This is a genomic window from Streptomyces sp. NPDC055966 (genome assembly GCF_042269865.1).
Taxonomy (GTDB): domain Bacteria; phylum Actinomycetota; class Actinomycetes; order Streptomycetales; family Streptomycetaceae; genus Streptomyces.
The window spans coordinates 1-57,671 of the sequence record NZ_JBHJYK010000012.1 but is presented as its reverse complement, the minus strand read 5'-3'; the positions used below and the strand labels follow the sequence as shown (position 1 = coordinate 57,671).

40 protein-coding genes, 1 tRNA gene and 1 pseudogene (1 of these 42 running past the window's edge) are annotated in these 57,671 nt (G+C 72.5%); 26 read left to right on the top strand and 16 right to left on the bottom strand.

The window, feature by feature from the left end; genetic code table 11:
- Together ACFC8N_RS25105 and ccrA are read right to left on the bottom strand one after the other, a co-directional pair.
- Nucleotides 1-4,772, bottom strand: the 5' portion of a protein-coding gene (locus ACFC8N_RS25105) for an SDR family NAD(P)-dependent oxidoreductase (RefSeq protein WP_376289917.1). Its footprint begins 3,898 nt before the window's first position; 4,772 of the gene's 8,670 nt are visible here — the first part of the coding sequence; it begins with the start codon at nucleotides 4,770-4,772; its stop codon lies off the left edge, out of view.
- A 280-nt stretch (nucleotides 4,773-5,052) separates the two neighbouring features.
- Nucleotides 5,053-6,384: a crotonyl-CoA carboxylase/reductase gene (gene ccrA, locus ACFC8N_RS25100; RefSeq protein ID WP_376289914.1), complete on the bottom strand. Its 1,332-nt coding sequence runs from the start codon at nucleotides 6,382-6,384 to the stop codon at nucleotides 5,053-5,055.
- A 554-nt stretch (nucleotides 6,385-6,938) separates the two neighbouring features.
- Here ccrA and ACFC8N_RS25095 point away from each other — a divergent pair.
- The 5 genes from ACFC8N_RS25095 (at nucleotide 6,939) to ACFC8N_RS25075 (ending at nucleotide 20,028) form a co-directional block, all read left to right on the top strand.
- On the top strand, nucleotides 6,939-7,616 hold the full coding sequence (locus ACFC8N_RS25095; RefSeq protein WP_376289912.1) for a hypothetical protein: 678 nt from the start codon (nucleotides 6,939-6,941) through the stop codon (nucleotides 7,614-7,616).
- Between the two features lie 493 nt (nucleotides 7,617-8,109).
- Nucleotides 8,110-17,394, top strand: coding sequence for an amino acid adenylation domain-containing protein (locus ACFC8N_RS25090; protein ID WP_376289909.1), 9,285 nt, complete (start codon nucleotides 8,110-8,112; stop codon nucleotides 17,392-17,394).
- A 5-nt stretch (nucleotides 17,395-17,399) separates the two neighbouring features.
- Complete coding sequence (locus tag ACFC8N_RS25085; RefSeq protein WP_376289906.1) at nucleotides 17,400-18,590, top strand: cytochrome P450; 1,191 nt, start codon at nucleotides 17,400-17,402, stop codon at nucleotides 18,588-18,590.
- Between the two features lie 26 nt (nucleotides 18,591-18,616).
- Complete coding sequence (locus tag ACFC8N_RS25080; protein ID WP_356029640.1) at nucleotides 18,617-18,820, top strand: MbtH family protein; 204 nt, start codon at nucleotides 18,617-18,619, stop codon at nucleotides 18,818-18,820.
- Nucleotides 18,817-20,028, top strand: coding sequence for an MFS transporter (locus tag ACFC8N_RS25075; protein WP_356029638.1), 1,212 nt, complete (start codon nucleotides 18,817-18,819; stop codon nucleotides 20,026-20,028). The genes ACFC8N_RS25080 and ACFC8N_RS25075 overlap by 4 nt, the downstream gene beginning before the upstream one ends.
- Nucleotides 20,029-20,099: 71 nt before the next feature.
- Here ACFC8N_RS25075 and ACFC8N_RS25070 read toward each other — a convergent pair whose 3' ends face one another.
- From ACFC8N_RS25070 to ACFC8N_RS25060, 3 genes are read right to left on the bottom strand one after another with little or no spacing between them, the layout of a single operon-like run.
- Nucleotides 20,100-21,089, bottom strand: coding sequence for a transketolase C-terminal domain-containing protein (locus tag ACFC8N_RS25070; RefSeq protein WP_356029637.1), 990 nt, complete (start codon nucleotides 21,087-21,089; stop codon nucleotides 20,100-20,102).
- The gene (locus ACFC8N_RS25065; RefSeq protein ID WP_356029635.1) at nucleotides 21,086-21,916 is read right to left on the bottom strand and encodes a transketolase; all 831 of its coding nucleotides are present in this window, start codon (nucleotides 21,914-21,916) and stop codon (nucleotides 21,086-21,088) included. The genes ACFC8N_RS25070 and ACFC8N_RS25065 overlap by 4 nt, the downstream gene beginning before the upstream one ends.
- A gap of 33 nt (nucleotides 21,917-21,949) precedes the next feature.
- Nucleotides 21,950-23,302, bottom strand: a complete 1,353-nt coding sequence (locus tag ACFC8N_RS25060; protein WP_356029634.1) for an ATP-grasp domain-containing protein — start codon at nucleotides 23,300-23,302, stop codon at nucleotides 21,950-21,952.
- A gap of 224 nt (nucleotides 23,303-23,526) precedes the next feature.
- On the opposite strand from ACFC8N_RS25060, the gene ACFC8N_RS25055 reads away from it, so the two are divergent.
- Nucleotides 23,527-24,534 (top strand): aldo/keto reductase, encoded by a 1,008-nt coding sequence (locus ACFC8N_RS25055; RefSeq protein ID WP_376289902.1) that lies wholly within the window; start codon nucleotides 23,527-23,529, stop codon nucleotides 24,532-24,534.
- 367 nt (nucleotides 24,535-24,901) lie between these two features.
- On the opposite strand, the gene ACFC8N_RS25050 is transcribed toward ACFC8N_RS25055, so the two are convergent.
- Nucleotides 24,902-25,591, bottom strand: a complete 690-nt coding sequence (locus ACFC8N_RS25050) for a response regulator transcription factor (RefSeq protein ID WP_356029631.1) — start codon at nucleotides 25,589-25,591, stop codon at nucleotides 24,902-24,904.
- A gap of 329 nt (nucleotides 25,592-25,920) precedes the next feature.
- On the opposite strand from ACFC8N_RS25050, the gene ACFC8N_RS25045 reads away from it, so the two are divergent.
- From ACFC8N_RS25045 to ACFC8N_RS25010, 8 genes are all read left to right on the top strand, one after another.
- The gene (locus ACFC8N_RS25045) at nucleotides 25,921-27,174 is read left to right on the top strand and encodes an acetyl-CoA carboxylase biotin carboxylase subunit family protein (protein WP_376289901.1); all 1,254 of its coding nucleotides are present in this window, start codon (nucleotides 25,921-25,923) and stop codon (nucleotides 27,172-27,174) included.
- The gene (locus tag ACFC8N_RS25040; protein WP_356029628.1) at nucleotides 27,171-28,400 is read left to right on the top strand and encodes an MFS transporter; all 1,230 of its coding nucleotides are present in this window, start codon (nucleotides 27,171-27,173) and stop codon (nucleotides 28,398-28,400) included. Before ACFC8N_RS25045 ends, ACFC8N_RS25040 begins: the two co-directional genes overlap by 4 nt.
- Before the next feature lie 14 nt (nucleotides 28,401-28,414).
- Complete coding sequence (locus tag ACFC8N_RS25035) at nucleotides 28,415-29,731, top strand: aspartate kinase (protein WP_376289898.1); 1,317 nt, start codon at nucleotides 28,415-28,417, stop codon at nucleotides 29,729-29,731.
- 109 nt (nucleotides 29,732-29,840) lie between these two features.
- On the top strand, nucleotides 29,841-30,788 hold the full coding sequence (locus ACFC8N_RS25030; RefSeq protein ID WP_376289896.1) for an MBL fold metallo-hydrolase: 948 nt from the start codon (nucleotides 29,841-29,843) through the stop codon (nucleotides 30,786-30,788).
- A gap of 67 nt (nucleotides 30,789-30,855) precedes the next feature.
- Complete coding sequence (locus tag ACFC8N_RS25025) at nucleotides 30,856-31,857, top strand: aspartyl/asparaginyl beta-hydroxylase domain-containing protein (protein WP_356029623.1); 1,002 nt, start codon at nucleotides 30,856-30,858, stop codon at nucleotides 31,855-31,857.
- A gap of 20 nt (nucleotides 31,858-31,877) precedes the next feature.
- A complete protein-coding gene (locus ACFC8N_RS25020) occupies nucleotides 31,878-33,074 on the top strand; it encodes a GNAT family N-acetyltransferase (RefSeq protein WP_356029622.1) in 1,197 nt (398 codons plus the stop codon).
- Nucleotides 33,071-34,354 (top strand): MFS transporter, encoded by a 1,284-nt coding sequence (locus ACFC8N_RS25015; protein WP_356029620.1) that lies wholly within the window; start codon nucleotides 33,071-33,073, stop codon nucleotides 34,352-34,354. Before ACFC8N_RS25020 ends, ACFC8N_RS25015 begins: the two co-directional genes overlap by 4 nt.
- Complete coding sequence (locus ACFC8N_RS25010) at nucleotides 34,351-34,893, top strand: MOSC domain-containing protein (RefSeq protein ID WP_356029619.1); 543 nt, start codon at nucleotides 34,351-34,353, stop codon at nucleotides 34,891-34,893. The genes ACFC8N_RS25015 and ACFC8N_RS25010 overlap by 4 nt, the downstream gene beginning before the upstream one ends.
- 75 nt (nucleotides 34,894-34,968) lie before the next feature.
- Here the strand turns inward: ACFC8N_RS25010 and ACFC8N_RS25005 are convergent, their stop codons facing one another.
- Both ACFC8N_RS25005 and ACFC8N_RS25000 read right to left on the bottom strand, forming a co-directional pair.
- Nucleotides 34,969-36,279: a lysine 2,3-aminomutase gene (locus ACFC8N_RS25005; protein WP_356029617.1), complete on the bottom strand. Its 1,311-nt coding sequence runs from the start codon at nucleotides 36,277-36,279 to the stop codon at nucleotides 34,969-34,971.
- Nucleotides 36,276-37,562 carry an aspartate aminotransferase family protein gene (locus tag ACFC8N_RS25000; protein ID WP_376289891.1) on the bottom strand — a complete coding sequence of 429 codons (1,287 nt, stop codon included), beginning with the start codon at nucleotides 37,560-37,562 and terminating at the stop codon, nucleotides 36,276-36,278. The genes ACFC8N_RS25005 and ACFC8N_RS25000 overlap by 4 nt, the downstream gene beginning before the upstream one ends.
- 234 nt (nucleotides 37,563-37,796) lie before the next feature.
- Between ACFC8N_RS25000 and ACFC8N_RS24995 the strand changes: the two genes are divergently transcribed.
- The 3 genes from ACFC8N_RS24995 to ACFC8N_RS24985 all read left to right on the top strand — a co-directional run bounded on the left by ACFC8N_RS24995 (nucleotide 37,797) and on the right by ACFC8N_RS24985 (nucleotide 40,966).
- Nucleotides 37,797-38,756, top strand: coding sequence for a TauD/TfdA family dioxygenase (locus tag ACFC8N_RS24995; RefSeq protein ID WP_356029614.1), 960 nt, complete (start codon nucleotides 37,797-37,799; stop codon nucleotides 38,754-38,756).
- Nucleotides 38,757-38,773: 17 nt separating this feature from the next.
- Complete coding sequence (locus tag ACFC8N_RS24990) at nucleotides 38,774-39,868, top strand: alpha-hydroxy acid oxidase (protein ID WP_376289889.1); 1,095 nt, start codon at nucleotides 38,774-38,776, stop codon at nucleotides 39,866-39,868.
- Between the two features lie 102 nt (nucleotides 39,869-39,970).
- The gene (locus tag ACFC8N_RS24985) at nucleotides 39,971-40,966 is read left to right on the top strand and encodes a DMT family transporter (protein ID WP_376289886.1); all 996 of its coding nucleotides are present in this window, start codon (nucleotides 39,971-39,973) and stop codon (nucleotides 40,964-40,966) included.
- Here ACFC8N_RS24985 and ACFC8N_RS24980 read toward each other — a convergent pair.
- Nucleotides 40,917-41,873, bottom strand: coding sequence for a PDR/VanB family oxidoreductase (locus ACFC8N_RS24980; protein ID WP_356029610.1), 957 nt, complete (start codon nucleotides 41,871-41,873; stop codon nucleotides 40,917-40,919). The two genes, ACFC8N_RS24985 and ACFC8N_RS24980, sit on opposite strands and share 50 nt — an antisense overlap.
- Before the next feature lie 32 nt (nucleotides 41,874-41,905).
- Nucleotides 41,906-42,925 carry an aromatic ring-hydroxylating dioxygenase subunit alpha gene (locus ACFC8N_RS24975; protein ID WP_362823680.1) on the bottom strand — a complete coding sequence of 340 codons (1,020 nt, stop codon included), beginning with the start codon at nucleotides 42,923-42,925 and terminating at the stop codon, nucleotides 41,906-41,908.
- 262 nt (nucleotides 42,926-43,187) lie between these two features.
- On the opposite strand from ACFC8N_RS24975, the gene ACFC8N_RS24970 reads away from it, so the two are divergent.
- Together ACFC8N_RS24970 and ACFC8N_RS24965 are read left to right on the top strand one after the other, a co-directional pair.
- Entirely contained in the window at nucleotides 43,188-44,042 is an 855-nt protein-coding gene (locus ACFC8N_RS24970) for a 2-amino-3,7-dideoxy-D-threo-hept-6-ulosonate synthase (protein ID WP_356029607.1), read from the top strand.
- 23 nt (nucleotides 44,043-44,065) lie between these two features.
- Complete coding sequence (locus ACFC8N_RS24965; RefSeq protein WP_362823679.1) at nucleotides 44,066-45,175, top strand: 3-dehydroquinate synthase II family protein; 1,110 nt, start codon at nucleotides 44,066-44,068, stop codon at nucleotides 45,173-45,175.
- Between the two features lie 58 nt (nucleotides 45,176-45,233).
- On the opposite strand, the gene ACFC8N_RS24960 is transcribed toward ACFC8N_RS24965, so the two are convergent.
- Nucleotides 45,234-46,073 (bottom strand): helix-turn-helix transcriptional regulator, encoded by an 840-nt coding sequence (locus ACFC8N_RS24960; protein WP_356029603.1) that lies wholly within the window; start codon nucleotides 46,071-46,073, stop codon nucleotides 45,234-45,236.
- Between the two features lie 272 nt (nucleotides 46,074-46,345).
- Between ACFC8N_RS24960 and ACFC8N_RS24955 the strand changes: the two genes are divergently transcribed.
- Nucleotides 46,346-47,575 (top strand): MFS transporter, encoded by a 1,230-nt coding sequence (locus ACFC8N_RS24955; protein WP_356029602.1) that lies wholly within the window; start codon nucleotides 46,346-46,348, stop codon nucleotides 47,573-47,575.
- Here the strand turns inward: ACFC8N_RS24955 and ACFC8N_RS24950 are convergent.
- From ACFC8N_RS24950 to ACFC8N_RS24940, 3 genes are all read right to left on the bottom strand, one after another.
- Nucleotides 47,562-49,010 (bottom strand): cytosine permease, encoded by a 1,449-nt coding sequence (locus tag ACFC8N_RS24950; RefSeq protein WP_362823677.1) that lies wholly within the window; start codon nucleotides 49,008-49,010, stop codon nucleotides 47,562-47,564. The genes ACFC8N_RS24955 and ACFC8N_RS24950 overlap by 14 nt on opposite strands.
- 123 nt (nucleotides 49,011-49,133) lie before the next feature.
- Nucleotides 49,134-49,334: a ferredoxin gene (locus ACFC8N_RS24945; protein ID WP_356029598.1), complete on the bottom strand. Its 201-nt coding sequence runs from the start codon at nucleotides 49,332-49,334 to the stop codon at nucleotides 49,134-49,136.
- Nucleotides 49,335-49,339: 5 nt separating this feature from the next.
- The gene (locus ACFC8N_RS24940) at nucleotides 49,340-50,575 is read right to left on the bottom strand and encodes a cytochrome P450 (RefSeq protein WP_376289880.1); all 1,236 of its coding nucleotides are present in this window, start codon (nucleotides 50,573-50,575) and stop codon (nucleotides 49,340-49,342) included.
- A 386-nt stretch (nucleotides 50,576-50,961) separates the two neighbouring features.
- Here ACFC8N_RS24940 and ACFC8N_RS24935 point away from each other — a divergent pair, with 386 nt between their 5' ends.
- From ACFC8N_RS24935 to ACFC8N_RS24920, 4 genes are all read left to right on the top strand, one after another.
- A complete protein-coding gene (locus ACFC8N_RS24935) occupies nucleotides 50,962-51,708 on the top strand; it encodes a TetR/AcrR family transcriptional regulator (RefSeq protein ID WP_376289877.1) in 747 nt (248 codons plus the stop codon).
- Nucleotides 51,709-51,839: 131 nt separating this feature from the next.
- Nucleotides 51,840-53,054, top strand: a complete 1,215-nt coding sequence (locus tag ACFC8N_RS24930) for an NAD(P)/FAD-dependent oxidoreductase (protein WP_376289875.1) — start codon at nucleotides 51,840-51,842, stop codon at nucleotides 53,052-53,054.
- Nucleotides 53,051-53,974, top strand: a complete 924-nt coding sequence (locus tag ACFC8N_RS24925; RefSeq protein WP_376289872.1) for an RNA polymerase sigma-70 factor — start codon at nucleotides 53,051-53,053, stop codon at nucleotides 53,972-53,974. Before ACFC8N_RS24930 ends, ACFC8N_RS24925 begins: the two co-directional genes overlap by 4 nt.
- Before the next feature lie 49 nt (nucleotides 53,975-54,023).
- Nucleotides 54,024-55,727 (top strand): cytochrome bc complex cytochrome b subunit, encoded by a 1,704-nt coding sequence (locus ACFC8N_RS24920; RefSeq protein WP_376289870.1) that lies wholly within the window; start codon nucleotides 54,024-54,026, stop codon nucleotides 55,725-55,727.
- Here ACFC8N_RS24920 and ACFC8N_RS24915 read toward each other — a convergent pair.
- Together ACFC8N_RS24915 and ACFC8N_RS24910 are read right to left on the bottom strand one after the other, a co-directional pair.
- A tRNA-Cys gene (locus ACFC8N_RS24915) sits at nucleotides 55,706-55,803 on the bottom strand. The genes ACFC8N_RS24920 and ACFC8N_RS24915 overlap by 22 nt on opposite strands.
- Nucleotides 55,804-55,898: 95 nt before the next feature.
- The gene (locus tag ACFC8N_RS24910) at nucleotides 55,899-56,639 is read right to left on the bottom strand and encodes a helix-turn-helix domain-containing protein (RefSeq protein WP_362823672.1); all 741 of its coding nucleotides are present in this window, start codon (nucleotides 56,637-56,639) and stop codon (nucleotides 55,899-55,901) included.
- Nucleotides 56,640-56,861: 222 nt separating this feature from the next.
- Here ACFC8N_RS24910 and ACFC8N_RS24905 point away from each other — a divergent pair, with 222 nt between their 5' ends.
- A complete protein-coding gene (locus ACFC8N_RS24905) occupies nucleotides 56,862-57,530 on the top strand; it encodes a DUF4097 family beta strand repeat-containing protein (protein ID WP_376289867.1) in 669 nt (222 codons plus the stop codon).
- A gap of 31 nt (nucleotides 57,531-57,561) precedes the next feature.
- Nucleotides 57,562-57,671: pseudogene (locus ACFC8N_RS24900) on the top strand (ABC transporter); the annotation flags it as partial.

Here is a 57,671-nt window from a genome sequence, read left to right as displayed (position 1 = left end):
CGCTCGTACCAGCTGCGGGTGCGCTGCCAGGGGTAGGCGGGCAGGTCGGCCATGGGGCCGGCCGGGCCGTGGACGCGGGTGAAGTCGACCGGGTGCCCTGCGGTGTAGAGGCGGCCGAGTTCGGCGAGGGCGGTGGCCCGGCCCGGCTGGTCCCGGCGCAGCGAGGAGACCGCGACCGCGTCGTCGTACGACGCCAGGCGCTCGGTGACGGCGTCGGTGAGCATCGGGTGCGGCGAGACCTCGACGAACACGGTGTGTCCGGTGTCGGCGAGCGCGGTGACGGCGGTGTCGAACAGCACCGGCCGGGTGAGGTTGGACGCCCAGTACTCGGCGTCCAGGCGGTCGCCGGGGACGGTCTCGCCGGTGCCGGTGGAGATCATCGGGATCGCGGTCGGCCGGGGCCGCAACGCGGCCAGCTGCCGCCACAGTTCGGCGGCGACGGGCTCCATCAGGGGGCAGTGGGAGGCGAACTCGACCGACTCCAGGACCTTGCAGTAGAGCCCGTCGTCCGCCAGGGACTTGGCGAACTTCTCGACGGCGGGGCCCTCGCCGGAGAACACGGTGGAGTTCGGGCTGTTGGCGGCCGCGATCCACACCGGCCCCGGGCCGCGCTCGGCCAGCAGGGCGCGGGCCCGGTCCAGGGAGACGCCCGCGACGGCCATCCGGCCCTTTCCGGTGGCCGCGTGCAGGACGGTGCCGCGGTGCAGGGCGATCAGGAGGGCGTCCTCCAGCGAGATCGCGCCCGCGACCTGGGCGGCGGCGATCTCGCCGACGCTGTGCCCGACGACCGCGGCGGGCTCGACGCCCCAGGAGCGCCACAGGGCGGCCAGTGCGATCTGCACGGCGGTCAGGGCGGGCTGGCCGACGGCGGTGTCGAGCAGCCGGGAGTCGGCCGGAGCGGCCGCGAGCTGGTCGAGCAGCGACCAGTCGGTGTGGCGGCGCAGCAGGGCGTCGGCCCGCTCCAGGACGGCGCGGAACACCTTCTCCCCGGCGAGGTCGCCGGTGAGCAGGTCGGCGGCGAGCGGCCACCAGCGGGGCCCCTGCCCGGAGAAGACGAACACCGGCCTGTCCTGCCGGCCGGCCCGGCGCACTCCGGAGCTGAGGCCGGTGGCGTCCTCGGCGCGGCCGAACGCGGCGAGCGCGCCGCGCAGTTCGGCGGCCGTGGTGCCGACGCAGGCCAGCCGGTGCTCGTGGTGGCTGCGCCGGACGGCGGCGGCGGAGGCGAAGGCGCCCACGGGCGTGGTGTCGGTCAGCTTGTCCGCGTAGCGGGCGGCGAGGTCGCGCAGGGCCTGCTCGTCCCGGGCGGAGACGGTCAGCAGCACGGCGCCGTCGGACCCGGCGCCGTCGCGGCCGGCGGTCCGGGGCGGTTCCGCCACCACGACATGGGCGTTGGTGCCGCCGAAGCCGAAGGAGCTGACGCCCGCGAGGGCGGGGGCACCGGTGGGCCACGGCTGGAGGGTGTCGGCGACCCGCAGGGGCAGGTCGGCGAAGGGGATGTGCGGGTTGGGGGAGCGGTAGTGCAGGGTCGGCGGCACCATGCGGTGGCGGACCATCAGGGCCGTCTTGATCAGACCGCCGATTCCCGCGGCGGCCTCCATGTGCCCGAGGTTGGACTTGACCGAGCCGATCAGGCAGGGCCGGTCCGGGGCGCGGCCGTCACCGAGGACCGCGCCGAGGGCCTTGGCCTCGATCGGGTCGCCGAGGATGGTGCCGGTGCCGTGGGCCTCCACGTAGGCGATGTCGGCGGCGCGCACGCCGGCCCGCGCGTGGGCGGCGCGTACGACCGCCTCCTGGGCCTTCGGGTTGGGCGCCATCAGCCCGTTGCTCGCGCCGTCCTGGCCCACGGCGCCGCCCCGGATCACGGCGTGCACGGGGTCGCCGTCGGCCAGGGCCCGGCCGAGCGGCTTGAGGATCACCACGCCGGCGCCCTCGGAGCGCACATAGCCGTCGGCCCCGGCGTCGAACGGCTTGCAGCGGCCGTCGGCGGACATCACTCCGGCCTTGCTGAAGTTGATGGCGAAGGCCGGGGAGAGCACGAGGTTGACGCCGCCGGCGAGGGCCAGGTCGCACTCGCCGCGGGCCAGGCTCGCGCACGCCTGGTTCACCGCCACCAGCGAGGAGGAGCAGGCGGAGTCGACGGCCATGCTCGGGCCGTGCAGGTCCAGCAGGTACGAGATGCGGTTGGCGGCGATGCTCAGCGCGCTGCCGGTGCCGGTGTAGGCGTCGATGGCGTCGAGGTCGCCCAGCTGGCCGGTGGCGTAGTCGAAGGTGGAGATGCCGATGAACACGCCGGTCTGTGTGCCGGACAGCGAGCCGGTGGGCACGCCCGCGTTCTCCAGGGCCTCGAAGGAGACCTCGGCGAGCAGCCGCTGCTGCGGGTCCATACGGGCGGCTTCCGCCTGCGAGATGCCGAAGAAGCCCGCGTCGAAGCGGTCGACGTCGTCGACGAAACCGCCCCAGCGGCTGTTGGTGCGGCCGGGCGCCGAGGGGTCCTCGTCGGTGAACTCCTCGGTGCGCCAGCGCGACGCGGGCACCTCGGTGACCGCGTCGCGGCCCTCGCTCAGCAACTGCCAGAAGCTGTCGGGGCCGTCGACGCCGCCGGGGAAGCGGCAGCCGATGCCGATGATGGCGATCGGCTCGTCCGCACCGGGCACGTCCGTGGTGTCCGCGGTCGCCGGTGCGGTTGCCGGGGCCGTGAGGGTGGTGGCGGGCTCGTCGGCGGCCGCGGGCGCCGCGGGGCCGGCGGGCCGCCCGGCCAGGTGCCGGGCCAGCTTGGCGGCGGTGGGGTGCTCCCAGACCAGGCCGGCTTCGAGCGGGACGCCGAGGCGGCGTTCCAGGTCGCCGACCATCGTGACCATCTCCACGGACCGCAGCCCGTATCCGGCGAACGGCAGCTCCGGGTCGATGGTGCCGAGCGGCCTCCCGGTCGCGGCGGCCAGCGCCTCGCGCAGCCACAGCTGGATCACGGCGGCGTCCGGTACGGCGCTGACCGCGCCCGCCGCCGCCTGCGTGTCCTGCACCGCCGGGCCGGAGCCGGCCTCGTCCGCCCGCCACAGCGCGAGCGGCTCGAAGGTACCGGCGAGGAGGTCGTTGACGCAGGCCTGGCGCTGGAGTTTGCCGCTGGAGGTCTTCGGCACCGTCCCGGTGCGGGCCAGGGCGACGATGTACGGCTGCAGGCCGTGCTCGCGGGCGACCTCGGCGCGGATCGCGTCGATGACCCGGGCGCGGTCCTCGGGCGAGCGGCTGCCGCGGTACTCCTGGACGACGACGAGGCGTTCCTCGCCGTCGATCTCGCGCGCGCCGGCCACCCCGCAGCCCGGCCGCAGGCCCGGGTCGACGCTCTCGACGGTGCGCTCGATGTCCTGCGGGTAGTGGTTGCGGCCCGCGACGATGACGACGTCCTTGATGCGGCCGGTGACGTAGATCTGGCCGCCGTCGGAGAAACCGAGGTCGCCGGTACGAAGGAACGTTCCCTCTCCGGTGTCGAGGCGGGCCCGGAAGGTCTCCTCGGTGGCCTCGGGGCGGCGCCAGTAGCCGTGTGCGACGCTCGGCCCCGAGACCCATATCTCGCCGACCCGGCCGTCGGGCAGGGCGGCGTGGGTCCGCGGGTCCACGACGGCGACGCGCTGGTCGTGGAGGGAGACGCCGCAGCTGGGCAGGTTGCGCGAGGCCTCGCCCGGGGCCGCGTCCTCGGCGGTGCCCACCAGGAGCGCCTCGGCCCGCAGGTCGCGGTGGACGGGCTCGGCGGCCGGGTCCCCGGTGGAGACCACCAGGGTGGCCTCGGCCAGACCGTAGGACGGGGCGTGGGTGGTGGGCCGGAAGCCGCACTCGGCGAAGGTGCGCGAGAACCGGTCCATGGTCTGCTTGCGGACCGGCTCCGCGCCGTTGAGGGCGACGCGCCAGGTGCTCAGGTCCAGGGTCTGCCGGTCCTCCTCGGTGACCTTGGCCACCGCGAGGTCGTAGGCGAAGTTCGGGGCGGGGCTCGCGGTGGCGCCGGCGTCGGAGATCGCGCGCAGCCAGCGCAGCGGCCGCTTCAGGAACGAGTACGGCGACATGAAGGTGACCGGGTAGCCGCCGTGGGCCGGGGTGAGCAGGCCCATGATGAGGCCGAGGTCGTGGAAGGGCGGCAGCCAGCTCACCATGTGCTGGCGGAGGTCGCCGGCGAAGAACTGCCGGTTCATCTCCGAGATGTTGTGCATCAGGTTGCCGTGGCTGACCATCACGCCCTTGGGGCTGCTGGTGGAGCCGGAGGTGTACTGCAGGAACGCGAGGTCGTCGAGACCGGTGCCGGGGGCGCGCCAGCTGTCGGCGGCGGCGGTGTCGATGTCGTCGACGGCGATCCAGACGATGTCCCGCAGCGCCGGGGCGTGTTCGGCGAAGCGCTCGACGAGGGCGACCGTCGCGGCGGGCGCGAGGACCACGGCGGGCTCGGCGTCCTCGACGATGGCGGTCAGCCGCGGCAGGGTGCGCATCGGGAACGCCGGGTCCGGCGGGTAGACCGGCACGGCGATGACGTCGGCGTACAGGCAGGCGAAGAACGAGGTGACGTAGTCCAGTCCGGCCGGGCACATGATCAGGGCGCGCTCCCCGGCGGGGAAGCGCTCCTGCAGCGCCGCGGCGATCGTGCGGGCGCGCAGGTCCAGCTCGGCGTTGCCGAGGGTCTGTGGCTCGCCCTCGCCGTCCACGAGGAAGCGGAAGATCGAGTCCTGTGCGTGCTCGCCCAGGACCGTACGGAAATGGTCGACAAGCGATCGTGCGTCCCGGCCCGGCATCCGACCGTCCTCTCAATATCGAACGTGCGTGAACTCATACGGAGTACGCGGATCGTGCCGCGCCTTCCTGCTGATTGCTTTGTCTGCGCCGTGCTCGGCGCAGAGGCCGGAGTGCGGCCGGGAGAATCGGAAGAAGATGATTCGAGGAGGCGGTCGGGGAAATGTCGGCCGCTATGTCGCCGACCGGAACTCCCGATGGAATCCCGCCATTTGCCGTCAGCATCCAACACGTCCCTCGGGACCGTCAAGAAACAGCTGACGCAAGGCTGTTGACGTGACGTCAGGCGGTGCGGAACCTGTTGATCGCCGGCTCGTGCCGGGCCCGCAGCTCCGGGTCGGTGACCCCGAGCCCTTCCCCGGGAGCCAGGCACAGCACCCCGACCTTGCCCTGGTGCAGGTTGTGGTGGACGTCGTGCACGGCCTGGGGGGTGCCCTCCAGCGGCACCACCCGCGACAGCGTGGGATGCACCTGGCCCTTGGCGATGAGCCGGTTGGCCTCCCACGCCTCGCGGTAGTTCGCGAAGTGCGTGCCGACGATGCGCTTGAGGTTCATCCACAGATACCGGTTGTCGAAGACGTGCTCGTACCCCGAGGTGGACGCGCAGGTCACGACGGTGCCGCCGCGGCGGGCCACGTACACGCTCGCGCCGAACGTCTCGCGGCCCGGGTGCTCGAAGACGATGTCCGGGTCGTCGCCGCCGGTCAGTTCCCTGATCCGGGAGCCGAACCGCCGCCACTCACGCGGGTCCTGCGTCTGCTCGTCCTTCCAGAACCGGTAGCCCTCGGCGCTGCGGTCGATCACCAGCTCCGCGCCCATCCGCCGGGCGGCCTGCGCCTTCTGCGGGCTGGACACCACGCACACCGGCGTCGCCCCGCCGTTGAGGACCAGCTGGGTGGCGTACGAGCCCAGTCCGCCGGTGGCGCCCCAGATCAGCACGGTGTCGCCCTGCTTGAGCCGGGCGCCGCCCGCGGAGACCAGCTGCCGGTAGGCGGTGGAGTTCACCAGCCCCGAGGCGGCCGACTCCTCCCAGGTGAGGTGACGCGGCTTGGGCATCAGCTGGTTGGCCTTGACCAGCGCCAGCTCGGCCAGCCCGCCGAAGTTCGTCTCGAACCCCCAGATGCGCTGTTCCGGGTCGAGCATGGTGTCGGCGTGCCCGTCGGGGTGGTCCAGCTCCACGGACAGGCAGTGCGCGACCACCTGGTCCCCGGGACGCCAGGCCGCGACCCCCTCGCCGCAGCGCAGCACCACGCCGGCCAGGTCCGAGCCCAGCACGTGGTACGGCAGGTCGTGCCGGGCCGCCTGCGGCGAGGTGCGGCCGTAGCGGGACAGGAAAGCGAACGTCGGCATCGGCTCGAAGATCGAGGACCACACCGTGTTGTGGTTGATCCCGCTCGCCATCACCGCCACCAGCACCTCGCCCGCGGCCGGTTCGGGGGTGGCCACCTCGTCCAGGTGCAGCGACCGGCGCGGGTCCTTGTCCAGGCCCGCCAGCCCCTCGAACATCGCCGTTTCGTCGGCGTGCAGCGCCACTCCCCGGTAGAACTCGGGCACCGGCAGGCGGCCCACCTCGTCGAGTTCGCCCGCGAGGATCGCATCGAGGATCTTTTGCATGGTCTCCGGACCTCTTTCCGGCTCAGTCCGCAAAAAACAGAACGCGATTGATTCGCGTTTCCCGCGGGGAGAAAAGCGATGGAATTACGGGGGCAAGCGCGGAATGCATGCTGGCACCCGGAGCGCGGCCGAGTCCAGTGGCCAACGGTTCGCGTACGGTGCATCAAATCGTGTTCGATGACGGGTACTTGCCGGGAGGTTTCACGTGGTTGTATTCCAGCCATCCGCGGCCGCGCCTCCCGGTGGCGGTGTTCAAGTGGTCAGCAGTGGGCAGTTGAACGCCTCCGCGGGGCGGTCCGGCGGGTATTTCCGCACGGTGCGCGCGTGCTTAGGGGATCCCCCTGATATGCGCGTAAGGGTTGCCCCTGATGCTGGAGGCTCCTCGTCCGGTTACGTTGAGACAGGTGGACTGAACAGGGCATCTTCGTGTCGCCTTGCAGTGACCGTCTGCGCGAGAAAAACACCGTGCACCCGGATTTGACCACCCGGGTGACGAGACCGAGGAGGATTCTGTGACCGACATGGGTGCCGGGAGTTCCGTGAAGGAGTCGCGTATGCGCACCACGTCCGCCGGCTGGACGGCCGGGCGCGTCACCGCCGTCGTGGTCGGTGCGATCTTGTCCCTCGTCGCGCTGACGCTCGTCGGTCTGGGCGGCACCGCCACCTACATGGCCTCGCACGACGGCGGTTACATCGATCTGGGCACCGCCAAGTACGCACACCGCACCGACACCTACGCGATGGCCACCGACAGCTGGCGCGCCGACAAGCAGATGGGGGGCCTGCTCGACGACATCCGGATCACCTTCAAGCCGGACAACCCCTCCGCCCCGGTGTTCGTCGGCCTCGCCGACCAGGCGAAGCTGGGCCAGTACCTGGACGGCGTCCAGCACGTGACCATCCACGACTCCAGCGACAAGGGCGACAGCGCGAGCACACACACCGGCGGCACGCCCAAGACGCCCCCGGCCCAGGCCGGCGTATGGGTCGCCAAGGCCAGCGGGCAGGGGGCGCAGACGCTGAACTGGTCCGTGAAGTCGGGTGACGTCCAGGCGGTCGTCATGAAGGCCGACGGATCGCGCGGCCAGTCCGGCCATGTCACCGTGGCGGCGAAGGTCGCGGGGCTGACCTGGATCGGCATCGTGACGCTGGTCGTCGGCTTGCTCCTGCTGGCCGGTTCGGTGTGGCTGATCGTGCGCCCGGTCCGCCGGGCCCGGGGGCGCACCGCCTGACCTCCCCTTCGAAGCGGCACACGGCGCAGGCACGGCTCCCCCGTGCCTGCGCCGTTGTGCTGTCCGTTCACCCGCCCCAACCCCGCTTTCCCCGCCCGGAGTTGATTCACCGTGCCGGGGCGGGCGACCATCCACGGGGGCAGCTCGACCCCTTCGGGGCGCACGACGCGGGGGCCGGGCACCGGGCCGCGGCGGCGAACATGGACAGCGCGATCACCGGTCGGTAGACAGGCACGTGAAGCTCCGGGCGGAAGGCTGATCGTGGCCGCACCCTGGCGGCTCCGTCTCTTCCCAGGCACTCGCCCGTACCCGACCCGCCGGCGGACCCGCCGAGTCGAACCAGCCCGCGACACGGCCGTATCCGCTGCTCGCGGCGGGGAACGCGCCGCGCACGGACGGCCACGGCGCACGCGACGGCACCGCGACCCGCCAGGGCGACAGCACAGGTTGACGAACTCCTCGCCGCGAAGACCAACGATCAGGAGACTGGCGCATGACCGACATCGACCTGACCAGCCTCACGCCGGAGCAGAAGCGCGCGCTGCTGGCAGAGCGGTTGCGGCGCAGGAACGGCCCGCGGCCACCGGCGCGCGAACGGCGGTTCGCCGCGTCGTTCCCCCAGCAGCGCATGTGGTTCCTGGACCAGCTCAACCCGGGCAGCGCCGCCTACAACATCCCGGCGGCCGTGCGCGTGCACGGCCCGCTCGACCTGGAGCTGTGGCGCCGCAGCCTCGCCGAGATCGTGCGCAGGCACGAGTCGCTGCGCACCACGTTCGAGGAGGCCGACGGCGAGCCCGTGCAGGTCGTGCACGAGAGCGGCGAGCTGGAACTGACCGTCGAGGAGTGCGCGCACCTGCGCGGCCCGGACGGCGAGGAGGGCGTCAAGGAGCTGGCGCGCCGGGAGTTCGCCCGCCCCTTCGACCTGGGCACCGGGCCGCTGATGCGGATGAAGTTCCTGCGCCTGGCCGCCGACGAGCACGTCCTGCTGCTCACCATGCACCACATCGTCGCCGACCTGTGGTCGACATCGGTGCTCTTCGGCGAGCTGGTCGCGCTCTACCAGGGCTGTCTGACCGGCACCGGCGCCGAACTGCCCGAGCTCTCCGTCCAGTACGCCGACTACGCGGCCTGGCAACGCAAGCAGCTGGCCGGGCCGGGCTTCGCGGCCGAACTGGAGTACTGGAAGACGGCACTTGAGGGCGCCGCGCCCATCCTCGAACTGCCCACCGACCGGCCGCGGCCCGCGGTGCTCGGCTCGGCCGGCGCCTCCCGGCCCTTCCGCCTGCCCGCCTCGGTGATGAGCGGCGTGCGCGAGCTGAGCCGGCGCACCGGCACCACCCCGTTCATGACCCTGCTCGCCGCCTACGTCGCCCTGCTGCACCGCTACAGCAGGCAGGAGGACGTCGTCGTCGGCGTGCCCGTGGCCAACCGCGGACACTCCCAGGTCGAGCAGCTCATCGGCTACTTCGTCAACACGCTCGCGATCCGCAGCGACGTCTCCGGCAACCCGACCTTCACCGACCTGCTGGGCCGGGTGCGCGGCGCGGCCCTCGGCGCCTTCGCCCACCAGGAGGTGCCCTTCGAGCGACTGGTGGAGGAGCTGCGCCCGGAGCGCGACCTGTCGCGCTCGCCGATATTCCAGGTGTCGTTCGTCTACCAGAACATCCCCGTGCCGGAGTTCGGCGTCGGCGGTCTGAGTCTGGAACTGATGGACATGGAGAGCTCCACCGCACGCTTCGACCTGGAGCTGCAGGTGTTCGAGCAGGGCGAGGAGCTGAGCGGCTGGTTCGAGTACAACACCGAGCTGTTCGACGCGGCCACGATCGACCGCATGGGCGGCCATCTGCGGGTGCTCCTCGACAACCTGCTCGCCGACCCGGACCAGCCCGTCCTGGACGTCGCGCTGCTGACCGAGGACGAGCAGCGTGCGCAGTACCAGGAGCGTGCGGACACCCTGAGCGAGTGGCCCGACCAGCTGCTCACCCACCAGCGCATCGAGCGGCAGGCGGCGCTGCGGCCCGACGCCGAGGCCGTGTACTGCCAGGGCGAGACGCTCACCTACGGCCGGCTCGACGCATCCGCCAACCAGTTGGCCCGCAGGCTGCAGCGGCTCGGGGTGGGCCGCGACGTGCTGGTCGGGGTCTGCCTGGAGCGCTCGCTCGACATGGTCGTCGCCGTGCTGGCCGTACTGAAGGCGGGCGGCGCCTATGTGCCGGTCGACCCGAAGCTGCCCGCCGACCGGATCGCGTTCATGACCGAGGACGCCGGACTGCCCGTCCTGATCACCCAGAGTTCGGTCGCGCCGGGCCTGCCGCGGTCCGGGGCCACGACGCTGTGCGTGGACGAGCTGCGCGAGGAACTCGCCGCCGAGTCCGCCGAGCCCCTCGACGCCCCGGTCGAGGGCGCGGACCTCGCCTATGTGATCTACACGTCGGGCTCGACCGGCCGCCCGAAGGGCGTCCAGCTGCCCCACCGGGCCCTGCGCAACCTCTTCTGGGCGATGAAGCAGTGGCCGGGCATCGACGCCGGCGACAGCCTGCTCGCGGTCACCACGCTGTCGTTCGACATCGCCACGCTGGAGCTGCTGCTGCCGCTCGTCGAGGGTGCCCGCGTGGTGCTCGCCACCCGTGCGGTGGCCACCGACGGCAAGCTGCTGGCCGAGGAGATGGCCACCACCGGCGCCACCATGATGCAGGCCACCCCCTCCACCTGGCGGATGCTGCTCGACGCGGGCTGGCCGGGCCGCCCGGGCCTGCGCGGGCTGATCTGCGGCGAGGCACTGCCCCCCGACCTGGCGCGCCGCCTGCTGGCCAAGGGCGTGGACCTGTGGAACATGTACGGCCCGAGCGAGACCACGATCTACTCCCTGGGCACCCGGATCGTGGACGACACGATCACCATCGGCCGGCCGATCGCCAACACCGAGGTGCACATCCTCGACCCCGAGGGCCGTCCGGTGCCGCCGGGCGTCCCCGGCGAACTGTGCATCGGCGGAGCCGGTCTCGCGCGCGGCTACATCAACCGGCCGGAGCTGACGGATCGTCAGTTCGTCCCCAACCCCTTCGACTCCGGCCTCGCCGACCGGCTGTACCGCACCGGGGACCTGGTACGGCGCCGGGTGGACGGCACCGTCGACTACCTCGGCCGGCTCGACCACCAGGTCAAGCTGCGCGGCTACCGGATCGAGCTGGGCGAGATCGAGTCGGTGCTGATGCGCCGGGAGCAGGTGAAGGACTCGGTCGTCGTGGTCCGCGAGGACCAGCCGGGCGACCAGCGGCTCGTCGCCTACGTGGTGCCCGACCCGGCGGCCGGCGACGCCGACGGACTGCGCCGCCGCCTGCGCGCGGCGCTGGCCGAGAAGCTCCCCGACTACATGGTCCCGGCCTCCTTCGTGTTCCTCGACGCGCTGCCGCTGACCCCCAGCGGCAAGACCGACCGCGGCGCGCTGCCCGCCCCCGAGGGACAGGAGACCCGCACGGCGGCGGTGTACGTCGCGCCCCGCGACGCCGAGGAAGAAGCGCTGTGCGCACTGTTCGCCCAGGTGCTGAACGTGCCCGAGGTGGGTATCGACGACGGCTTCTTCGCTCTCGGCGGGCACTCGCTGCTCGCCACCCGGCTGGTGGCGCGCGTCCGCGCCACGCTCGGCGTCGAGCTGCCGGTGCGCGCCCTGTTCGAGAAGCAGACGGTGGCCGAGCTGGCCGAACTGCTGCGCCGGGGCGGCGGCGAGACACGGCCCGCGCTCGGCCCCGTGACCCGGCCCGACCCGCTGCCGCTGTCCTTCGCCCAGCGCCGGCTGTGGTTCCTGCACCAGATGGAGGGCCCCTCGCCCACCTACAACCTGCCGGTGGTGCTGCGCCTGACCGGCGCCCTGGACGTGGACTGCCTGCGCGCGGCCCTCACCGACGTCGTCGCCCGCCACGAGGCGCTGCGGACCGTCTACCCGGACACGGGAGCGGTGGCCTGCCAGCAGATCCTCGACCCCGGGCAGGCACGCCCCGCGCTGGCGGTGACCGAGGTCGACGAGGCCGGCCTGGACGAGGCGGTGGCCGCCGCGGTCCGGCACACCTTCGACCTGACCCGGGAGATCCCGCTGCACGCGCAGCTGTTCGCGGTCGGCGACGACGTCCATGTGCTGGCCGTCGTCGTGCACCACATCGCGGCGGACGGCTGGTCGCTGACCCCGCTGCGGCTCGATCTGGCCACCGCCTACCGGGCCCGGCTGGCCGGCCACGCCCCCGCCTGGGCGCCGCTGCCCGTGCAGTACGCCGACTACGCCCTGTGGCAGCGTCAGTACCTCGGCGCGCAGGACGACCCCGAGAGCACCTGGTCGCGCCAGCTCGGCTACTGGCGCGACGCGCTGGAGGGCCTGCCGGAGCGGATCGCCCTGCCCGTCGACCGTCCGCACCCGGCCGAGGCGTCCCACGACGGGGACACGCTCACCTTCCAGTGGGACGCGGACCTGCACGAGGGGCTGGCCCGGCTGGCCCGGGGCTGCGACGTCAGCATGTTCATGGTGCTCGACGCGGCGCTGGCGGTGCTGCTCAGCCGCCTCGGCGCAGGCTCGGACATCCCCGTCGGCGTGGCCACCGCCGGACGCGACGACCAGGCCACCGAGAACCTGATCGGCTTCTTCACCAACACCCTTGTGCTGCGCACCCGGGTGTCGGACCGCCAGACGTTCCGTGAACTGCTCGCCGCGGTGCACGAACGCACCCTCGACGCGCTCGCCCACCAGGACATCCCCTTCGAGTCCCTCGTGGACAGCCTGCGGCCGGCCCGCACGATGTCCCACCACCCGCTCGTCCAGGTCATGCTGTCCTGGCAGACCGTGACCGACGAGACCCTGGACCTGCCCGGCATCGAGGCGGCGCCGGTGGTCAGGAGCACCGGCACGGCGCGGATGGACCTGGTCCTGCTGGCGCACGAGCACCTCGCGGCCGACGGCACACCGGGCGGCATCGACGGCGGCATCGAGTACAACGCCGACGTCTTCGACCCGGAGACCGTACGCACCATGCTGCGCAGGCTGCGCCAGGTGGTGCTGGCGATGATCGCCGATCCCGACCAGCCGGTCGGCGACGTCGACCTGCTCACCCCGGCCGAGCGGCACCGCGTGCTGCGGGAGTGGAACGGCACGGCCGGCGAGGAGCCCGCGGCCGCACTGCCCGAGCTGTTCGAGGCACAGGCGGCCCGCACCCCGGACGCCGTCGCCGTCTCCTGCGGCGACGAGCGGCTGACCTACCGCGAGCTGTCCGCGATCTCGGACCGGCTCGCCGCGCGGCTGCGCGAGCGCGGCATCGGCGCCGACGGCGGCGAGGACGCGGTGTGCCTGCTGATGGAGCGCTCCGTGCGGGTGCCCGCGGCGATCCTGGCCGTGCTCAAGGCCGGCGGCGTGTATGTGCCCCTGGACCCCCGCTACCCCGACTCCCGCATGCGGCTGATCATGGCCGAGACAGGGGCGGGCCTGCTCCTGGTGGACGGGGACGGGCTGGAGTACCCGGCCGTCGACGGGGTGCGCGCCCTCGACGTGGCCGCCGAACTGGCCGCCGCCGACGAGGCGCCGGACCCTGTCGCCCCGGCCGCGGGCGGCCCGGACCGGATGGCGTACGTCATGTTCACCTCCGGTTCCACCGGGCGGCCCAAGGGCGTGGCGGTCACCCACCGGAACGTGGCGAGCCTCGCCGCCGACCACGTGTGGCGCGGCGGCAACCACACCCGCGTCCTGATGCACGCCCCGACCGCCTTCGACGCCTCCACCTACGAACTGTGGGTGCCGCTGCTGGCCGGCGGCGAGGTGGTCGTCGCGCCGCCCGGGGAGCTGGACCCGGACGTGCTGGTGCGCACCATCCGCGAACAGCGCGTCACCGCGGCCTTCTTCACGGCCGCGCTCTTCAACCTGCTGGTCGAACGGGACCCCGCGGCACTGGCCGGGATGCGCGAGGTGATGGCCGGCGGCGAGGCGCTCTCGCCTCCCGTGGTGGCCCGGGCGCTGGCCGCGTGGCCGAAGACCGTGCTCACCAACGGCTACGGCCCGACGGAGACGACCACGTTCGCCGTGCTGCACAGCACCCGCGAGGTGACCGACGGCACCGTGCCGATCGGCACGCCGATGGACGACACCCGCGCCTACGTCCTCGACGAGCGGCTGCGCCCGGTCCCGGTCGGCGTCCCCGGCGAGCTGTACCTCGCCGGATCGGGCCTCGCCCGCGGCTACTTCGCCCAGCCCGGCCTGACCGCCCAGCGCTTCGTCGGCTGCCCGTACGGCACACCGGGGACACGCATGTACCGCACCGGCGACCTGGTGCGCTGGCGCGCGGACGGGCGGATCGAGTACCTCGGCCGGACCGACGACCAGGTCAAGATCCGCGGCTTCCGCATCGAGCCGGGCGAGATCGAGAACACGCTCGGCGCACACCCGGCCGTGGCGGACGCCGCCGTGGTGGTGCACACCAAGCCCTCCGGCGGCAAGGACCTCGTCGGCTACGCCGTACTCGCCGACGGCGCCCTCGCCGAGCCCGCCGAATTGCGCGCGTTCGTGGCCGAACGGCTGCCGCAGTACATGGTGCCCGTCGTGGTGATGGTGCTCGACGCGTTCCCGATGACCGGCAACGGCAAGCTCGACCGCCGTGCGCTGCCCGCCCCGGACCTGGGCGCCGCAGCCCCGTCCCGGGCGGCGCGGACCCCGGTCGAGCGGACCCTCGCCGCCGTGTTCGCCGAGGTGCTCGGGCTGCCGGAGGTCGGCGCCGGGAGCGGCTTCTTCGACCTGGGCGGGGACAGCATCCAGGCTACCCAGCTGGTCGCCCAGTCCCGCACGGCCGGCCTGGTGTTCACCGTCCGCGACGTGTTCACCCACCAGACGGTGGAGGCGATCGCCCGTGTGGCGCGGCCGGCCGGCGAGGAGGCCGCGGCGAGCGTCACCGACATCGGCACCGGCGAGATCCCGCTGCTGCCCGTCGTGGAACGGCAGCGGCAGCTGGGCGGCTCGGTGGTCGGCTTCGACCTGTCCGCGACCGTCGGCCTGCCGTCCGGCGTGGACGAGGCCCGGCTGGTCACGACGCTCCAGGCGGTCGTCGACCGGCACGACGCCCTGCGCACACGGCTGGTGACCGGGCCCGACGGGCAGTGGTCGCTGCACGCCGACGAGCCCGGCACGCTGCGGGTCGCCGACGTCCTGCGCCGCGTGGACATCAGCGCGTCGGCCGACGCCGACGCGCGGGCGCTGATCGCCGAGGAGACGGCCGCGGCCAAGCGGCGGCTCGACCCGGCGAAGGGCGCGATGCTCCAGCCGGTGTGGTTCGACGCCGGGCCCGGGCGCCCGGGCCGGCTGCTCCTCGCCGTGCACCACTTCGCCGTCGACGGAGTGTCCTGGCGGATCCTGCTGTCCGACATCGCCGTCGCCTGGGAGGCGGTCACCGCGCGGCGTGAGCCGCTGCTCGCACCGGTGGCCACGTCCCTGCGCGGCTGGGCGCAGCGGGTGGCCACCGGCGAGGGCATCGCCCGGCACCGCGCCGAACTGCCGGTGTGGCAGGACGTCCTGCGGGGCGCCGAGCCGCTGCTGGCCGCGGAGCTGGACGCCGATCGCGACGTCACCGGCACCGAGGGGCGGCTGACGCTGACCCTGTCGGCCGAGGACACCGCGCCGTTGGCCGGGCAGGTCCCCGCGGTGCTCCGCCGCGGCATCCAGGACGTGCTGCTGACCGCCTTCGGACTCGCCGTCGGCCGCTGGCGCGCCCGCCGCCACGGCGGCGCCGGCGCCCCGGTGGTCCTGGACGTGGAGAGCCACGGCAGGCACGAGCACCTGGTCGACGGCATCGACCTGTCCCGCACGGTGGGCTGGTTCACCAGCGTCCACCCGGTCCGCCTCGACTGCGCCGCGCTGCCCTGGGACGAGGTCGCCGGGGCGGGCGGCGAGCTGGCCGCCGCCCTCGCGCGCACCTCCGCACAGCTGCGGGCGCTCCCGGCGAGCGGCCTCGGCTACGGGGTGCTGCGCCACCTGGACCCGCAGTCCGCGCCGCAGCTCGCGGCGCTGCCCGCACCGCAGGTGCTGTTCAACTACCTCGGCCGGGTGCCCGTCACCGACGAGGAACGGCCCTGGCTGCCGCTGCGCGACGACACCGCGCCCGGTACCACCGGCGTGCGGCCGCTGTCCCACCCGATCGAACTCAACGCCGTCACCCAGGACGGCCCGGACGGCCCGCGGCTGGTGGCCAACTGGAGCTGGGCGAGCTCGCTGCTCACCGAGGACGAGGTCCGCGAACTGGCGCAGGCCTGGTTCGAGGCGCTGCGCGCCGTCGTCCGGTGTGCCGACGCGGTCGAGAACGGCACGGTCGAGCTGCCCCGCGAGGACGACGCGCACGCCGCGGCCGTCGGCGCGGCCGACCTGCTGGGCGCCGCGATCCCCAGGGCCGACCGCAGCGACGGCGCCGGGCTGTCCTTCGGGCAGCTGGAGTTCCTGCTCCAGCCGGTCGGCCCCAACCACGCGCACCACGCCGTCATCACCGCGTACCGCGTGCGCGGCGAGCTGGACACCGTCGCACTGCGCCGCTCCCTGGACGACCTGGTGCGCCGCCACGACATTCTGCGCACCCGCTACGTCCAGCGCGGCTCGGCGACCCTGCAGTTCGCCGACGGCCGGCCCGAGTGGCCGCTCGACACCGCCGACCTGCGCGCCCACGAGGGCGAGGCGCGGCAGGAGCGGCTGCGCGAACTGCTCACCGAGGAGACCAGGCGGCCGTTCCGCATCGAGGACGGCAACCTGGTGCGCGCCCTGCTCGTGCGGCTCGCCGACCGGGAACACGCGCTGGTCCTCGTCGCCCACCACATCCTGGTGGACCACTGGGGCTTCCTCGTGGTCTTCGACGAGCTGTCGACGCTGTACGCGGCCCACGCGGCGGGACGCCGGCCGCAGCTGCCCGACGTCATGGTCCAGCACCTGGACTACGCGGCCTGGGAACAGGGGCTGCTGGCCAGCGGCGCGCTCGACGAACACGTCGGCCACTGGCGCAGGGAGCTGGACGGTGCGGCGCGGCGGCTCGACTTCGAGGCGCCGGAGCACCAGCTCGACGACTTCATCGAGGGCTTCAGCCACAGTGTCGTGGTCGGCGCCGAGGTCATGACGGCGGTGAAGGAGGCCGCCCGCCGCGAGGGCGTGACCCTCTTCATGATGCTGATGTCGGCGTTCCACGTGCTGCTGCACAGCTACTCGGGCGCCACCGACATCGCGGTCAGCCACCCGCTGGCGGGCCGCGAACGGCCGGAGACCAGGGCGATGGTCGGCCCGTTCATCAACATCATCCTCAACCGGTCGCGGATGGCGGACGACCCGACGTTCCGCGAACTGGTCCAGCGGGTCCTCCAGGGCGAGCTGGACGCGTACTCGCACCAGAACGTGCCGGTGCGCGCGCTCGTGCACGACGGCGTCGTCGGCGACGGCAACCAGCTGCCCCTGCGCGTGATGCTCAACCTGCTCGGCGTGCCGAGCCGGACGCTCACCCTGGACGGGCTGGAGGTGACACCGCTGGGCGTGCAGGTCGGCGACGTGACCCCGCTCCCGGAGCTGATCACCGCGATCGAGCCGCACAACCTCGACCTCTACCTGGTGGCCCGCGACGTCGAGGGCGAGCTGCACGGCCTGTGGGTGTACTCGCCGGACTACATCGAGCCGGCCGTCATGGGCGCGATCGTCCGCCAGTGGCCGCTGGTCCTCGAACTCATCGCCCACCACCCGGAGTTGACGGTTTCCCAGCTGCGCGCGCGCGTGCGGGCCGAACAGGAGTAGAGAACATGACCAAAACCACGCACGCCGTCACGGGCGGGCTGCCGACGCACCGGGAGCGGCCGTTCGACCCGCCCCGGGCGCTGCGCACCGAGGGCCCGATCGGCCGGATGACCTTCCCCGACGGATACGAGGGCTGGCTCGTCACCGGGCACCGGCAGGGCCGGCAGATCCTGTCCGACAAGCGGTTCAGCTCGCACGCCTCGCACAAGCACCTGGCGTTCCCCTCCGACCGCCCGTCGGACCTGGAGGCGGACATCCCGGGCCTGTTCGAGCACATGGACCCGCCGGACCACACCCGGTTCCGGCGGCGCCTGGCCGGTCAGTTCACGCTGCGCCGGATGCGCCTGCTCGCCTCGCGGATCGAGGAGATCACCGCGCAGTACGCCGACGCGATGCTGCGCAAGGGACCGCCCGCGGACCTGGTCGCCGACTACGCGGTACCGGTGTCCTCGCAGGTGATCTGCGAGCTGCTCGGCGTGCCGGTCGGCGACCGGGACCGGTTCGTGGGCGACTCGGAGAACCTGCTGCGCCTGGACGTCGACCCGCAGCAGGCACAGGCCTCGCTGAAGGACCTCGTCGACCTCACCGGCGAACTGCTCCTGCGCAAGCAGGCCGAGCCGGCCGACGACGTGCTGAGCGTGCTGGTGGCCGGGGACGACATCAGCCTCCAGGAGTCCGTCGGCGCCACCTTGCTGCTCCTGGTCGCCGGGCACGAGACCACCGCCAACATGCTCTCGCTCGGCACGTACGCGCTGCTGGACAACCCGGACCAGATGGCCCTGCTGCGCGCGGACGAGTCGCTGATCGAGAGCGCCGTCGAGGAACTGCTGCGCTACCTCACCGTCGTCCACGTGGGCGTGCAGCGCACCCCCACCGAGGACGTCGAGATCGACGGGGTGACCCTGCGCAAGGGGGAGACGGTGCTGATCCACCTCCCCACCGCGAACCGCGACCCGGAGCAGTTCCCCGACCCGGACCGCCTCGACGTCACCCGGGGCGGACACAGCCACCTCACCTTCAGCCACGGCATCCACCAGTGCCTCGGCCAGCAGCTGGCCCGGCTGGAACTGCGCATCGGCTACACCGCGCTGCTGCGGCGCTTCCCGGACCTGCGCATCGCCGGGAACCCGGACGAGATCCCGATGCGCTCCGACATGGCCGTCTACGGCGTGCACCGGCTGCCGGTGACGTGGTGAACGGCCGCGGCGAGAAGGAGAGCACCATGGCGAACCCGTTCGACGACCCCGACGGCGTCTACCGGGTACTGGTCAACGCCGAGCAGCAGTACAGCCTCTGGCCGGGCGACATCGGCGTGCCCGCCGGCTGGTCGCCGGTGTTCGGTCCGGGCACCCGGGACGCCTGCGTCGAGTACGCCGAGTCCCACTGGAGCGACATGCGCCCGGCCTCGCTGCGGGCGGCCCGGTGACGACCGCGACGGTGCCGCGCTCGCCCCTGCGGAGCCGCCAGTTCCGCAGGGTCGTCGCCGCGGAGTTCACCTCCTCCGTCGGCACCCAGATGACCACGCTCGCACTGCCCTGGTTCGTGCTGATGACCAGCGGCTCACCGGCGCGCATGGGCCTGGTGTTCCTCATCCAGATCCTGCCGGTGCCGCTGCTGAGCATGCCGGCGGGACTGGTCGTGGCCCGCTGGGGCGCCCGCCGCGTCACGATCGTCGGCGACCTGTGCAGCGCGGTGCTGACGGCGGCCGTGCCCACGCTGTATCTCGCGGACATGCTGCCGTTCTGGGCGCTGTCGGTGATCGTGGCCCTGGTCGGCTGTGTCGCGTCGGCCTATCTGTCCGCGCAGCGCATGCTGCTGACCGAGACCATCGGCTCGGACGAGGGTGTCGTCACCGCGGGCAACGCCCTGTTCGAGACGGCGACCTCGACGGCGCGGCTGGTCGGCCCGGCGGTCGCCGGGTTCCTGATCGCCCAGTTCGGCGCGCTCAACGTGCTGTGGATCGACGCGGCCTCGTTCGCGGTGTCGGCCGCGCTGCTGGCCGGGCTGCCCCGGCACGCGCCGGCCCCCGGGGCGCCGTCGGCGAACAACATGGCGGAGGGCGTGCGCTACCTGTTCCGGGATCCGGTGCTGCGCACGATGTCGCTCGCCGCGCTCGGGTACGGCACGCTCATGCCCGTCGTGCTGCTCGCCCTGCCCGTCATGGCCAGGAGCCGCTACCACGCCGACCCGCACGTGGCCGGCTGGCTGCTGGCGGCGTGGGGCGGCGGCACCGCGCTGGGCACCGTCGTGGTCGCCCGGCTCGCCCGCCGGATCCCGCCCGTGCGGCTGGCGGCGGCGGGCGGCGTCGGCGCGGCGCTCGTGCTGTGGCTGCTGCCCTGGAACCAGCCGGTCACGACACTGGCCCTGACGGTGGCGGCCAGCTGCATGTTCCTGCCCGGGGTGACCGCGCCCGCCGTCGCCCTGATGATGCTGCGGCCGCCGGAGCACCTGCGCCCGCACGTGGTCCCGGTGTTCGGCGCGGCCGTCTTCGTCGCGAGCCCGATCGCCTACGGCGTGGCGGGGCTGCTGTTCGAGCAGCTCACGGTGGGCACGGTGCTCGCCGGAGTCGCAGCCGGGGCGAGCCTGTGCGCCCTGCTGCTGCTGAACCTGGCGCGCCGCCCCGACACCCCCTGAGCCGGCGGCCCCGTCCGCCGACAACCCGCCCGGGCCCGTCGCCGTGCACGCAACGGCGGCGGGCCCGCGCCTCACGCCAGGGCGTCCAGCGCCTGCTTGACCGCGTTGCCCACGTTGATCCCGGCGTGGTGCAGCAGGAACTCCTCGCCGCCCACCAGGTCGTAGTGGACGTCCGGCACACCGATCCGCCGCACCGGCGGGCCCCCGGCCTCGGCCACCACCTCGCACACCGCGCCCCCCAGACCGCCCAGGGCGCGGTGGTCCTCGATGGTCACCACGACTTCGGCGTTGGCGCTCGCGTGCAGCACGGCCTCCTCGTCCAGCGGCTTGACCGTGTGCATGTTCAGATGCCCGGCGCTCACACCGCGCGCCGCGAGTTCGCGCGCCGCCTCGGCCGCGACCAGGTTGGGGTGGGGGCCGGTGGCGACGAACAGCACACGGCCGGGCGGGCGCAGGACGCTCGCCCGGCCCAGCACGAACGCGGTGCGCCGCGCGTACAGCGGGCTCGTGGCCCCCCGCCCGAGCCGCAGGTACACCGGTCCCGGATCCTCGGCGATCGCCACGGTGGCCTGGGCGGCCTCGAAGGCGTCGGCCGGGACGACCACCGTCATGTTCGGCAGCATCCGGACCATGCCGATGTCCTCCAGCGAGTGGTGGGTCGGGCCGTAGTGCCCCGACGCCAGACCCGCGTGCGTCCCCACGATCTTCACCGGGAGGTTCGCGCCCGCCACGTCGATCTTGATCTGTTCGTAGGCCCGGGCGACGGCGAACGGGCTCATGCCGTTGGCGAACACCGGCCGCGCGGACACCGTCATGCCGGCGGCGACCCCGATCATGTTCTGCTCGGCGATGCCCAGGTCCACGTGCTGGCGCGGCAGTTCGCGCGCGAAGTGGTCCTCGAAGTTCATGTCGGCGGTCAGACACGCCAGGTTCGGGTTCTCCCGCGCGAGGGCGAGCAGCATCATCGCGTAGGCGTCGCGGCCCTGGACGGTCGAGCGGTTCTCCCAGACGTGGTCGAGGACCTCCGCGACGGTGCGGCGGACCGCGAGGTCGGAACTCATGCCTCGTCACCTGCCAGGGCCGCGAGGGCCCGCCGCCGCGCCTGCTCGTCGAGGGTCGCCGAATGGCTCTGCTTGGTGTCTTCCAGGCCGGGCACCCCGCGCGCCTTGATCGTGCGGGCGATGACGACCGTCGGCCGGCCCGGCTCGACGGGCCCGGTCAGCGCCGCGCGGATCTGCTCGTGGTCGTGCCCGTCGATCGTGAGCACACGCCAGCCGAAACCGGCCCACTTGCCGGTCAGGGGCTCCAGCGACATGCAGTCGTCGGTACGGCCGCTGATCTGCCAGCCGTTGCGGTCGACGATCGCGATCAGGTTGTCGGCGCCGTGGTGCGCCGCCGCCATCGCCGCCTCCCAGTTGGAGCCCTCCTGCAGTTCCCCGTCGCCGAGGATCACGAAGGCCCGCTTGTCGTGGCCGAAGCGCCGGCCGGCGAGCGCGACGCCGAGGCCCAGCGGGAGCCCGTGCCCGAGCGCGCCGGTCGAGAAGTCCACGCCCGGGAGGCGCTTCATGGGGTGGCCGCCCAGCCGGCTGTTCTCCTGCGCGTAGGTGGCCAGCTCCGCCTCGGGGATGATCCCGGTCGAGGCGAGCACCGCGTACAGGCCCGCGGACGCCTGGCCCTTGCTGAGGATCAGGTGGTCACGGTCGTCCGAGGGCCCGGTGCCCGCCGGGTCGCGCAGCACCTCGGCGTACAGCACGGCCAGCAGGTCGGCGATCGACAGGCTGCCGCCGATGTGCACGCCGTTCGGCGACGCGCTCATCTCGATGACCCTGCGCCGGATCTGCACGGCGAGTTGTTCCGCCACGGTCCGCGGCGGCGTCTGTGTGAGCATGCTTGATCCTTCCGAAAGCCGTCCGGCAGGGCGTCACACGAGGCCGCAGGCGGCCCGGGGCGCGGTGGGCCGGACCTCGAAGAGCGATTCGCGGACGCGCTCGACGAACACGTAGTCCAGCTCCAGCGTGACGGGGTCCGGGTGCGTCATGAACACCCGCAGCGGGCTGGTGAGCAGGTCGTGGGTGGGCACGATGGGGTCGCCGGGCGCCCGCTTGACCACGAGGTCCACCACCGAGGGCCGCTCGCGGATCTCCTCGACCAGTGCCTGGTCGACCGAGACGACGGTGCCGGACAGGGTCGTCGGCGCGTTGTAGACGACGGCGGGCTGGCGCCGTGTGTAGACACCGTCGCCGTAGCGGGCGAGGAACTCCTCGGGACGCAGGTAGGCCAGCGCCGTCAGGTCGGCGCTGTTGACGCCGATGGCGGTGTCGTGGAAGGCCGGGTGCAGATGCCCGTTGACCCGGGCGCCGACCTCCACGAGCGCCGGTCCCCCGTCGGTGACGATGAGTTCGGTGTGCGCCGGGCCGTGGTGGATGCGCAGGGCGTCGAGCACGGTGCGGGTGTAGGCGATGAGCGCCTGGGCCACCAGGGTGTCCGAGGGCACCAGGATGTCGCGGTTGTAGATGGGCTTGCCGTTCGGCAGCAGGCGCTTCTCGTACTGCCACACACCGCAGACGAAGGCGTGGCCGTCGACGCTCACGGTGTCGACGATGTACTCGGTGCCCTCCAGGTAACTCTGCACGAGCACCTCGGTGTTGGCGCCGTTGAAGACGGTGGTGGTGCCGAGCACCGCGCGGCACGCGGCGCGCAGTTCGTCGGCGCTGCGGCAGACGGTGACCCCGTCCGTGGAGGCGGACGCCAGCGGCTTCGCCACGCACGGCCAGTACGCGTGCGCCTCGGCCCACGCGACGGCCTCCTCGGCGTCGTCGGTGAGCAGTTGCCGTGCGGTGCGCAGCCCTGCCGCGGCGACCGTCTCGATCATCTTGTGCTTGTCCCGGCGCGCCGCGGAGAACGTCGTGCCGTTGCTGCGCACGTCCAGCGCCTCGCTGAGCCGGTCCGCGAGCAGGACGCCCGGCTCCTGGCCGGGCAGGACGAACCGCGGCTCGATCTCCTTGAGCACGCGCTCGGTGCTGCCGTCCGGGGAGTAGACCAGCCAGTCGAGGTACGCGTCCCGGTCCCACGGCTGCATACGGGAGATCGGCTCGGCGGAACTCTGCACGTGGATCACGTCGACCCCGAGCCGGTTGAACGCCGCGGGCAGGAAGTTGCCGGTTCCGTACGCGTCGACGAGGACACCGACCGCACGGCCCCTGGCCCTGCGCACCACCTCCGCGGAGCGGTCCGCCGGCTCCTGCGTTGCCCTGCCCACGGTCAGCTCGGTCATCGGGTCCTCCCGCTGTCGGGTCGTCACGGTCTGCGATCAGCACCGTAGGAGCCGGGGCGTGCGGGACAGCGGGATCTACGACTTGAGTCACATGGAGTGCCCCCCCAAAGGCACACGGCCCGCCCGCCGCCGGTGACCGGTTTTCCGTCCGTGTGCTGCCCGCCGCGTCCGGGCACCGGTAGCGTGGCGGGCACTCCGCCTCCCACCCGTGCGAAAGGTGCCCGATGTCCTACTCGGCCGACGAGAGCCGCTACGACCGTCTGTCCTACCGGCGTGCCGGGCGCAGCGGGCTGCTGCTGCCACCGCTGTCCCTGGGGCTCTGGCACAACTTCGGGCCCGACCGGCCGGCCGACACCCAGCGCGCTCTGCTGCTGCGCGCCTTCGACCTGGGCATCACGCACTTCGACCTCGCCAACAACTACGGCCGGCCGGTGTTCGGGCACGCGGAGATCCGCTTCGGCGAGGTGCTGCGGAGCGATCTGCGCCGCTACCGGGACGAGATCGTCCTGTCCACCAAGGCCGGCTACGAGGGCTGGCCCGGACCGTACGGCATCGGCGGCTCCCGCAAGTACCTGACGGCCTCGCTGGACCGCAGCCTCGCCCGGCTCGGCGTCGACCACGTCGACGTCTTCTACTCCCACCGGCCCGACCCGGACACCCCGGTCGAGGAGACCATGGGGGCCCTCGCGGACGCCGTACGGCAGGGCAAGGCCCTGTACGCGGGCATCTCCAACTACTCACCGGAGCAGACGCGGCAGGCCGCCGAGGCGCTCGCCGCCCACGGTGTCCCGCTGACGCTCCACCAGCACCGCTACTCGATGTTCGACCGGGCGCCCGAGCGCGGGCTCTTCGACGAACTGGCCCGGCTCGGCACCGGCGGCACGGTGTTCTCCCCGCTCGCGCAGGGCCTGCTGACCGACCGTTACCTCACCGGCTCCGTGGCGTCCGACAGCCGCGCCGCGACCAGCATGTTCCTGTCCGCCGACGACATCACCGAGACCTATCTGCAACGGGCCAAGGCACTCGACGCCCTCGCCGGCGAACGCGGCCAGAGCCTCGCCCAGCTCGCCCTGAGCTGGGTGCTGCGCCGTCCGGAGGTCACCTCGGCGGTCATCGGGGCCAGCAGCGTCGCCCAACTGGAGGCCAACGTGGCGGCCCTGGACGCCCCGCCGCTGTCGGAGGAGGAACTGGCCGCCGTCGAGCCCTACGCGGTGGACCCGTCCACCACCTGACCCTCCGGACTGCCGCGTGCGTCTTCGCGCAGCCCGCTGTGCCCGGGCCGCCCGCGCGCGGTTCTTCCCGGGTCGCCAGGTGTGCCCCGTTCCGGCCGCCGCACGCTGCGTGCGTCTTCGCCCCGCCGGCGGCGCGCGGCTCCGCTCAGGTCGCCACGCGCAGGCGGCGGGTGCCGGGGGTGCCGGTGCGTCTTCGCCCGGCTGCCCTGCGTGTTATCCGCAGCTTGCCGCGTGCGTCTTCGCGCAGGCTCTCAGGTGCGCTGTGCCCGGGCCGCCCGCGCGCGGTTCTTCCCGGGTCGCCAGGTGTGCCCCGTTCCGGCCGCCGCACGCTGGTCTTCTCCGCCCAAACCGCGGCGCGCGGCTCCGCTCAGGTCGCCACGCGCAGGCGGCGGGTGCCGGGGGCGTCGCCGGGGTGGATGAGGCGCATGGAGGCGGCCTTGTTCACGGCGTCCAGGCGGCTGACCGCGTCGAGCTTCTCGAAGATGTTGCTCAGATGCCGCTTCACGGTACCCTCCGCGATCCCCAGCTGGACGGCTATCTGACGGTTGCTCAGAGCCGCCGCCGCGTGCGTGAGGACCTCCACCTCGCGTGCCGACAGATCGGCCCCGTACGCCGGGCCGGTGCCGGCCGCGCGCAGCGGGCTCTGGTGCAGGGGCAGCGTCACCGTCTGGTACAGCCGGGCCCCCCGCTGCGCGCGCACGGCGTCGACGAGGGCGCCGTAGCCGATGCTCTTGTGCAGATAGCCGTGGATGCCCAGGTCCAGCAGGGACTGCACGAGGCGTGGCTGCTCCAGCATGGACAGCACGAGCACCCGGCAGGCCGGCATGCCGTGCAGCAGCCGGTTGGCGAGGGCCTCCCGGTCGTCGGCGGGGGCCATCTGGACGTCGAGGACCACGAGGTCGGGACGGGTCCGGGCGACCAGGGTGAACAACTCCGCCACATGGCCCGTCTGGCCCACGACCTCGATGCCGGGCTCCGTGTCCAGCAGCGCGCACAGGGACTCGCGCAGCAGCCTCTGCTCGTCCGCGATCACGATGCGCAAGGATGCATGGGGCATGACAGGCATGACAGGCAGCACTCCTGATGTCCGGGGCGGAAAACCACTCGGGATGACGGAGAAACTCACGTCCCGCTCGACACCGTGGATTTCCACGGCCGCGATTTCCTTTGCGCCTGAAACACATTAGTGGCGTTCAGCTTCGCGGGCCTATATGCACGCGTCACGAACGCCCGTGGATGGTTCCTGGCCTGCCGCCCGGCGCCCGGATGTGCCTTTGAGCGCGGTGACGTGTGACGGAAGTCGTAGCGCCGCAGGCCCAGCCGTCTTCGGCGCCCTAAGTTCCTGGCGTCCCCGGACCGGCGAGGCCCGCCGGAGGAGAGGCCGACATGAAGAAGATCATCATTCTCGGAGTCAACGCGACAAGCGCCAAGTACGTGCCCCAGGCGCTGCGTTCGGCGGGATTCGAGCCCGTCTTCCTGGCGGACCCCGACGCGTTCGCCGGGCAGGCCGCGCAGAGCCTGCGCGGCTGTTCCTGCGTCCCGGTGAACATCCAGGACCGGGCCGCGGTGCTGCGTGCGCTGGCCGACGATCCGTCGATCACCGACGAGGCGTTCGCCATCACGGGCCTGTACGACGAGAAGTTCCCGCTGATCGCGCAGATCGCCGCCACCTACGACCTGCACGGCCCGGAACCGGTCGCCGTACGCCTGGCCTCCAAGGGCGAAGTCGCCGCGCTCATACCGGAGTTCAGCCCGGCCACGATCCGCTTCACCGACGCCGAGGCGGCCCGGCTGGCCGTCGACCCCGCCGCCCTCACCCCGGCGCCCGACGGCTACGTCCTCAAGCCGGCCGAGCAGGCCGGCGGGCGCGGGGCGACGCGGCTGCCGCAGGGCGCCGGACCCGTGGACGTGTGGAACGCGGTGGCCGCCACCGGCCTGTCGCAGGACGGGTCGCACCCGTGGGTGCTGCAGGCGGACATCCGCGGATCGCTGTTCAGCCTGGAGGGGTACGTCACCGACGGCCGGATCGTGTTCATCGACTTCTCGCAGCGCGGGCGCATCGCCTGGACCGAGGTGAGCAATCTGCTCCCCGCCGACCGCCGGCTGCCGCACGGCGTCGAGGAGCGGTGCAAGGCGGCGGTCACGGCGCTCGTCGAGCGCTCCGGCCTCGCCCAGGGCTACTTCCACTGCGAGTTCCTCGTCGGCGGCGGACGCCCGTACCTCATCGACGCCAACGTCGGACGCCTCGGCGGCGGCGCCATGGTCGAGCAGCTCGCGCTCTCCCACGGCCTGGACCCGGTCGAGATCATCGCCCATGTGCTGACCCTGGGCCTGCCGGCCGCCGGCACGAGCCCGGAGCCCGCCTACGGCCGCCAGGGGAGCGGCAGGTCGACCCTGTCGTACTACTACGGCCTCGAAGGCGGCGGGCAGGTCACCTCGGTGTCCGTGCCGGACGACGGGCGCTGCCTGCACACCCAGGTCGTGCCGGACGGCGGACGCGTCGGCCCCGTCGGCACCGGCGACTCCGTCTGGGTCGGCATGCTGACCGGGTTCACCAGCGACGTGGCCCGGGACATCGAGAACGTCGTGGTGCACACCGCCGACGGTCCGCGCCCGCCGGCCTGGGTCGCGCCGTCATGACCGGCGTGCGCGGCGCCCCGCCCGGCGGCTGGACGATCTACGTCGTCCGCTTCCTCACCTACAGCACCTGGGGCGTGCTGTACCCGTTCTTCACCGTGTGGCTGCTGGACCAGAAGCTGCTGTCGGCCGCGGACTGCGGGCTGGTCACCGGGGCGGCGGTGCTGGCCAACCGGCTCGGCTCGCTGGCGTTCGTCCGCGTCCTGCCGCCGGGCAGCGAGCGCCGCTCCATCGTCGGCTCGCAGCTCGCGATGGCGGCGGCCGCGGCCGTGATGTGCGCGATGGCGCTGCTCAGCGTCCGCTCCCTGGCCGGCTGGGTGCTGGTGGCGGCGGCCTTCGGCCTGGCCGGCTCGCTCGCCACCCTCGCCCAACTGACCCTGATAGTCCACCAGTTCGGCCCCGAGGAGACCCGCAGGGCCTTCTCCTACGAGAACGTCGCGCTGAACGCCGCGGGCGGCCTCGCCCCCTTCGTCTCCGCGCTGGCCTACGCCGCCACCGGCCGGCTGTACGTGCTGGCCCCGATCGGGTTCGCCGTCGTCGCGGGCCTGCTGGCGACCCGCCTGGCGCCGGGACGCGCACCGGTCGTCGAGACGCCGGCGGCCGCGCCGGACCCCGCCTCGGCCGCCCCGCGCGGCATGCTGACCCTGCTGGGGGTCAACTTCCTGACCCACGTGACCTACGCGCAGTTCTACGGCGTGTTCGCCGTCTACGCGAGCCCCACCCTCGGGGCGCGCGACGTCGGCCTGCTGTTCGCCTTCGCCAGCGTCGCCATCGTGGCGCTGCAGTCGCTGGTGACCCGCTGGGCGCGCGGCGCCGGCGAACCGGCGCTCATCGTGGCCGGCAACCTGGCGCTCGGCACGGGCACCGCGCTGCTCGTGGCGCCCGAGGGTGGCATGGCGCTGATGCTCCTGGCCGTGGTCGCCGTCTCCGTCGGCGAGATGCTCTACGGCCCCGTCTACCAGACGCTGGCCGTGGCCGTCGCCGGCGGGCGGACCAGCCTGGCCGTCGGCTCCCTGACCTTCGTGTGGGGCCTGGCCGAATCCCTTGCCGTGGCGGTGGGGCTGTGGCTGGTCGGGGCCGGGCTCGGCGCCCTGACGTTCCTGGCCGGGGCCGGCGCGGCCGTGGCCGTCGTCGTGATCGTCGCCGTCCTGCACCGCCGCTTCAGCGCCATGGCGATCACCGCCGAGGCCGCACCCGCCGCCCGGCGCGCGGCCGGTACCACGTCGTGACAGGAAGGGACATCGTGGCATCCGCACTCTCCGCCGCCCGGCGCTCCGCCGCCGGGCGACGGCCGGTCCGCGTCCTCAAGTTCGGCGGGACCTCGATGGGGACCACCCCCGAGCGGCTCGCCCGGATCGCGGGCATCGTCGCCGAGGCACATCGCCGCGGCGGCGTCGTGGCGGTCGTCTCCGCCCGCGGGGACTCGACCGACCGGCTCATCGACGAGGCCCGCACCGCGAACGCGCTGCCGCCGGGCCGGGAACTCGACCAGCTGCTGGCCACCGGCGAAGCACGCTCGGCCGCCCTGCTGGCCATGGCCCTGCACGGGGTGGGCGTGCCCGCCGTCTCGCTGCTCGGCGCGCAGGCCGGGGTCAGCGTCTCGGGCCGGCACACCGACGGGCGCATCAGGGACATCGACACCGCCCGCGTGCGCGAGGCACTGGCCCGCGGCGACGTGGCCGTCGTGGCCGGATTCCAGGGCCTGAACGCGGCCGGCGACGTCACCACCCTGGGCCGGGGAGGCTCCGACACCTCGGCCGTGGCGCTGGCCGTCGCGCTCGGCGCCGACGGCTGCGAGATCTACACCGACGTCGACGGGATCTACTCGGCCGATCCGCGCATCGTGCCGGACGCCCGGCTGATCCCGGTCGTCCGCAACAGCGTCATGGCCGAGATGGCCTACGCCGGCGCCCGCGTGCTGCACACGCGCTCGGTGGAACTGGCGGGCCGCGCGGGCCTCGACATCCATGTACGGAGCGCCTTCAACCATCGCCCGGGGACCGTCGTGGTCCCCGAACCGGAGGGAGCTGACACAACCGTGCTCGAAACCGAAGACCGTGTGGTGGCCGTGTCCCACGAGCCGGGCAACGCCCGGGTCACGATCGTCGCCGTCTCCCCGGACGTCCCGCTGCGCGGGACGGAGGTCCTCGCCCTGCTGGCCGACGTCTCCGTGCCGGTCGACGTGATGACCAGGTTCACCGACCGCTCGGGGCGGCACGGCTGGGACTTCACCGTCCCGGCCGACGACGTCGACACCGTCACGAGCCTGCTCACCACCCTGCCCGGCAGCCTCGCCGTCGACGCCGCCGTGGCGAAGGTGTCCGTCGTCGGCGCCGGGCTGATGAGCGACCCCCGGACCATGGGACGGATGCTGAACGCGCTGCTCGCCACGGGGATCGACCCGCTGTCCATGGCCACCTCGCAGAGCCGTATCTCCGCGACGGTGCCCGAGACGGACTGCGCCCGCGCGGTGGCGGTGCTGCACGCGGAGTTCCTGTCCGGCCCCCTGCTGCACGAGGCGATGCGGCCGCAGACGGTCGCGGTCGGACCGCGCATCTGATCCGGCGGGCGGCCGGCGGGAGAACACCGACGGCGCCGTGCGGCGGCCGGCCGCACCCGTCCGGCAGCTCTCCCGTGTGCTTCCCCGCCGTCACCGAAAGGGGCCCTTCATGACCGAGCCGGAACCGCCGCGCACCGGGTACCGCCCGCACGCGCCGGTGCCGCAGCCCCGCAGGACCGAGGTCGCCGACGGGGTGTTCGCCTGCACGCCGCCCGGCGACGGCGGGTGTCCGGGCAACGCGGGCCTGATCAGCGGGCCCGACGGGGTGACCCTCATCGACACGGTGGCGGCCGGGTCGCGCGCGCTGGCCCTCGCCGCGTCCGCCGAGGCGCTGCGCGCGGGCCCGGTCCGCGCCGTCGTCAACACCCACCACCACGGCGGTCACGTCCTCGGCAACGCGGCCTTCCCCGGCGCGACCGTCATCGCGCACGCGCTGGCCCGCAGCGAGATGGCGGAGACCGGTCCGGCCCCGACGCAGTGGCCCGACGCCGAGCGGGGCGACGTCCGGGTCGTCCTGCCGTCGGTCACCTTCGACGAGCGGCTGACCCTCTACAGCGGGGAGCGCCGGATCGAACTCGTCTTCTGCGGACCGGCGCACACCACCAACGACGTGGTCGCGTGGCTGCCGGACGACGGGGTGCTGTTCACCGGGGACGTGGCGCTGTCCGGGGTCACCCCCTGCATGCTGACGGGGTCGGTGGAGGGGGCGCTGCGGGCCGTCGCGACGCTGCGGGGCTTCGGCGCCCGCACCGTCGTCTGCGGGCACGGCCCCGTGTGCGGCCCGGAGGTCTTCGACGAGACGGAGGCCTATCTGCGGTGGATCCAGGTCATCGCGATGGAGGGCTGGCAGCAGGGGCTGACCCCGCTGGAGACCGCCAGGGAAGCGGGACTCGGCGACTTCGGCCGGCTGCTCGACGCCGGGCGCATCGTGGGCAACCTCCACCGGGCCTACGCCGAACTCGACGGCGGCGCCCTCGGGCGGCCCCTGGAGCTGCCGCCGGTCTTCGCGGAGATGGCGCAGTACACCCGGGACACCCGCCCCGCGTATCTGGCCTGATCAGCGAACCCATTGACTAAACCAGATGGTTGGTTTCTTATGAACCGAGGATGGAAGGAAACAGCCAATGTCTGCTGAAACCATTGCGGACGCGCAGGCCGGGATACCCGATGTGGTCCGGCTGACCCCGACGTTCGACGTGGACTCCCTGGTGCGCGACGTGAAGTCGCTGCGCACGGAGCAGGCCGCCGACTGGAAACTGCAGAACACCTTCGTCAGCGACGACAACCTGATCGAGACCGAACTCGACTGGCGCATCATGCCGTTGCACAGCACGGGCGGTGACAAGACGCGCACCGACCCCGGCGGCCCCGGCCTGCTGCCGTTCGCCGACACCCCCCACGTGAGGCACGCGCCGTACCTGCACTCGGTGATGCGCTCGATCCCCTCGCCGCTGCGCTCGGTGCGTCTGATGGCGCTGGGTCCGGACACCTACGGCCCCGACCACTTCGACAACAAGTACGCGCTCACCTGGGGCATCGCCCGGCTGCACCTCCCCGTGCTCACCCTTCCCCAGGCCAGGCTGTTCTTCGGCGAGACCCCGTACGTGTGGGAGGCCGGCTCGCTGTGGTTCGGCAACTTCGCCCGCACCCACCGGATCGAGAACAGCGGCCGTACCCACCGCGTGCACTTCGTGCTGGACGTGCAGGTGACCGACGGGTTCTTCGACCTGTTCCCCGAGGAGGTGCGCGCCGCACTGCCCTTCGACCGGATCATGGTCAACCGTGCCGAGCGGCCGCTCACGCCGGCCCCGCTGCACCGGATCGCCTTCGAGGTGCCGAAGTCCTTCACCGACTGGGAGGAGGAGGACGGGCAGTTCCTCCAGGAGCAGCCGACGGTCATGGCCGAGATCAGGGCGCAGGACGGCGGCCTGGTGCTGCACTACGACGGCACGCCCTACGCGGGCCTGGTCCACGTCGGGGACAACGAGTTCCGCTTCCAGGGCTGGACCGACGAACGTACCGTCCAGGTCGTCGACGAGGCCGGGCAGCGCCGGGCCGTGCTGCGCACCCGGGTCGGCAGGCAGGTGCGGACGCTGGCCGTCCCGGCGACCCCGCTCGGCGCGTGAACGGCACGGTGGAGGGCACCATGGCCACGACGGTGAGGACGCCGCGACCGGCGGGCTTCGGCTCCCCGACCGAGGGAGTGGGCACCGAGGAGTGGGACCGGCTGGCCGGCGACCACTTCTACGCCGCCAGCGGATGGCTGGACTTCTGCGTCCACGATCCCGGCGGGCGCACGCTCACCGGCAACGTGCACACCCGGCTGTCCGGCGGCGGCACCGCCGCCGTTCCGGTCACGGCCGTCTGGGAGGAGAACAACGGGTTCTACCAGTGGGGCCGGCTGCTGGAGCGAGCCGGCCTGCCCGCGGTGCCCGCACAGGGCCTGCTCGTCGGCCCGCACCGCGGCTACCAGACGAACCTGCTGATCAGCGAGGGCGCGGACCGGGTCGAAGCGGCCGGGGCCCTGCTGGACGAACTCGCCGAACTGCGGCTGCGGGCCGCCGAGGAGCGGCTGTTCGACGACGCTCCGCACCACCGGATCCCGACGTACGCCATGTTCCTGGACAGCACCGACGTACGGGCCCTGCGCGCGGCCGGAGTGCGCGCCGAGCCGGTCCTGTGCGCCGCCGACGCGTGGATCCGCACCGAGGGCGAGGACCTCGGCGGCTGGATGCGCACGCTGCCGTCCAAGCGGCGCGGCGAGCTGATCCGCCGGGACCTGCGGCGCTTCGACGACGCGGGCTACCACTTCATGGAGAAGCCGCTGGCGGAGTGCTGGCAGGAGGCGGCCCTGATGTCCCAGGGCACGCAGGCCCGTTACGGGCAGCCCGCGGACGTGGGCGTGCTCGCCGAGTCGCTGCGGGTCCAGGCCGAGGCGATGGGTGACGCCGCGCGCGTGCTGATGTGCGCCCGGGACGGCGAACCCCCGGTCGGCTTCCTGCTGTTCTACCGCTGGGGCGACGCGACGTTCCTGAAGGGTGCCGGATTCCACTACGACCGGCTGGTCGGCGCCGCGGAGTACTTCAACCTCGTGTACTACGAGCCGATCCGCGACGCGCTGCGCGCCGGCCGGCGCCGGCTGCACGCCGGGATCGCCTCCACCGACACCAAGGCGATGCGCGGTGCCGAGGTCCGCCCCCTGTGGATGCTCGACGTGTTCGGCGACGGCACCGGCAACGACGTGATCCGCGCGTACAACGCGGCCCAACTGCGCGAACTCACCGAATCCTCCACGGCGGTGGCCAAGGCGGTGGTCGAGGACGACTGGATGGAGTTCTGTTGAGTTCCCGTCTGCTGATCAACCGGGACTACGGCCGCTTCTGGCTGAGCCAGGTGCTGACCAGCGTCGCGTCGAAGAGCATGACGATGGTCTTCCCGCTGCTGGCCACCCTCTCGTTCGCGGCCTCGCCCTTCGAGGTGGGCGTGGTCGCGGCCGCCCAGTACGTGCCCGTGCTGGTGGTGACCCTGTTCGTCGGGGTCTGGCTGGACCGCCGGCCGAGGCGCCCCACGCTGCTGTTCACCGACGTCGCGGGCGGGGTGGCGCTGCTGGTCGTGCCGGTGCTCAGCGGTCTCGACGCCTTCCGCCTCGGCGTGCTGTACGCGGTCGCCTTCGGGTTCGGCTCGCTGGTCGCGATCGCCGAGGTCTGCGCGCAGGCCTATCTGCCGAGCCTGGTCCCCGAGTCCGACCTGGTCGCCGCGATCGGGCGGCTCGAAGCGGTGTTCACGCTGGTCGTGGTCGCCGCGCCGGGCCTCGGCGGCCTGCTCATGAACTGGCTGGGCGGCTCCGGCGCGGTGCTGACGGGCGCGGTGCTCTATCTGATCGCCGCGCTGGTCCTGATGACCGTGACCCGGCGCGAGCCACCGGTCGCCGTACCGCAGACGCGCGAGCGTGTGGCCGGCGAGATCGCGGCGGGAGCGCGGTTCCTGCTCTCCGTGCCCCTGCTGCGCACGCTGATCGGGCAGGCGGCGCTGTTCAACTTCTTCGAGCAGGCCATGCTGACCCTCTACACCGTGTACGCGGCCTCCGTCGTCGGCATCACGCCCGCGCTGCTCGGCCTGACCGTGACGCTCGGCGCCATCGGCTCCATGCTCGGCGCGGTCGCCGCCGCGCAGGCCGAACGCAGATGGGGGCTCAGGCGCGTCGTGGTGGCCGGCATGGCGATCGCGTCGGTCGCGCCGGTGCTGATCCCCCTGGCCGCCGACCCGAGCGCGCTCAGCGTGACGGTCTGGTCGGTCTCCTTCGTGCTGTACGGCTTCGGCCTGACCGTCTACAACGTCTTCAGCACCTCCACCCGCCAGCGCCTCACCCCGGACCGGCTGCGCGGCCGGGTCGCGGCGACCACCCGGCTCGTCGCCTACGGCCCGCTCAGCGCCGGCACCCTGCTCGGCGGCACCCTCGGCTCGCTGTTCGGCACCCGCACCGGCCTGTGGATCGCGGTGGCCCTGCTGGCGGCCTCGTTCCTGCACTTCGTCGTGGCGATACGGCGCACCACGATTCCCGACATGACAAGGACCGGACTCATGGCCGACCACGGCCACCGACGAGGGGGTGTCGAGGCATGAGCGCGAGAGTGACGGCGGTCAGCAGCAACGGGGAGCACTCGTTCACCAAGCCGAACCGGGACAGCGTCAGACTGCTCGCGGGGCTCGGCGTGGAGGGGGACGCGCACGCCGGTGTGACGGTCAAGCACCGCGCGCGCGTCGAGCAGGATCCCACCCGGCCGAACCTGCGCCAGGTCCACCTCCTGCACGAGGAACTCTTCGACGAGGTCGGCGAAGCGGGCTTCAAGGTGGCGCCCGGCGAACTCGGCGAGAACATCACCACGCGCGGCATCGATCTGCTCGCTCTGCCGGTCGGGACACTGCTGCGCATCGGCGACCGAGCGGTCGTGGAAGTCACCGGCCTGCGCAATCCCTGCCTGCAGATCGACGAGTTCCAGGACGGGCTGCTGAAGCAGGTCGTCGGCCGCGACGCGGCGGGCAACGTCGTGCGCAGGACCGGAATCATGAGCATCGTGCGGGAGAGCGGTGTGGTGCGCCCCGGCGACCCGATCGCGGTCGAACTTCCCCCCGGTCCGCACCGCCCCCTGGACCGGGTCTGACCGGCTTCCCGCGGGGGCAGCGGCGACGTGACAGCCCAGGCCGGACGGCCCGGGCTGTCACGTCGCTCGCACCGTTCAGCCTTCCGTCTGCCAGAACCACGGCTCGTCGAAGGCGGGTTTGAGGTCGTCGAACCACACCGCGTGCTCGTCGAACTTCGCGAAGAACGGCCGTGCCACCCAGCTGGGATCGCGTGCCTGCAGAAACCGGCAGCAGAACGTGTCCTGGCCGGCGATCCGGACGACGCCGTCGATCACCACCTTGCCGGGCGAGGCGGACATCACCGGCCCGCGCGCGGTGCGCTCCAGCCCGGAGACCGAGGAGATCGCGTCGCGGTACACGGACACCGCCCGGTGCAGCGGCACCTCGAAGTACTGGCTGGCGCCGGTGTCCCGCTCCACGAACATGTAGTAGGGCACCACACCGAGGCCGGTCATCGTCCGCCACATCCGCGCCCACACCGACGGGTCGTCATTGACGTGCCGTACCAGGGGCGCCTGCGCCCGGATGACCGCGCCGGTCTCCCGGATGCGCCGTACGGCCCGCCGGCAGGCCTCGGTCTCCAGCTCGTGGGGGTGGGAGAAGTGCGCCATCACGGCAATGTGCCTGCCCAGCGCGGTGGCCCGCTCCAGGAGCCGCAGCAGCTCGTCCGCGTCGTCGTCGGTGGTGAACCGGTACGGCCAGTAGGACAGCGCCTTGGTGCCGAAGCGGATGTTGCGGATGTGCTCGAAGCGGGGGTCCATGAGCGGGGTGAGGTAGGCCCGCAGCCGCTCCGTGGACATGATCATCGGGTCCCCGCCGGTGAACAGCACGTCCGAGACCTCCGGGTGTCCCGCGAGGTAACCGAGCGCCTGCTCCGGCCCGGACACGGCCTGCTTCAGTTCCGGTACGCCGATGAACTGGGCCCAGCGGAAGCAGTATCCGCAGTAGGCGTGGCAGGTCTGGCCCTGTCCGGGAAAGACCAGCACGGTCTCCCGGTACTTGTGCTGCAGGCCGCCCAGCGCCCCGTCCTCCCCCTGGGGCACATTGGCCTGCAGCTGGTCTCCGGGATGCGGATTGAGCCGCAGCCGCGCCCGGTCGACCGCCGCGCGCAGTTCCTCCCGGCCGGCGTTCCGGTCGAGCAGCGCGGCGACCTCGTCGTAGACCGGCTCCGGCAGCATGCCGCGGTCCGGGAAGGTGAGCCGGTAGAGGGGATCGTCCGGCGCCCGGTCCCAGTCGATCAGCTCGTCGAGGACGTAGTTGTTGACCTTGAACGGCAGGACCGAGCTGACCACCTCGATGTCCCGGCGGACGTCGGCCCCCAGCCGCTGCACCTGCGGCAGCCCGGCCAGCCGCGCTCCGGGAACCGCCCGCATCCGCATGCGCGTTGTGCCGGCCTTGACGGTCATGCCCGCTCCTTCGTCCGGCCCGCGTGCGCGGACCCGGTGGCCGCGAGGACGGCACGGGACAGCGCGCGCAGCGCCTCGTCGACCTGGTCGTCGCTCACCGTCAGCGCGGGCAGCAGGCGCAGCACGTTGCGCAGCGGTCCGCCGATCTGGAGCAGCAGCCCCTGGGAGATGGCCTCCTGCTGGACGCGGAGCGCCCGGGCGGAGTCCGGCCGCCCCTGGGCGTCGGAGAACTCCCAGCCGAGCATGAGGCCGAGCCCGCGGACGTCACCGGTGACGCCGTGGTCGGCCGCGATGCGTGCGAGGCCCTCGGCGAGGGTGCGGCCCTGGCGGGCCGCGTTCGCCACCAGCTCCTCCTGGTCGATGACGTCCAGGGTGGCGAGCGCGGCGGCGCACGCCACCGCGTTGCCGCCGTACGTCCCGCCCTGGGAGCCGGCGGGCGCCGCGAGCATCAGCTTCTCCGAGGTGGCCATCACGGACAGCGGGAGCCCGCTGGTCATGCCCTTGGCTGCGACCAGGATGTCCGGCTCGACACCGAAGTGCTGGTGCCCCCAGAACCGTCCGGTGCGGCCGAACCCGGTCTGCACCTCGTCCATCACCAGCAGGAAGCCGTGGCGGTCGGCGCGCTCGCGCAGGCCGTGCAGGAAGGCGGTGTTGGCCGGGACGAACCCGCCCTCGCCCAGCACCGGTTCCACGATGAGGGCCGCGGTGTCCTCGGGGGCGGTCACCGTCGCCAGGAGGAAGTCGAGTTCCTGGAGGGCGAACCGGGTGGCCACCTCCTCGCTCCAGCCGTACCGGTAGGCGGCCGGGAACGGCGCGATGTGCACCCCGCTCATCAGCGGCGCGTAGCCCGTACGGAACCGGGGGCTCGACGTGGTCAGCGAGGCGGCGCCCACCGTGCGGCCGTGGAAGCCGCCGTGGAACACGATGACGTTGGGACGCCCCGTGGCCTGCCGGGCCAGCCGCAGCGCCGACTCCATGGCCTCACTGCCGGAGTTGGCGAAGAACAGGGACTGCAGGGGTGCCGGAAGCACCTGTCCCAGCCGCTCGCACAGGTCGAGCAGCGGACGGTGCCGGACCGTCACGTACTGACCGTGGATCAGCTTGCCGGCCTGCTGCGCGATCGCGCTCACCACCGCGGGGTGGCAGTGTCCCGTGCTGGTGACCCCGATGCCCGCGGTGAAGTCCAGATACCGCTGTCCGTCCTCCCCGTACACGTCGAGCCCTCTGGCATGGCTGACGGTCACCGGCGTCGCCTGTTTGAGAACGGGTGATAAGCGTGCCATGGCCTTCCCCTCCGCGTCGGCGCACCCCTGTGGCGCCCCGCCGCCAGCCGACGGTAGTCAGGCCGATCACAAAAGGCAACCGGACAGTCGGTTTTTATCTGGTTGACAAAACCACATGGTCGGTTTTCAAATTGGGGCGGCCAGCACGTCGCTTTCACACATCAGCGGCATGGCACCAGGAGCACCAGTGGTCGATCACCTGCCGGTCAGAGCAGGGGAATTGCGAGGGGTCCGATGACTGCGCCGTTACTGGAACTCACTGATCGAGAACGCTCCGTCCTGTGGGACCGTGCCGAACACATCGTGCACCGAGGTCCCGAGGCCGTCGGCGCCGACGCCCTGCCCGAGCGGGTACGGCAGGCGGTGCTGCGCTTCGGCGAGGACTCGGGCAGGACGGGCTTCATGCTGCTGCGCGGCCTGGAGGTCGGCCGGCTCCCGCCCACCCACTCCGGCGGCGAACCCGCGACCCTGCCGGGCCACGGCACGGCCGGCCTGGGCATGATCATCGCCGAGACGCTCGGCACCATGATCGGTTATGCCGACGAGAAGAACGGCGAACTGGTCCACAACGTGCAGCCGCTGCCCGGCGAGGAGACGCGGATCGAAGGCTCCGGATCGGTGGCCTTCGACTTCCACATCGAGAACGTCCACCATGCGCTGCGCCCGGACTTCATCGGCCTGATCTGTCTGCGCCAGGACCACGACAAGGTCGCCGCGACCCGCATCGCCTCCATCCGGGAAGCCGTCGAGCTGCTCAAACCGGAGACGCTGGACGCGCTGCGCCAGTGCCGGTTCTACAGCAACTACCCGGGCTCCTTCACCCGGGACAGCACCGTGGAACCCGCGCCGGCCGGCCCCCACCCGGTCGTCTTCGGCGCCGCCGACAAGCCGTTCATGCGCTTCAACTCGCACAACACGGTCTCCCTCGGCAAGGCGGGCCGCGTCGCACTGCGCGCGCTGGCCGAGGCGCTGGAGGAGGTCTGCCACGAGGTGATCATGCAGCCGGGCGACTGCGCCCTGCTGGACAACCACGTCGCGGCGCACGGACGGTCGGCGTTCACCCCCCGCTACGACGGACAGGACCGGTGGCTGCGCCGGTTCTACTCCATCGGCTCCCTTCCCCGCCCGGTGCTGCAGATGATGGACGGATCACGCGTCATCCCGCCGATCCCGGCCATCGACGGCATCTGGTGAACCGACAGGAGACACCGGTGACCGAACTCGACGCGCTGCTCTCGCTCGCCGACTTCGAGCAGCGGTGGATGGCCGAGGCGGACCGGCCCATCGCCCAGTACGTGGCGGGCGGGGCCGGTTCGGACGGCGTGGTCGCGGCCAACACGGCCGCCTTCGGCGAGGTGTGGCTGCAGCCGCGAGGACTGCACGACGGCCCGCACGCACTCGACACGTCGGTCACGCTGCTGGGCCACACCCTCGCCATGCCCCTCCTGCTCGCCCCCACGAGCCCGCAGCGGCTGGTGCATCCGGACGCCGAACTGGCCACCGCACGCGCGGCGGTCCGCCACGGCCTGCTCTCGATCGTCAGCACCGACTCGCACTTCCCCTACGCCGACATCGCAGGGGCGGCGCCGGGACGCACCTGGTTCCAGCTGTTCCCGTACCGCTCCCGCACCGACGTCGAGGCCACCCTGGCGTACGCCGAGGAGTGCGGGGCCTCGGCCATCGTGGTCACCGTCGACGCGTCGTTCGCGGCGCGCCGGCTGACCACCCTGCGCGCCGGGTACCGGCTGCCCCCGGGAGTCGACTACGGCACCCTGCGCACGCTGGGCATCCTGCGGGGCGACCCGCCGGTCAGCGGACGGCACGAGAAACTCCCCGTCACCTGGGCCGACCTGGAGTGGATCCGCGGCCGGACCCGGCTGCCGCTGCTGGTCAAGGGCGTGCTGCGGCCGGCCGACGTCCGGCGCTGCGTCGACCTGGGCATGGACGCGACCATCGTCTCCAACCACGGCGGCCGCCAGCTGGACGGCGTCGTACCCGCCCTGTTCGCCCTCCGCTCGGTCGTCGAAGCCGTACCGGACGACCATCCGGTGCTGCTCGACGGCGGCGTCCGCTCCGGGACCGACCTCGCGAAGGCGATCGCGCTCGGCGCACGGGCCGTGTGCATCGGCAGGCCCTATCTGTGGGGCCTCGGACTCGGCGGCCGGCAGGGCGTGGAGCGCGTACTGGCCCTCCTGCAGGCCGAGTTCGACGACTCCCTGCTGCAACTGGGCATCGACACCGTCGACAAGCTGGACGACACCTTCGTGACCACGGCCCGCCGGCTCACCTCCGTGGCCGCCGGCTGACCCGGCCCACGCGGGCGACGAAGCACACACGGACGAGAAGACGAAGGACACGACAGCGCGGTGGCGGCTCCGAAGCAACACGGCGGTACATCCCCGTCTCCCGTGCGCGCCCCCGGCGGGCACGGGAGCGGCGGAATCCTCCCCGGTATCGCCCTGGCGGTCGCCGCTGCCGTCGCGATGGGCGGCGCGGCCCCCGCGCTGAAGGCCCTGGGCGCCGCCGGTCTGTCCGCGGTCAACATCATCCAGGCCCGGGCGGTCGTGGGCGCCGCGCTGCTCCTGCTCACCGCCGCGGCCGTGCACCGCGGCCGCCTGCGGATCAGGGCTCGCGACTGGTGGCTGGTCCTGCTGTACGGCACGGTCAGCCTCGCCCTGAACCAGGTCGCCTTCACCATGGCCCTGACCCGGCTCCCCGTGGGCATCGCACTGCTGGTGGAGTACCTGTCCCCGGTGCTGGTCGCCCTCTGGGTGCGGCTCGTGCAGCGAAAGCGGCTCTCCGGCCTGGTGTGGGTGGGCATCGCCCTCACCCTCGCCGGTCTCGCGCTGACCGGGCGGGTCTGGTCCTCCGGCGGCGGCCTCGACCGGGCCGGCCTGGCGCTGGCCCTGCTGGCCGCGCTGACCCTGGCCGGCCGCTTCCTCCTCGCCGAACGGGGCCTGCGCGTCTACGAACCGCTCGTGATGTCGGCATGGGGCACCGCCGTGGGCGCCGCCGCCCTCACCCTCGTGGGCCTGTTCGAACCCTTCCCCTTCGACGCGCTCCGCCGCGAGACCGCGCTGAGCGGCTGGTCCCTTCCGGTGTGGGCGCTGGTGATCTGGGTGGGCGTGATCGGCATGGCCGGCGGGCTGGCGCTCGGGGTCGCGGCGCAGCGCCGGCTGCCGCCGACCTCGGCCAGTCTGATGCTCACCCTTGAGGTGGTGGCCGGAGCCGTCCTCGCCTACCTGGTGCTCGGCGAGGTGCTGACACCGCCGCAGCTGGCCGGATCCCTGCTGATGCTCCTCGGCATCGTGCTGGCCCAACTGGCCGCCCTGCGGCGCCGGCCGCCCGGCCGGCTCACAGATCCAGCACCAGACGGGGGCCGCGGGAGCGGGAGACGCAGATGAGCATCAGGTCGCCGGCCGCGCGCTCCTCCTCGGTCAGGAGGCTGTCGCGATGTTCCGGGGTGCCGCCCAGCACGGTGGTCTCACAGGTGCCGCAGGTGCCCTCCTCGCACGAGGCCAGCACCGCCACCCCCGCGTCCCGCACCGCCCTGAGCACCGAGGTGCCGGCGGGCACGAGCACCGACCTGCCGCTGCGCCGCAGCACGGCCTCGAAGCCGGTGTCCGCTCCCGCCCGCACGGCGCCGGGAGCCGCGGCGGCCGCGAACCGCTCGGTGTGCAGCGTCAGCCGGGGCAGGGCGGCACAGCGCTCCCGCACGGCCTCCAGCAGCGGCTCGGGACCGCAGGCGTAGACGCGCGCGCCCGCCGGCGCCTCGGAGAGCAGTCCGGCGATGTCGAGCAGTCCGCACTCGTCCTGCGGCACGACCGTGACGCGGTCGCCGTAGACCGCGAGTTCGGGCAGGAACGCCATGGACGCCCTGGTCCGGCCGCCGTAGGCCAGCCGCCAGCGGACGCCGTCGCGCTCGGCCGCGGCGAGCATGGGCAGCAGCGGGGTGATGCCGATGCCGCCCGCGATGAACAGCAGGTCGTCGGCGGGCAGCAGGGGGAACCGGTTGCGGGGGCCGGTGGCCCGCAGCCGCATGTGCACCTCGGCCTTGTCGTGCAGCTCCGCCGACCCGCCGCGCCCGTCGGGCTCGCGCAGGACGGCGATGCGCCAGGCGCCGGGCCGCTCGCCCCGGCCGCACAGCGAGTACGGGCGTACGAGCCCGGACGGCAGCAGCAGGTCGACATGGGCTCCGGGCGCCGCGGCGGGCAGTGCGCCGCCGTCGGCGGCCACCAGCTCCAGGCCCAGTACGCCCGCGGCGAGTTCGGTCCGCTCGCTGATCAGGACCTCGAACGTGTCGTCGGCCATGTCCTTCGCCTCCGGGACTCCTCGCGGACCGGTTACCGGCTGATCTTGCGGATCATCTCGCGCGCCGCGAGGCCGCCCGCGTCGATCGCGACGCTCAGCTCCTGCGTCCCCGGCGGCTCGCTGGCCACGACCTGCTCCAGGACGGTCAGGGCGTCCAGGTCCTGCTGCACCACTTCCTGGTTCATCGTCAGCAGCGCCTGGCCGACGGACGCGTCGTCCAGGGCGAAGTCGCGGACCACCGCCCAGAAGTCCCACGTGCTGTGCTCGGTCTCGGGGGTGAGCCCGTGCAGGATCTTCACGTGCGCGCCGCCCTCGTCGCCGTTCGGGCCGACCGGTGTGCCGTGCGGGGCGACCCGGACGTTGTTCACCCAGAACGCCGGCGGCTGGAAGTACACGTCCTGCCAGCGGTCGATCGGCGTGGCGTACCCGGTGGTCTTCTCGTAGAAGGGCGGGCACGCCACGGCCTCCATGTGGCGGGAGAACTCGATCCGGTCGCGCTCCTGGTCGACGCGGGTGGTGAACGGGGTGCGGGCGATCTCCGGCGTGCCGATCAGGCCGGCGTGCAGATACGTCTCGTGGGACAGGTCCATGAGGTTGTCCACCAGCAGGCCGTAGCGGAACGGCGAGTGCGCCATGTCCTCGACCGACGCCCACGCGGGGTCGTCCAGCCAGTGCGCGTCCGGCACCAGGTCCGGGTCGGCCTTGCTCTGGTCGCCGATCCAGATCCAGATCCACCGGTCGCGCTCCACCAGCTGGTACCGCGGCACCCGCGCGGTGCGCGGCACCCGGTCCTGGCCCGGTACGAAGGTGCAGGTACCGGAGCAGTCGAAGACGAAGCCGTGGTAGCCGCACTCGATGGAGTCGTCCTGGAGCCGGCCCAGCGACAGCGGGTAACGGCGGTGCACACAGCGGTCCGCGAGGGCCACGGGCGCTCCGTCACGGCCGCGGTAGAGCACGACCGGCTCGCCGCATATCGTCCGGCCGAGCAGTTCCCGGCCCACCTCCCTGCTCCAGGCGGCCACATACCAGTAGTTCTGCGGAAACGCACTCATCGAGCACTCCTGAAATATCGGTGGGCGCAATTCGGCGGCCACCAACAATACGTGCGACAAGCGCCCTGTCAATCGAGTCCTGCTGCTCTACTCGGCCTTGTGGATTGCGACTTGACATTCCCGAATCATTACGACTTCCTTAAGTGACGTCCCGTCGATCAGGCACCCTCCTGCCCGCAGTTCCGGGGCGTTCTCCCAACCATCTGTCACCGCGACGGCCTCCATGCGCCACGTGGTCGCATCCGGCGTGAGAGGAATCCCCATGGAAGTGGTCCACCACTCCTCCGGAAAGAGCCTGCGGCTGAGCCGCCTCATCAATCCGGTCTCCGGCCGGACCTTCGTGGTGCCTCTCGACCACTCGGTCGCCGACGGCCCGGTCGCCTCCGCGCCCGCCTTTCGTGACATCGCCCGCGCGGTGTCCCGCAACGGCGGCGACGCGTTGCTGGTCCACAAGGGCCGCATCCGGTTCCTGCCGGGCGACGTCCTGCGCGGCACGGCCCTCGTGGTCCACCTCAACGGCATCACCCGGCACGCCCCCGACGCCAATGCCAAGGTCCGCCTCGCCGAGGTCGAGGAGGCCCTGGAGCGGGGGGCCGACGCGGTCAGCATCCACATCAACATGGGCTCCGACACCGAGGCCGAGCAACTGGGCGACCTGGCCCGGGCCGCCGACGGCTGCAGCCGCTGGGGTCTGCCGCTGATCGCCATGGTCTATCCGCGCGGGCCCCGGGTGAGCGACCCGACCGACCCCGAGCTGGTGGCGCACGCCGCGAGCCTCGCCGCCGACATCGGCGCGGACATCGCGAAGGTCCCCTACACCGGCTCACCGGTCACGATGGCGGAGGTCGTCCGCAGTTGCCCGATCGGCGTCATCACCGCCGGCGGTGCCCCGGTGGGCGACCGGCAGCTGACCCGGACCGTCGGCGAGGTCGTCGCCTCCGGCGCGCTCGGCGTGGCCATGGGCCGCAACGTATGGGCCTCGCCCGACGTCGCGGCCTCCGTGCGCCTGGTCGCCGATGCCCTGCACCAGCCGGCCGCGGCCCGCGGCGGCGACAGCGCTCCCGCCCCCGCCGCACCGGTACGCCCCGCACCCCTGCCCGAGCCAGTCCAGATCTGACCGACCATGCCGAGGAGTTCGCAGTGAAGCTCACCTGGATCGACGTCCGCGGTCTGAAGGACATCGCCACCCCCGTGATCGAGGAGGCCGTGCACGTCGGCGTGGACGGGTTCGTCTCCGACGACCCCGAACTGCTCGCCTCGATCCCGCCGAGCAAGCGCAAAGTCGGCCTGATACTCCCGGACACCCCGAAGCCCGCGGCCGAGAAGCTGGCCCAGACCGCCGACCTCCTGATCGTCGACCACACCCTGGCCGGGCAGTACGAACCCGCCTCGCCCGACGCGGAGAAGGGCGTGTTCGTCACCGTCACCGGCGAGGAGTCGCTCGACGTGGCCTGCACGGTGGCGGCGAGCGCCGCCTGGACGGTGGTGGAGTTCCAGCAGGACCCCAGCAAGATTCCCCTGGAGATCCTGCTCGGCGCCACCGACAAGGCCGAGGGCAAGCTGATCACCGTGGTGACCGACCTGGAGGACGCCGAGATCACCCTCACCGTGCTGGAGCGCGGGCCCGAGGGCGTCCTGCTGCGGCCCGCCGCGGTGGGCGAGGCGACCGCGCTCACCGACATCTGCCAAGAGAGCACCGAGCAGCTCCAGCTGGAGGAGCTGACGGTGACCCGGCTGGCCCATGTGGGCCTGGGCGACCGGGTGTGCGTGGACACCTGCACCCACTTCCGGCAGAACGAGGGGATCCTGGTCGGCTCGCACGCCACGGGCATGATCCTGGTGAGCAGCGAGACCCACCCGCTGCCGTACATGCCGACCCGCCCCTTCCGGGTGAACGCGGCCGCGCTGCACTCCTACAGCCTCACGCCGGCCAACCGCACCCGCTACCTCGCCGAACTGCGCTCCGGCTCCGAGCTGCTGGCCGTGGACACCGACGGCAGGACCCGGCGGGTCGTGGTCGGCCGGATCAAGATGGAGAGCCGCCCGATGCTGCTGATCGAGGCGGAGTCGCCCTCGGGCGCCACGGTGAACGTGATCGCCCAGGACGACTGGCATGTGCGGGTGCTCGGCCCCGGCGGCAGCGTCCACAACATCACCGAGCTGAAGCCGGGCGACGTCATCCTCGGCTACGCACTCACCGACCAGCGTCATGTCGGCTACCCGATCCGGGAGTTCCTGCACGAGCAGTGACCCGGCCCGCGCCCCGGCCCCCTCGACCGTACGACCGGCCGAGGGGGCCTTCGCCGTGTCAGCTCAGCCGGAGGAGCGCGTCCTTCGTCGCCTCGTCGGCCGGGAAGCGGGCCAGCAGATGGATGCGCGGGTCGTCCGCGGCGATCAGCTTCGACTGGCGCAGGGTGAGCCGGCCGGCCCTCGGGTGCGCGAAGTGCTTGTGGACGGTCCGGTAGTCGGCGACGTCGTGCCGCTGCCAGTGCCGGGCGAAGTCCGGGGTGTGGGCCAGCAGATCGGCCACCACCGCCGCGTAACGGGGGTCCGCGGGCTCCTCGTCGGCGCGCATCCGGAACTGGGCGAGCACCTGGGTGGCCTGGGCCTCCCAGTCCGTCATCAGCGAACGCGCGGGCGGCCAGCCGAAGATGACCCACAGCATGTTGCGGCGCGCGGCCGGCAGTGCGCCGAAGTCCGTGAAGAGCGCCGCCTCCGCCCGGTTCCAGGCCACGACGTCCCAGTGGTGGTCCAGCAGCACCGCCGGGTTGGGCTGCAGGGCGTCCAGCATGGCTTCGAGCTGCTCGTCGCGGACGGGACAGCCGCGCACCTCGCCGAGGTCCGGGGGCAGTTCGTCACTGAGCCGGTACAGGTGCCGGATCTCCGGCGCGGAGAGTCTCAGGGCCCGCGCGAGCGAGGCGAGAACCTGGCGCGAGACCTTGATGTCCCGGCCCTGTTCCAGCCACGTGTACCAGCTCAGACTCACCCCGGCCAGCGAGGCGACCTCCTCGCGGCGCAGCCCGGGAGTCCGGCGGCGCGAGAAGTCGGAGATTCCCACCTCGTCGGGTGACAGGCGCTCGCGCCGTGACCTCACGAACGCCCCGAGCGTACGGCGGCCGGTGTCACCGGAATCCGTCATGGCTGCCATCGGCACAGGTTAACAGCCGCACGCCGGCCGTCCCGGAATCACCGGCGCCGACCCCATTCGACTCGGCCACGGCGCAATGGGGTCATGAACGCCATTCCGTATTTCCGTGAAAAGAGCTCCGCGCTTGTTCAAGTGTTCTTTATGGGCGGTTGAACGGACGCGGCGGCGTACGCGCTCACGAGCCTGTGAGTTTTTGTCTCCTGGCTGTCCGCCCGCCGGCGGCCGACGCTTGGGTCGGATCACCTGTTCGCGTTCCGTGGAAAGGCCCTGCGATGTCCCACGACGTACAGCCCGAGACGACCGGAGCCGCCCTGCCGCCGAGCGCGCGGGCCGACTCGCCACCGAAGCCGCAGACCGCGGCGCGGGTGCCACCGGCGCTCGCCGTGGCCTGCTTCCTCAGCAACTTCGACCGATTCGCCATCACCCCCCTGCTGCTGGCCATCGCCACCGGATTCCATGTCCGGCTCGGCCAGGTCGTGCTGGTCGCGAGCGGCTACTTCTTCGCGTACGGGTGCGCCCAGCCGGTGTGGGGCATGCTGTCCGACCGCTACGGGCGCATGCGGGTCATCCGCTTCACGCTGTGCGCCGCGGTGGTGTGCGGGCTGGCGTCCGCGGCCGCCCCGACCCTGACCGTGCTCGTGATCCTCAGGATCGTCACCGGAGCGTTCTTCGGGGCGGTGGTCCCCGCCTCCCTGACGTACGTCGGTGACACCGTCCCCGCGGCCGTACGCCAACGGGCCCTGTCGGACCTGCAAGTGGCACTCGCCATCGGCACCGCGGCCGCCACCCTGGTCGCCGGCGCGGTGGCCGCCCTGTTCAGCTGGCGCGTGATGCTCGCGCTGTCCGCCGTCCTGGCCGCGATCACGGTCGTCGGCATGCGCGGCCTGTCCGAGTCCCGTACCGACGCCACCCTGCGCAGGCCGACCGAACAGCTCGCCTCGGTGCTGCGGCTGCGCTGGTCCTGGCTGGTCATGGCCTTCGGCCTGGTCGAGGGCGCGGTGCTGCTGGGCTGCTTCACCTTCCTGGCCCCCGCCCTGGAGGACCGGGGGATCGGCGCGCTGGGCGCGGGCGGCGTGACCGCCCTCTACGGCGCGGGCACCCTGGGCTTCTCCCGGCTGCTGAAGCGGGTGGCGATGCGCCCGGCGTGGTCGCTGCTGGCCGCGGGCGGCGTGATGATGGCGGGCGGCTTCCTCGTCGCCTCCGCCGGTCTGAACGTGTGGGGGATCGGCGCGGCCGCGATCCTGCTGGGCGGCGGCTGGTCCTTCTTCCACTCCTCGCTGCAGAACTGGGCCACCACGCTGGTGCCCGCGGCCCGCGGCACCGCGGTCGCGCTGTTCGTGGCCTCCCTGTTCGTCGGCAGCGCGATCGGCTCGGGCCTCGGCGGACCGCTCGCCCAGCACGGCCACTACCAGCAGCTGTTCCTCCTCGCGGCCGCCACGGCCGTACCCCTGACCGTGCTCGCCGCCTGGCTGCGCACCCGGTACACGCCTAGCGGCTCCTGACCTCCACGGGCCGCGGCACCGCAGACTCCAGGGCACCGTCCTTTCCCCCGGGGACGGTGCCCTGGTCACGCCTGGCGACGAGCCGGTACACGAGGGCCGGCAGCACCAGGCCCACGATCCACGAGACGTCCGCGCCGCCGAGCCGGGAGACCAGCGGCCCGGTGTACAACTCGCTGGACAGGAACGGCAGTTGGGCCAGGACGCCGATCGTGTAGGTGGTCAGTGCCCGTACGTTCCACGCGCCGTAGCGGCCACGGGGGTCGGACAGCGCCGCGATGTCGTACCGCTCCCTGGACAGCAGATAGAAGTCGACCAGGTTGATCGCGCTCCAGGGTGTGAAGAAGATCAGCAGGAACAGCAGGAAGGTCGAGAACGACTCCAGGAAGTGCCCCCGTCCCAGCAGCGCCAGCGTCGTGCCGGTGAGCATGATGGCGCCGACGTACAGGGCCCGGGCGCGGGGACCGACCGGGCCGAGCCGGCGGAAGCCGCTGATCCCGGTGATCACGCTCATGAAGCCGCCGTAGGTGTTGAGCACGTTGACCGTCAGCTTCCCGAAGGCGACGGCGAAGTACAGCAGCAGGGTGACGGCCGCCGAGCCGCCCATGCCGACGACGCGACCGACCTCGTCGCCGTCCCCGCCGCCGTGCCAGGCGGCCGCCAGCGCCCCGAAGCCCATGGACCACTGCGCGCCGAGCACACTGCCGCCCAGCGTCGCCCAGAACACCGAGCGCGGCCGGGTCTCGCGCGGCAGATAGCGGGAGGAGTCCGCGACGTACGGGCCGAATCCCAGCTGCCACGAGGCGGACAGGGACATGGCCAGCAGGAACAGCGGCGCCGAGAAGTGGTGCGCGGCCAGGATCGTCCCCAGCGGCGCGGCGTGCGCCATCCGCACGCCCAGGTAGAGGAAGGCGACGGCACCCACCGCCGCCGCGATCTTTCCGACCCGGTGGATCATCCGGTAGCCGACCGCCGCCGTCACCGCGGTGGCCACGGCGAAGACGACGATGCCGGCCGTCTCGCCGGTGTGCGCGAGGTGGCCCACGGCCTGCCCGGCGAGCACGCTGCCGCTCGCGAAGAACCCGATGTACATCGTGACCGAGCAGACCAGCGGCACCACCGCGCCCCGTACCCCGAACTGGGCCCGGGAGGAGATCATCTGCGGCAGCCCGAGCCGCGGCCCCTGGGCGGCGTGCAACGCCATGACCGTCCCGCCCAGCAGATTGCCCGCCAGCAGCGCCACCAGGGACCACAGTGCGTCGAGCCCGAACACCACGGCAAGCGATCCGGTCACCACCGCGCTGATCTGCAGATTGGCGGCGAACCAGAGCGAGAAAAGACCGGACGGCCTGCCGTGCCGCTCGCTGTCGGGTATGAAATCGATGGAGTGCCGCTCGACGAGCCCACCTGGCCGGTGTGTTTTTTCATCCCTCGGCATGAAAATCTCCACAGCAGAATTCCGGCGAATAGTGAGCGCCATGATGGCCATGTCCGCGAAACGAATGTCAAGAACGGCCGACGCTCAACTCACCACTGCCGAGGGATATTTCGGAGAACGCTTTCAGTCCGTGCCGTGCAACGACACCGCGCTCACCGGGCAGGCCCGCACCGCCTCCCCGACCATCGGGTGGTCCGCGGCGGCCGCCTCGCGGCCGGGGAGTATCTCGCTGAACCCGTCGTCGTCCTGGGTGAACACGTCCGGCGCCGTCAGCGCGCACATGCCCGCGCCCACGCACCGCTCCCTGTCGACCTGGATCCGCATGGCGCTCACCACTGCACGGGCAGTTCGAGCAGGCCCGCGATCGTCGAGTTCGCGGGCTTGGGGCGGATCTCCTCGGGCGGGACCGCGAGCCGGAGCCCGGGCAGCCGCTCGAAGAGGGAGCCCAGCGCGATCTCCAGTTCCATGCGTGCGAGATTCTGGCCGAGGCACTGGTGGGCCCCGAAGCCGAACGCCAGATGGTGGCGCGCGGAACGGTCCCAGTCGAGGCCTTCCGGCTGCGGGAAGAACCCGCCGTCCCGGTTGATGAGCGCGGTCATGAAGATCACGCCCTCGCCGGCCCGGATCGTCCGGCCGGCCACCTCGATGTCCTCGGCCGCCACCCGCAGGATCCAGTTCGAGACCGACAGATACCGCAGCAGCTCCTCCACCACGACGGTCCTCGACGTCTCACCGGACCGCAGCGCCGCCAGCTGCTCGGGATGGCTCAGCAGCGTCAGCACGCCGAGCGAGACCATGTTGGCCGTCGTCTCGTGCCCCGCCGCGAGGAGCAGCTCCGCGAGCCCGACCAGCTCCTCGCGGTCCAGGGGACCCTCCGGGGTGTCCACGCGGATCAGCTCGTCGATCAGCCCCTCGCCCGGCTCGCCGCGCTTGCGGTCGACCAACTCGCCCAGGTACCGCTCCAGTTCCGCCCTGGCGGCGGCGACCTCTTCCACCGTCTCGCCGGACAGCAGCCGCTGGGAGCACTCCTCGAAGAACTCGTGGTCGCCGTACGGCACGCCCAGCAGGGTGCAGATCACCATGGACGGCATCGGCAGGGCGAAGGCCCGGACCAGGTCCGCGGGGGAGCCCTGGCGCTCCATCGTGTCGAGCAGTTGGTCCACGATCTGCTGGATGCGCGGGCGCAGCGAGGCGTTCCGCTTCAGTGTGAAGTGCGGGATCAGCAGGCGGCGCTGGGCGTTGTGCTCGGGGTCGTCGACGGCGATCAGCTTCACACCGCGCGACCTGACCTTGGCGAACTGCTCGGACGGCGCCGGGAATCCGGGCCTGGCGCGGTCGGAGGACAGGCGCGGGTCGGCGAGCAGGTCGCGGGCCAGCCCGTGCCCGGTCACGGCCCAGGCCGCCCGTCCGTCCCAGAGCGTGACCCGGCCGAGCGGATGGGACGCGTGCAGCGGGGCGTAGCCGGCGGGCGGCTGGTACGGGCAGCCGCGGGGTTGCGGGAAGGGGACGGGAGCGTCGAGGCCGCCGGGGTCCTGAATCCCCGGGTTCGTCGCGGAGTGCGTCATGGGTTCGGTTCGCCTCACAATTGCTTGGTCGTGGGGGGTGGAGTCCGTGATTCCGTGCTTCCTCGATATTTGATGCTCGGTGCACCCAACCGGCACACCGGGAAAATCAGCCAGTCCGTACGGACACGGGACGGGACCGGAATCGACCGCGGATCTCCAACGGGGATCCAGCGAATTTCCGGCGGGGTTCCAGCGAATTTCCAGAAAGAATCCGGACGGGACCGGCGCGGACCGCCGGCCGGCGCGGGAGCCGCACACGCGGGTGCCTGATGCCGGACGTACGGGACCGCTGATGCGCCGATGTGCTTACGACATATACAGTTGTCGGGCGGGGACAGGAGTCGCGCGAGCAGACGTCGAGGCGCGCACGTCGAAAGGGAGGGCCCATGGCCGGCCGGAACGCCAGGGAGCAGCACAGGCAGCGCGATCCGCGAGCGAGCCTCGCCCTGCTGTGGGGCGAGCAGGGGCCGCCCACCCGGGGCCCCAAGCCGAGCCTCACCCCGCAGCGGATCGCCGCCGCCGCCGTCGAACTCGCGGACACCGACGGGCTGGACGCCCTCTCCATGAACAAGGTCGCCGCGGGCTTCGGTCTCTCCGCGATGGCCCTGTACCGGTACGTCCCCGGCAGGACCGAACTCGTCGAGCTGATGGTGGAGTCGGCGCTGGCGGCGGCCCCCGACACGGCCGTGGCGCCGGACGGCGACTGGCGGGCCGCCGTACGCGAGTGGGCCCGCCGGTGCGCCCGCGTCTACGCGGCCCACCCCTGGCTGCTCACCGCCACCGCGATGCGCCGGCAGCGGATGGGCCCGAACCAACTGAGCTGGCTCGAAGCGGCACTTGCCGCCCTGGAACCCACCGGCCTCGGCGCCGCCCAGCGCCACCAGGTCTTCCTGCTGCTGATCGGGCTCGTCCGCAACCTCGCGCAGCAGCAGAGCGACCACGACGAGGAGCAGGACCGGGAGTGGAACCGGCTCACCGCCGAGCTGCTCGCCCGGCACGCCGACCGCTACCCGGCGCTGACCAGGGCTGTCGCCGAAGGCGCCTTCGGCCCCGACGACGACACCGACCCCCTGGAATTCGGCCTCGACCGGATCGTCGACGCCGTCGACGCCCTGATCGACTCCCGCACCTGACCGACCCCCGGCCCCGCTCCCGGGCACCGGATCCCGCCCCTGTGTCGCACGTCACATCCGAGCCATGTCACGTCCGAGTCGCCTGCTTGCGTCTGGTGGGCATCGGCTGACGACACGAGGAGGACGGGACGATGAGCGCACGGCAGGAGAGCGGGAGGGCGACCGCGCACCGCGTGGTGATCCTGGGGGCCGGATACGCGGGCCTGGCGGCCGCCGTCCAGCTCGCGGCCCGGACCGGGGGACGCGGGGGAGCGGCGGCGGCCGAGATCACCGTGGTGAACGCGCAGGACCGGTTCACCGAACGCATGCGGCTGCACATGACGGCGACCGCGCAGCCGGTCGCCGAGCTGGACATCCCGGAGCTGCTGGAGGGCACGGGCGCGCGGTTCGTGCGCGGCTGGGTGACGGCGGTGGACGCCGGGGCACGGACCGTACGCATCGACGACGACCGGGTCCTGCACTACGACACGCTGGTGTACGGGCTCGGCAGCGCGGCGGACACCTCGGCGGTGCCGGGGGCCGAGGACCACGCGTACACCCTGAGCGGTGCCCAGGACGCCGAACTGCTCGCCGAGCGGCTGGGGCGGCTCGGCAGCGGCACCGTGGCGGTCGTCGGCAGCGGCCTGACCGGCGTCGAGTCGGCCGCGGAGATCGCCGAGCGGCACCCTGAGCTGGACGTCGTCCTGCTGGGCCGGACCGAGCCCGGTGCCGCGATGAACCCGAGGGCCAGGGCCCATCTGCGCGCCGCGCTCGACCGGTTGGGCGTGCGGGTGCGCGCCGGCGCCGAGGTGGTGAAGGTGCTGCCGGGCGCGGTGGAACTGGCGGGCGGGGAACACCTCGACGCCGACGCGGTCCTGTGGACGAGCGGGACCCGGGTGCCGCCGCTCGCGGCCGCCGCCGGACTGGACGTCGACGAGCGCGGCCGCATCGTCACCGACACCACGCTGCGCTCGGTGTCCCACCCCGAGGTGTACGCGATCGGCGACGCGGCGGCGATCCGTCAGGCCTACGGCGTCATGCACGGCACCTGCCAGGGCGGCATGCCGACCGGAGTGCACGCCGCTCTGTCCATCGACCGCACGCTCAGGGGCAAGGGGCCGCGGCCGTTCCGGTTCGGCTACTACCACACGCCGGTCAGCCTGGGCCGCGGTGACGCCGTCGTGCAGTTCACCCGGCCCGACGACAGCCCCCGGAAGATCTGCCTGACCGGTGCCCTGGCGGTCAGGTACAAGGAGGCGGTGACAGCCTCTCCCTGGCCGACGTACGGCCGTATGAAGAAGATGCCGGCCTCCGGCGCCCTCTGGCCCCGCGGCGGACGCTTCACCCGCATCCGGGGGACCAAGTGACCGGCCTGTCCGCCACCGACCCCGACCAGCAGGTCTTCCACGAGCACCGCGGCCTGCTGTTCTCCGTGGCCTACCGCCTCCTCGGCAGCGCGGCCGACGCCGAGGACGCGGTCCAGGACGCCTGGTTCAGATGGTCCGCCGCGGACCGCTCCCAAGTGGCCGACCCCAAGGCGTACTTGACGCGGATCGTGTCGAACCTGGCGCTGGAACGGCTGCGCTCCACCCGGCACAAGCGGGAGACCTACGTGGGGCCGTGGCTGCCGGAGCCCATCGTCACCGACGGGGGGCCCGCCGAGTCCGCCGTGGACGCCGAGTCGGTGTCGATGGGCATGCTGGTGGTGCTGGAGACACTCAGCCCGCTGGAGCGCGCGGTGTTCGTGCTCAAGGAGGTCTTCGACTTCAGCCACGCCGAGATCGCCGAGGCGGTGGAGCGCTCCGAGGCCGCGGTGCGGCAGGCCGCGCACCGGGCCCGCGAGCACGTGCGGGCCAGGCGGCCGCGCTTCACCGCCGACCGGGCCCGGCAACGCGAGGTCACCGAGCGGTTCTTCGCCGCCACGACCGGCGGTGACGTCAACGCCCTGATGGAACTGCTCTCCCCGGACGTCACCCTGTGGACCGACGGCGGCGGCAAGGTCCGCCAGGCCCTGCGCCCGGTCGTGGGCGCCGCCACCGTGGCCGGCTGGTTCGCGGCCATCGGCACCGTCACCTACCAGGGCATCGAGCCCGCCGACATGAAGGCCGAACTCGTCCGGATCAACGGAGGCACGGGCATCGTCTTCCGCGGCCCGGAGCGTGTCATCGCCACCGTCACCTTCGACTTCGACGCCGACGGCCGGATCACCGCCCTGCACAACGTGGCCAACCCGGACAAACTCCAGGCCGTCACGGACGGCACCACCTACGGCATCGGGACCCGGTGAACGCCGCCGACAGCGGATGCCTGTGGGCACGCGAGGGGAGAGCGCGGGGATGAGCACCAACGGCAGAGCACCACGGAGCGGGCGTGGCACGGCGCCACGGGGCGAGCGCATGGCCGACTGGACGGACGGCCGGCTCGGGATCTACAGCCTCCGGTTCCTGATCCGGAAGGTGTTTCCCGAGCACTGGTCCTTCATGTTCGGCGAGATCGCGCTCTACAGCTTCGTCGTCCTGCTGCTGACCGGCGTCTGGCTGACGCTGTTCTTCGATCCGAGCATGACCGAGACCGCCTACCACGGCGCGTACGTGCCGCTTCAGGGCGTACGGATGTCGCAGGCCTATTCCTCCACCGTCCACATCAGTTTCGAGGTGCGCGGCGGTCTGTTCATCCGCCAGCTGCACCACTGGTCGGCCCTGGTCATGATCGCCGCGCTGTGCGCCCACACGCTGCGGCACCTGCTCACCGGCTCGTTCCGCAAGCCGCGCGAGATCAACTGGCTGATCGGCTTCGTGCTCCTGGTCCTGGTCACCCTGGAGGGCTTCGTCGGCTACTCGCTCCCCGACGACCTGCTCTCCGGCACCGGCCTGCGCATCGCCGAGGGTGTCACGCTCGCCATCCCGCTGGCCGGAACGTATCTGACGATGTTCCTGTTCGGCGGCGAGTTCCCCGGCCACTTCGTGATCGGCCGCTTCTACGGCTTCCACGTCCTGCTCGTCCCGGGCATCGTCGTGGCGCTGCTGACCGTGCACCTGATCCTGGTCTTCTACCACAAGCACACCCAGTTCCGGGGTCCGGCCCGCACCGAGGAGAACGTCGTCGGCCAGCCCCTGTTCCCGCACTACACGGCCAAGGCCGGCGGCTTCTTCTTCCTCATCGCCGGTGTGCTGTGCCTGCTCGCGGGCATCGCCCAGATCAACCCGGTGTGGACCTACGGCCCCTACCGGCCCGACCAGATATCCCAGGGCTCCCAGCCCGACTGGTACATGGGCTTCCTCGAAGGCGCCCTGCGGGCCATGCCCGACTGGGAGTTCAGTGTCGCCGGCCACACCGTGAACATGGCCGTCCTGGTCCCCGCCGTCGTCCTGCCCACGCTGATGACGGCCGTGGCCGCCCTGTGGCCGTTCCTGGAGTCCTGGGTCACCGGCGACAAGCGCGAGCACCACCTCCTGGACAGGCCGCGCGACCATCCCACGCGCACCGCCTTCGTCACCGCCTTCGTCGCCCTGTACCTGGTGCTGTTCTTCGGCGGCGCCAACGACGTCCTGGCCGAGCGGTTCCACCTGTCCCTGAACCAGATCACGTGGGCGGTGCGCATCGGCGTCCTCGTCGTCCCGGCGCTGGCGTACGCCGTCACCCGCAGGGTCTGCCTGGGCCTGGCCCGGCGCGACCGCGACACGCTCCTGCACGGCCGCGAGACCGGCCGCCTCAGGAGGCTGCCGCACGGTGAGTTCGCCGAGGTCCACGAGCGGCTGGACCGCGGGCGCGAGTACACCCTGCTGGCCCGCGAGGACTACCGGCCCCTGCCGGCACCCGTCGCGGAGGTGAACGGCGTCCCCAACCCGAACCTGCGCAAGGAGATGCTCCGTCACCGGCTCAGCCGCTGGCTCTACGGCAACCAGACGGCCAAGCCGACCGAGCGGGAGATGCGGCAGGCACTGGACCACTTCGCCCACGCGGCGGACGGCCACCGGGCGCTGCCCGCCCGGCGCGACACGGCCGGGCCCCCGGTGCGTGGCGGAGAGGGCAGGATTTGAACCTGCGTGGACCTGGTGTGGGTCCGACCTCGGGCTGCTGCCCCGGTCCCCGATAAGCCGCTCCGGGCACCTCTCCTCGCTCCCGGCCCCGCGGTGTCCCGCGGTGCCGTTCACGAGTACGACGATGCCAGGCCCGGCTGACGCGGCGCTGACGCACGCCCTTCGGCACGCTCACCCCGCCGTGCTGCCGTCCGGTGCCGTCCCGGACTTCGTGTGGAGGACTTCGCGGGCCTGGTCCGCGGCGCGGGCGAGGCTCTCCGAGACGAAGTCGAGGAAGCGGCCGATGTTCTCCAGGCGGACGGCGGCCGGGGTGCCGGGGACGAGGATGTCCACGCCCTGGCGTGCGGTCTCGGCGACCTGGGCGGTGGAGCGGACGCTGGACATCATGGACTGGTACCAGACGTCGTCGTCGATGGCGTAGCGCTCGCGGCGGCGTTCGTCGCGGTCCCGGCGGACGAGGTCCTGACTCTCCAGGAACGCGATCGCCTTGGAGATGGACGCCGGGCTGACCTGGAGGCGCTGGACGAGTTCGGATGCGGTGAGGCTGCCCGCGTCGCTGGTGCAGAGGCAGGCCATCACCCGGGCCATCATCTTGGGCGTGCCCGAAGCCATGAAGACGGTGGTGAGCGTCTCCTCGTACTCGCGCACCGCAGCGGCGTCGCGTCCGTGGGGCTGCGGGGGCGTCGTCGTGTCGCGGGGCGTGGCCGGCTTGCGCCGGTGGGCGCGGCGCTCGGTGGCGCGGTGGGCGAGGTCGGCGCGGTAGGCGGTGGGGCCGCCGTTGCGCATGACCTCGCGGGTGACGGTCGAGGTGGGGCGGTCGAGGCGGCGGGCGATCTCGGCGTAGGCGAGGCCGTCGGCCAGGCCCAGCGCGATCTGCTGGCGTTCGGGCTGCGTGAGCCTGCCTCCGGGCATCGCGGTCTCCTTCGTGGTCCTGGGTGTTGCCACTCTAGCGTTCACCTTCATTCCATTGCAACGCAACAGATGAACGGCATTGCGTTGCCGTCCAGGCCACTGCAACGATTTCTCGGCTTTCACCTGCGGGAACGTGATTCACGCGCAACGAGCGTGTTGCTCGATCCTTGAACGCAACGTAGCGTTTCTCATGTCAGAAACGACGAGCCCAAGGAGCCCACGATGCAGAAGTTCGCCACCCCCGCCCCGATCTCCGCCGTCCTCGACATCCCCGCCGGACGCATCCAGTTCATCGCCGCCGACCGCGGAGACACCACGGTCGAGGTCCTGCCCGCGAACCCCGGCAAGAGCCGTGACGTGAGGACGGCGGAGCAGATCGAGGTCGCCTTCCGCGAGGGCGTCCTGCGCATCACGGCCCCGCAGGCGAAGAACCGGCTCCTCGGCCACTCCGGATCCGTCGAGGTGACCGTCAAACTGCCCGCCGGCTCGCGCATCGAGGCGAAGGCGGAGGCCGCCGAGTTCCGGGGCGTCGGACGGCTCGGCGACGTCGCCTTCACGGGCGGCTACCGCTCGGTCAAGGTCGACGAGGCCGCGAGCGCCCGCCTCAGCTCGCACGACGGCGACGTCTCGGTCGGCCGCCTGACCGGCCCCGCGGAGATCAGCACCCAGCGCGGCGACATCCAGGTCGCCGAGGCAGCGCGCGGCGCGGTCACGCTGAGCACCCAGCAGGGCGACATCTCGGTCGGCGCCGCCCGCGGCGTCTCCGCCTCGCTGGACGCCGGCACCAGCTACGGCCGGATCCACAACGCGCTCAAGAACGCCGACGGCACCGCCGGCCTGAACATCCACGCGACCACCTCGCACGGCGACATCACCGCCCGCAGCCTGTAAACCCGCAACTCGCAACAAGGGGGAACTCCTCATGACCGACCTGGCCATCGCGGCGCACGGGCTGCGCAAGTCCTACGGGGACAAGACCGTCCTCGACGGCATCGACCTCCGGGTGCCCGCCGGCACGATCTTCTCTCTCCT

Excerpts from the sequence above, each read along its gene's own strand:
- ACFC8N_RS24940 (WP_376289880.1), bottom strand. The coding sequence starts at position 50,575 with ATGACGCACTCCGCGACGAACCCGGGGATTCAGGACCCCGGCGGCCTC.
- ACFC8N_RS25000 (WP_376289891.1), bottom strand. The coding sequence starts at position 37,562 with ATGGCACGCTTATCACCCGTTCTCAAACAGGCGACGCCGGTGACCGTC.
- ACFC8N_RS24960 (WP_356029603.1), bottom strand. The coding sequence starts at position 46,073 with ATGGCAGCCATGACGGATTCCGGTGACACCGGCCGCCGTACGCTCGGG.
- ACFC8N_RS25040 (WP_356029628.1), top strand. The coding sequence starts at position 27,171 with ATGACCGGCGTGCGCGGCGCCCCGCCCGGCGGCTGGACGATCTACGTC.
- ACFC8N_RS24905 (WP_376289867.1), top strand. The coding sequence starts at position 56,862 with ATGCAGAAGTTCGCCACCCCCGCCCCGATCTCCGCCGTCCTCGACATC.
- ACFC8N_RS24995 (WP_356029614.1), top strand. The coding sequence starts at position 37,797 with ATGACTGCGCCGTTACTGGAACTCACTGATCGAGAACGCTCCGTCCTG.
- ACFC8N_RS24935 (WP_376289877.1), top strand. The coding sequence starts at position 50,962 with ATGGCCGGCCGGAACGCCAGGGAGCAGCACAGGCAGCGCGATCCGCGA.
- ccrA (WP_376289914.1), bottom strand. The coding sequence starts at position 6,384 with ATGCAAAAGATCCTCGATGCGATCCTCGCGGGCGAACTCGACGAGGTG.
- ACFC8N_RS24930 (WP_376289875.1), top strand. The coding sequence starts at position 51,840 with ATGAGCGCACGGCAGGAGAGCGGGAGGGCGACCGCGCACCGCGTGGTG.
- ACFC8N_RS24910 (WP_362823672.1), bottom strand. The coding sequence starts at position 56,639 with ATGCCCGGAGGCAGGCTCACGCAGCCCGAACGCCAGCAGATCGCGCTG.
- ACFC8N_RS24975 (WP_362823680.1), bottom strand. The coding sequence starts at position 42,925 with ATGAGTGCGTTTCCGCAGAACTACTGGTATGTGGCCGCCTGGAGCAGG.
- ACFC8N_RS25055 (WP_376289902.1), top strand. The coding sequence starts at position 23,527 with ATGTCCTACTCGGCCGACGAGAGCCGCTACGACCGTCTGTCCTACCGG.
- ACFC8N_RS25095 (WP_376289912.1), top strand. The coding sequence starts at position 6,939 with ATGCGCACCACGTCCGCCGGCTGGACGGCCGGGCGCGTCACCGCCGTC.
- ACFC8N_RS25080 (WP_356029640.1), top strand. The coding sequence starts at position 18,617 with ATGGCGAACCCGTTCGACGACCCCGACGGCGTCTACCGGGTACTGGTC.
- ACFC8N_RS24950 (WP_362823677.1), bottom strand. The coding sequence starts at position 49,010 with ATGCCGAGGGATGAAAAAACACACCGGCCAGGTGGGCTCGTCGAGCGG.
- ACFC8N_RS25090 (WP_376289909.1), top strand. The coding sequence starts at position 8,110 with ATGACCGACATCGACCTGACCAGCCTCACGCCGGAGCAGAAGCGCGCG.
- ACFC8N_RS24970 (WP_356029607.1), top strand. The coding sequence starts at position 43,188 with ATGGAAGTGGTCCACCACTCCTCCGGAAAGAGCCTGCGGCTGAGCCGC.
- ACFC8N_RS25065 (WP_356029635.1), bottom strand. The coding sequence starts at position 21,916 with ATGCTCACACAGACGCCGCCGCGGACCGTGGCGGAACAACTCGCCGTG.
- ACFC8N_RS24920 (WP_376289870.1), top strand. The coding sequence starts at position 54,024 with ATGAGCACCAACGGCAGAGCACCACGGAGCGGGCGTGGCACGGCGCCA.
- ACFC8N_RS24945 (WP_356029598.1), bottom strand. The coding sequence starts at position 49,334 with ATGCGGATCCAGGTCGACAGGGAGCGGTGCGTGGGCGCGGGCATGTGC.
- ACFC8N_RS25030 (WP_376289896.1), top strand. The coding sequence starts at position 29,841 with ATGACCGAGCCGGAACCGCCGCGCACCGGGTACCGCCCGCACGCGCCG.
- ACFC8N_RS25060 (WP_356029634.1), bottom strand. The coding sequence starts at position 23,302 with ATGACCGAGCTGACCGTGGGCAGGGCAACGCAGGAGCCGGCGGACCGC.
- ACFC8N_RS25070 (WP_356029637.1), bottom strand. The coding sequence starts at position 21,089 with ATGAGTTCCGACCTCGCGGTCCGCCGCACCGTCGCGGAGGTCCTCGAC.
- ACFC8N_RS25010 (WP_356029619.1), top strand. The coding sequence starts at position 34,351 with ATGAGCGCGAGAGTGACGGCGGTCAGCAGCAACGGGGAGCACTCGTTC.
- ACFC8N_RS25025 (WP_356029623.1), top strand. The coding sequence starts at position 30,856 with ATGTCTGCTGAAACCATTGCGGACGCGCAGGCCGGGATACCCGATGTG.
- ACFC8N_RS25085 (WP_376289906.1), top strand. The coding sequence starts at position 17,400 with ATGACCAAAACCACGCACGCCGTCACGGGCGGGCTGCCGACGCACCGG.
- ACFC8N_RS25020 (WP_356029622.1), top strand. The coding sequence starts at position 31,878 with ATGGCCACGACGGTGAGGACGCCGCGACCGGCGGGCTTCGGCTCCCCG.
- ACFC8N_RS24955 (WP_356029602.1), top strand. The coding sequence starts at position 46,346 with ATGTCCCACGACGTACAGCCCGAGACGACCGGAGCCGCCCTGCCGCCG.
- ACFC8N_RS24980 (WP_356029610.1), bottom strand. The coding sequence starts at position 41,873 with ATGGCCGACGACACGTTCGAGGTCCTGATCAGCGAGCGGACCGAACTC.
- ACFC8N_RS25005 (WP_356029617.1), bottom strand. The coding sequence starts at position 36,279 with ATGACCGTCAAGGCCGGCACAACGCGCATGCGGATGCGGGCGGTTCCC.
- ACFC8N_RS25050 (WP_356029631.1), bottom strand. The coding sequence starts at position 25,591 with ATGCCCCATGCATCCTTGCGCATCGTGATCGCGGACGAGCAGAGGCTG.
- ACFC8N_RS25045 (WP_376289901.1), top strand. The coding sequence starts at position 25,921 with ATGAAGAAGATCATCATTCTCGGAGTCAACGCGACAAGCGCCAAGTAC.